Origin of the sequence: Promicromonospora sp. NPDC060271, assembly GCF_042726755.1 — a bacterium.
Taxonomy (GTDB): Bacteria; Actinomycetota; Actinomycetes; order Actinomycetales; family Cellulomonadaceae; genus Promicromonospora.
Genome location: NZ_JBHXBG010000028.1, coordinates 1 through 40,575 on the forward strand (window position 1 = coordinate 1; position 40,575 = coordinate 40,575).

Sequence of the window (40,575 nt, forward strand, 5' to 3'; positions counted from 1 at the left end):
CAGGTCCGGGTCTTCCTGGAGCACCCGGGGAGACCCGGACAAGCGCTCTACCTCGCGGTGACCGCGGGGGTGACCGTCACGCCGGGGTGAGCGTGTACTTGGTCTGGAGGTATTCGTGGATGCCCTCGGCGCCGCCCTCGCGGCCGAGGCCCGACATCTTCCAGCCGCCGAACGGCGCCGCCGCGTTGGAGACGACGCCGACGTTGAGCCCCATCATCCCGGTCTCCAGCCGCTCGATCATGCGCTGGCCGCGCGCCAGGCTCTCCGTGTAGACGTAGCTCACGAGCCCGTACTCGGTGTCGTTGGCCAGTGCCACCGCCTCGTCCTCCGTGTCGAACGTGGCGATGGCGAGCACCGGGCCGAAGATCTCCTCACGCAGGATGTCGCTGCCGGGCGCGACGCCCGTCAGGACCGTCGGCTCGAAGAAGCTGCCCGCCCCGTCGATGCGCGAGCCGCCGGTGGTGAGCGCCGCGCCCCGGGCCACCGCGTCCTGGACCAGCGCCTCGGCCTTCGCGACCGCCTTGTCGTCCACCAGCGGGCCGATGGTCACACCGGACTCGGTGCCGCGGCCGACCACGAAGTCGTTCACCGCGGCGGTCACCCGGCGGGCGAACTCGTCGGCGACCGAGGAGTGCACGATGAAGCGGTTGGCGGCCGTGCACGCCTGCCCGATGTTGCGGAACTTCGCCGCGAGGGCGCCGCTCACCGCCTGGTCCAGGTCGGCGTCGTCGAAGATCACGAAGGGGGCGTTGCCGCCGAGCTCCATGGACGTGCGCAGCACGCCCGGCGCGGCCTGCGCCAGGAGCTTCTGGCCGACGGGCGTGGAACCCGTGAAGGACAGCTTGCGCAGCCTCGGGTCGCTGATGATGGGCTCGGAGACGGCGCCCGAGCTGGACGTCGTGACCACGTTGACCACGCCGTCGGGCAGGCCGGCGTCCTGCAGCAGCTTCGCGAGGTAGAGCGTGGTCAGCGGCGTCAGCGCCGCGGGCTTGACCACCACCGTGCAGCCGGCCGCGAGGGCGGGCGCGATCTTGCGGGTCGCCATGGCCAGCGGGAAGTTCCACGGGGTGATGAGGAAGCAGGGCCCGACGGGGTGCTGGCTGACGATGACGCGGCCGGTGCCCTCGGGGTTAGGCCCGTAGCGGCCCGTGATGCGCACGGCCTCCTCGGAGAACCAGCGCAGGAACTCACCGCCGTACGTGACCTCGCCGCGGGCCTCCGTGAGCGGCTTGCCCATCTCGAGGGTCATCAGCAGCGCGAAGTCCTCGCTGCGCTCCTGGAGGAGGTCGAACGCGCGGCGGAGGATCTCGCCGCGGGTCCTGGCGGGCGTGGCGGCCCACGCTGCCGCTGCGTCGACGGCGGCGTCGAGCGCGGCCATGCCGTCTTCCGCGGTGGCGTCCGCGATGGACTTGATCGTCCTGCCGGTCGCCGGGTCCTCGACGGTCAGGGTGGCGCCGGCCGCGGCGGGCCGCCACGTGCCGCCGATGAGCAGCCCGTCGGGGACGGAGTCCAGCAGGTCGGACTCGCGGGTGTCGGTCATGTGTTCTCCTTTGTGGGCGTGTCCGTGGGCGTGGGCGTGCTCGTGGGGCGCGGGGTGTCCGGCTGGAGCAGCGCGCCGGCGAAGAACGCGCTGAGCTCGTCCGTCGCGCTGAGGGGGAGCACGGCGGCAACGTACTGGTCCGGCCGCACGACGACCACCACGCCGCCCCGGTCGATGCCCCGCAGCTCGAAGATGTCCTGCGCGGGGTCGGTCGCGTACACCTTCTCGTAGTCGACCAGCTCAAACGGGCCGACGCGGGGCTTGAAGACCTCCGGCACGTCGGGGAACTCCACGCCGAAGTGGTCCTGCTGGTAGACGACCTTGACGTCGAGCACCGAGTCCGGGTCCGTGCCGGCCGGGGTGTGGCGCAGCAGCGGAGAGTCGGGTGCCGTGCCCAGCCACCGCGCCCACTCCCGCAGCGCCGACGGCTCGCCGGGCGCCGCGGCGTCGGCGAACGCGTAGACGCGCCAGCGCCCGTCCGCGCGGGCGTGGTGCCCGAGGTGGGCGGGGTTGCCCTCGGCGACGCGCTCCACCGGGGCGGACTTGAACCGCTTGCCGACCGGGAAGCCGGTGGCGAGGTGCTGATGGACCGGCTCGGACACGATCATGGAGGGCTGGTACTGCGTCATGAACCCGCAGGGGAACTCGGCGGTCTTGACGTAGAAGTCCTCGAGATAGGTCGGGTCGGGCAGGTCCTCCGGGGGCGTGGCCATGAGGCGCGACCACTCCCGGTCGAAGTCGATGAGGTCCTGCGCGACGACCTGCCGCTCGGCCGAGTAGGTGGCCAGCAAGGACTCCGGGGCCCGGCCCGTCAGCACGTGGGCGAGCTTCCAGGCGATGTTCCAGCCGTCCTGCATCGACACGTTCATGCCCTGACCGGCCTTCGCGCTGTGCGTGTGGCACGCGTCGCCCGTGAGGAACACCCGGGGCGTGCGGATGCCGGTGAGGTCGTCCGATACGTCGTCGAAACCGTCGGTGACCCGGTGACCCACCTCGTACACGCTGTGCCACGGCACGTCCTTCACGTCCAGCGTGTACGGGTGGATGATCCGGTTCGCCCGCGCGATCACCTCGTCCAGCGACGTCGAACGGATGCGGGCGCCCTCACCCGGCGGCACCTCGCCGAGGTCGACGTACCAGCGGGCCAGGTACCCGCCCTCGCGGGGGATGAGCAGGATGGAGCCGCCGTCGTGCGACTGGATGGCGCACTTGGTGCGCACGTCGGGGAAGTCCGTCACCGCGAGCACGTCCATCACGCCCCAGGCATGGTTGGCCCGGTCACCGACGGGCTTGCGGCCGATCGCCTGCCGGACGGCGCTGTGCGCGCCGTCGGAGCCGACGACGTACCGGGCGCGCACCGTGCGCTCGCTGCCCTCCCGCGGTCCGGTCGTGTGCCGCAGCGTCACCGTGACGGGGTGCGTGCCCTCCTCGGCGACGGTGAGCCCCACGACCTCCAGCCCGTAGTCCGGGGTCACCCGGGCGGGGGCCTTCGCCGCGACCTCGGCGAAGTAGTCGAGCACCCGCGCCTGGTTGACGATCAGGTGCGGGAACTCGCTGATGCCGTTGGCGTCGTCCGGCGGGACGGCGCCGCGGACGATGTTCGCCGGGTTGGCGGGGTCGGGCTTCCAGAACGCCATCTCGGTGATCCGGTACGCCTCGGCGGTGATGCGTTCCGCGAACCCGAACGCCTGGAACGTCTCGACGCTGCGTGCCTGGATGCCGTCGGCCTGGCCCATCTCGAGGCGTCCGGCCCGCCGCTCGACGACATGGGTGCGGATGTCGGGGAACTGTGCGAGCTGCGCGGCGGCGATCATCCCGGCCGGTCCGCTGCCGACGACGAGCACGTCGACCTCGTCCGGCAGCTCGGCGGGGCGTTCGAGACCGTAGCCGGCGGCGGGCTGGACGCGCGGGTCGCCGGACACGTAGCCGTGATGGTGGAACTGCATCGTTCTTCCGTTCTGCTCGTGGTGCGGCTCAGGCCCTGGCGAGGCCGTAGACCGGGCTGGCGGCCTGCAGCTCCTCGTGGTCCGGCCCCAGCGGGATGCCGGTGCGGTCGCGCAGCATGAGCACCGCCGCCAGCCCGATCACCGTCATGCCCGCCAGGTACATCGTCACCGCTGTCGTCGTGCCCGTCGCCTGGACCAGGGCCGTCGCGATCGTCGGCGCGAAGGCGCCGCCCAGGATCGACCCGATCGCGTAGGAGATCGAGACGCCGGAGAACCGGATCGACGCCGGGAACAGCTCCGCGTACAGCGCCGCCTGCGGTCCGTACGTAAGGCCGAGGCCGACGGACAGGAAGCTCAGGCCGAGCAGCAGCGAACCGAACGTCCCGCCGTTGACCAGCGGGAACAGGGCGAGCACACCCGCGAGCTGCACCACGAAGCCGATCGCGTACGTGGTGCGCCGGCCGAGGCGGTCGGACACCGCGCCCGCGAACCACGTGGAAACGAGCCAGACGACGGCGGAGATCGTCACCGCCCAGAGCACCGGACCGCGGTCGAGGCCGACCGGGCCTGCCGGGTCGGACGCGTAGCGCTGGATGTAGCCGCCGGTGGTCATGTATCCGACGGCGTTGTTGCCGGCGAAGACGAGGGCGGCGACGACCACCAGCGGCGTGTGCCTGCGGAAGAGCCGCAGCAGCGGCTGACGGGTGGTCTCGGCGCGCTGGGCGATCTCGACGAACACCGGGCTCTCCTCGACGCTCCGGCGCACCCAGTACCCGATGCCGATGAGCACCACGCTCAGCAGGAACGGGACGCGCCAGCCCCAGGTGAGGAACGCCTCGCCGGGCGCGACGGCGTTCATGACGCCGAGCACCCCGGACGCGAGCAGCAGGCCGAGGGGGACACCGATCTGGGGCGAGGCCCCGAACAGGCCGCGCCGCTCGACCGGTGCGTGCTCGCAGGACATGAGGACAGCCCCGCCCCACTCGCCGCCCGCCGAGATGCCCTGCAGGATCCGGAGCAGCACCAGCAGGACGGGCGCGGCGACGCCGATCTGGGCGTAGGTCGGCAGCAGGCCGATCAGGGCGGTGGCCACCCCCATCAGGACCAGGGTCAGGACGAGCACGACGCGCCGCCCGTACCTGTCGCCGAGGTGCCCCGCGACGAACGCGCCGAGCGGGCGGAACAGGAAGCTGACGCCCACCGAGCCGAACGCCAGAAGGGTGCCGAGGCTCGAACCGGCAGGCTCGAAGAAGAGCTCGCCGAAGACGAGACCGGCCGCCGAGGCGTAGATGAAGAAGTCGTACCACTCGACCGTCGTGCCGACGATGGTCGCGAGGACGACGCGGCGGCGCTCGCTGGACTCGGGGGTTCGGGCCGCGGCGGGCCCGTCCGGGACTAGGCGTGACATCGCATGACTCCCTCGTCATCCGGGCCTGCCGTCGTTGGCGGGCCGGTGGTGGGCTCGGCCGGGTGGCCTTGCCGGGTTCTCACGGACCATATACGATTTGAGATACAAACCGCCAGAGGTCATCCGGATCGGTGTCAGCGGAAGCGGTGGAAAGGCCGGCGGAACGGCGGGCAAGTCGACGGGCAAGGGAGCTCATGGGTACCGACGCAAGTACCGAGGCGCAGGCCTCTGCGACGCGGACACCGGCCGCGGGCGGTCCGCTCGCGAAGCGGCCGGGCAAGATCGTCGCCGTCCACATCGCCTACCTGTCGCGCGCCGAGCAGCGCGGACGGCGGCCCGCCACGCCGTCGTACTTCCTCAAGCCGACGAGCTCGCTCGCCGCCACCGGAGGCGTGGTGGAGCGGCCGGCCGGCACGGAGCTGCTCGCGTTCGAGGGGGAGGTCGCGCTGGTCATCGGCAGGCCTGCCCGGCAGGTGTCCGTCGAGGAGGCCTGGGACCACGTCGCCGCGGTGACCGCCGCGAACGACCTGGGCGTCTACGACCTGCGCTGGGCCGACAAGGGCTCGAACGTGCGCTCGAAGGGCCGCGACGGCTACACGCCCCTCGGTCCGGCGCTCGTCGACGCCCGCACGGTCGATCCCGCCGGGCTGCGCGTCCGCACCTGGGTCAACGGAGAGCTCGTGCAGGAGGACACCACGGACGAGGACGCGCTGCTGTTCCCGTTCGCGCAGATCGTGGCCGACCTGTCCCAGCACCTCACGCTCGAGACCGGTGACGTCGTGCTCACCGGCACGCCCGCGGGCTCGAGCGTGGTGGTGCCCGGCGATGTCGTCGAGGTCGAGGTGGACGCCCCTGCGGCGCCCGGCGCGCCGACGTCGGGCCGCCTGGTCACCACGGTGGTGCAGGGCGACGTGCCGTTCTCGGACGTCGGCGCCGGGCCGAGGGTAGACGACACGCAGCGGGCCGAGGCGTGGGGGAGCCGCGAGGCGGCGGGCCTGGCGCCGGAGCCGGGTGCCGAGCCGGCTGCCGGGGCGGAGCCGTTCGCGCTTACCGACGAGCTCGCGGACAAGCTGCGCCGTGCGCCGGTCGCGGGGCTCTCCGCCCAGCTGCGCAAGCGCGGTCTGGACAACGTGCTCGTCGAGGGGGTGCGGCCCAACGTGCCGGGCGCGACGATCGTCGGCCGCGCGCGGACCCTGCGGTTCGTGCCGAACCGGGAGGACCTGTTCGCCGCGCACGGCGGCGGTTACAACGCCCAGAAGCGGATGTTCGACACCGTCGGCGCCGGCGAGGTCATCGTGATCGAGGCGCGCGGCGAGAAGGGGTCGGCGACCCTCGGCGACGTCCTGGCCCTGCGGGCCCACGTGCGCGGGGCCGCGGGTGTGGTCACCGACGGCGGCGTGCGTGACTTCGAGGCCGTGGCCGCGACGGGCCTCCCCGTCTTCTCGGGCGGTCCGCACCCGGCGGTGCTCGGCCGCAGGCACGTCCCGTGGGACACCGACGTCGCGGTCGCCTGCGGCGGAGCGACGGTGCTGCCGGGCGACATCGTCGTGGGCGACGCGGACGGCGTCGTCGTCGTGCCGCCGCACCTGGCCGAGGAGGTGGCCGACGCGACGATCGCCCAGGAGGAGCAGGACACGTGGGTCGCGCAGCAGGTGGCCGCCGGCCACCCCGTGGAGGGGCTCTTCCCGCCGAACGCCGAGTGGCGGGCGCGGTACGAGTCCTGGAGGTCGGAGGCACAGGGGGAACAGGCCCAGGCGCCAGGCGGACCGGGGGAGTCGCGATGACCGGCGGCGACGGGACGGCGTCGGCCGTCGAGACCGCGTTCGCCGGCGCGCTCAGCAAGTCCCAGCTCGCGTACGACTACCTGCGCGACCGCATAGCGCTGCACGAGCTGAGCCCCGGGTACCGCCTCGTGCTGCAGAGCATCGCCGACGAGCTGGCGATGAGCGTCGTGCCGGTGCGCGAGGCGATCCGGCGGCTGGAGGCCGAGGGCCTGGTCACCTACGAGCGCAACGTCGGTGCGCGGGTCGCGATGGTCGACGAGCACGGTTACGTCGACGCCATGCAGGCCCTCGGCGTCGTCGAGGGTGCCGCCACCGGGCTCTCCGCGCCCGCCATCTCGGCCGCGGACCTGCGGCGGGCGAGGGAGGTGAACGACCACCTGCGCGCGGTGCTCGACCACTTCGACCCCCACGCGTTCACCGCACTGAACCGGCAGTTCCACTCGGTGCTGTTCGAGTCGTGCCCCAACAAGCTGCTGCTCGACATGGTCCACCGCGGCTGGGCCCAGCTCTCCGGCCTACGGGACTCCACGTTCGCGTTCGTGCCCGGCCGGGCGAGGGACTCCGTGGCCGAGCACGCCCACATCCTCGACCTGATCGCCGGCGGCGCCGACCCGCTCGAGATCGAGATCGCCGCACGCAACCACCGCTGGGCGACCATGCAGGCATTTCTGGACGCCCGCGCCGACAGGACAGACCGCGCCGACAGGGCGGCACCCCGCCCGACACCACTCAGGGAGACCCCGTGACCGACGAGCCGACCAACCAGCCGACCCGCCACGTGCCGGCCGACCTGCCCAGCCGCGTCCAGCACTACATCGGCGGCAAGTTCGTCGACTCGGTCGACGGCGGCACGTTCGACGTGCTCGAACCGGTGACCAACGACGTCTACCTGCAGGCGGCGGCGGGCAAGCAGGCAGACGTCGACCTGGCCGTCGCCGCCGCGCGCGACGCCTTCCTGAACGGGCCCTGGCCGAGGATGCTCCCGCGCGAGCGATCGCGGATCCTGCACCGGGTCGCGGACATCGTCGAGTCCCGCGACGCCCGGCTGGCCGAGCTGGAGAGCTTCGACTCGGGCCTGCCGATCACCCAGGCGCTGGGCCAGGCCCGCCGCGCGGCCGAGAACTTCCGGTTCTTCGCCGACCTCGTGGTGGCGCAGGCGGACGACACCTTCAAGGTCCCGGGCCGGCAGATCAACTACGTCAACCGCAAGCCGATCGGCGTCGCAGGCCTCATCACGCCCTGGAACACGCCGTTCATGCTCGAGTCCTGGAAGCTCGGCCCCGCGCTCGCGACGGGTAACACCGTGGTGCTCAAGCCCGCGGAGTTCACGCCGCTGTCGGCGTCGCTGTGGGCGGGCATCTTCGAGGAGGCTGGTCTGCCCGCCGGCGTGTTCAACCTGGTCAACGGCCTCGGCGAGGAGGCAGGTGACGCGCTGGTCAAGCACCCGGACGTGCCGCTGATCTCGTTCACGGGCGAGAGCAGCACGGGGCAGCTCATCTTCGCCAACGCCGCGCCGTACCTGAAGGGCCTGTCGATGGAGCTGGGCGGCAAGTCACCGGCCATCGTCTTCGCCGACGCCGACCTGGACGCCGCGATCGACGCGACGATCTTCGGCGTCTTCTCGCTCAACGGCGAGCGCTGCACCGCGGGGAGCCGCATCCTCGTGGAGCGTGCGGTCTACGACGAGTTCGTCGAGCGCTACGCCGCCCAGGCGAAGCGGGTGGTGGTGGGCGACCCGCAGGACCCGCGTACCGAGGTGGGCGCGCTGGTGCATCCCGAGCACTACGACAAGGTCGTCTCCTACATCGAGATCGGCAAGAGCGAGGGCCGCCTCGTGGCTGGCGGCGGGCGTCCGGCGGGCTTGGGAGGAGGCAACTACGTCGAGCCGACGGTCTTCGCCGACGTGCCGCCGTCGGCCCGGATCTTCCAGGAGGAGATCTTCGGGCCGGTCGTGGCGATCACCCCGTTCGACACCGAGGAAGAGGCGCTCGCCCTGGCCAACGGTGTGAAGTACGGGCTGGCCGCCTACGTGTGGACGAACGACCTGAAGCGTGCGCACAACTTCTCGCAGGCCATCGAGGCGGGCATGGTCTGGCTCAACTCGAACAACGTGCGCGACCTGCGCACACCGTTCGGCGGGGTCAAGGCGTCCGGTCTCGGCCACGAGGGCGGCTACCGCTCGATCGACTTCTACACCGACCAGCAGGCCGTGCACATCACGCTCGGCAAGGTGCACAACCCGACTTTCGGCAAGCCGATCTCTGGCAAGGGAGCCTGAAGATGACCGACCCGATCCCCACGCCCCTGGCGCCGCCGCCGGACATCCTGCGGTGCGCCTACATGGAGCTCGTCGTCACCGACCTGGCCGCCTCGCGGAGCTTCTACGTCGACGTGCTCGGCCTGGTCGTCACCGAGGAGGACGACGACACGGTCTACCTGCGCAGCCTCGAGGAGTTCATCCACCATAACCTGGTGCTGCGCAAGGGTCCGGTTGCCGCCGTCGCCGCCTTCTCGTACCGGGTGCGCAGCCCCGAGGAGCTGGACCGCGCGGTCGCCTTCTACGCCGAGCTCGGCTGCCGCGTCGAGCGTCGAGCCGAGGGCTTCACGAAGGGCATCGGGGACTCGGTGCGGGTGATCGACCCGCTCGGCTTCCCGTACGAGTTCTTCTACGACGTCGACCATGTCGAACGCCTCGCGTGGCGGTACGACCTGCACACGCCCGGCGCGCTCGTGCGCCTGGACCACTTCAACCAGGTGACGCCGGACGTGCCGCGCGCCGTGCGGTTCATGGAGGACCTCGGCTTCCGCGTCACCGAGGACATCCAGGACGCCGAGGGCACGACGTACGCGGCCTGGATGCGCCGCAAGCCGACGGTTCACGACACGGCGATGACGGGCGGCGACGGCCCGCGCATGCACCACGTCGCGTTCGCGACGCACGAGAAGCACAACATCATCGCGATCTGCGACAAGCTCGGAGCGCTGCGCCTGTCCGACCGCATCGAGCGCGGCCCCGGCCGGCACGGCGTGTCCAACGCCTTCTACCTGTACCTGCGCGACCCGGACGGGCACCGCGTGGAGATCTACACGCAGGACTACTACACGGGCGACCCCGACAACCCGGTGGTGACCTGGGACGTGCACGACAACCAGCGTCGTGACTGGTGGGGCAACCCGGTGGTGCCGTCCTGGTACACCGAGGCGTCGCTCGTCCTCGACCTGGACGGCAAGCCCCAGCCGGTTGTCGCACGGACCGACGCCTCCGAGATGGCCGTGACCATCGGCGCCGACGGGTTCTCCTACACGCGTCCCGAGGACAACGGTGCTGGGGCCGACGCGCTGCCCTCGTGGAAGCAGGGCGAGTACAAGCTGGGGCACCAGCTGTGACGGGGGCGGGGGAGCGCAGCCTGGACGACGCGACGATCACCAGCATCGCCGACGAGCTGGCCCGCGCCGAGGCCGAACGGACGACCGTGCCGCTTTTGACGGCGCGATATCCCGGCATGACCGTCGAGGATTCCTACGCGGTGCAGAACACGTGGCGCCGGCGCGGCATCGAGGCCGGACGGCGCCCCGTGGGTCGCAAGATCGGGCTGACGTCGAAGGTCATGCAGGCCGCCACCGGCATCACCGAGCCGGACTACGGTGCGATCTTCGCCGACATGGTCTTCGACAACGGCGCGGTCATCGAGCACTCGCGGTTCTCGAACGTGCGGATCGAGGTGGAGCTGGCCTTCGTGCTGCGCGAAGGGCTCAAGGGACCGGACGTCACGGTGTTCGACGTCCTGCGCGCGACCGAGTACGTGGTCCCGGCCCTGGAGATCCTGTCGTCGCGGATCGAGATGTCCGGGCGCACCATCGTCGACACGATCAGCGACAACGCGGCCATGGGCGGCATGGTCCACGGCGGCAACCCCGTGCGGGTCGACCAGACCGACCTGCGCTGGGTCCCGGCGCTGCTCTACCGCAACGCGACCATCGAGGAGTCCGGTGTGGCCGCCGCAGTCCTTGGCCACCCGGCCACCGGCGTCGCCTGGCTGGCGAACAAGCTCGCCCAGCACGACGACGCGCTGGAACCCGGGGAGATCGTCCTCGCCGGCTCGTTCACCCGTCCAGTGTGGATCGAGCCCGGCGACACCGTGCTTGCCGACTACCGAGAGCTGGGGACCGTCTCGTGCCGATTCGTCTGACCCTCCCGCCCACGTTCCGCGACCGCATCGCCGGCTCGAACCGGCCGCAGGTCGGCATGTGGGTGTGCACCGGCAGCCCGATCGTGGCGGAGATCTGCGCGGGCGCAGGCCTCGACTGGCTGCTGATCGACGGCGAGCACTCGCCAATCGGCCTGGAGACGACGTCGGCGCTGCTGCAGGCGGTGGCGCCGTACCCGGTCACGCCGGTGGTGCGGGCGCCGTCGGACGATGCGGTCGTGCTCAAGCAGCTGCTCGACCTCGGTGCGCAGAACCTGCTGGTGCCCATGGTCGACACGGCCGAGCAGGCGGCCGCCGTCGTGCGGGCGGTGCGTTATCCGCCGCGGGGCATCCGCGGCGTGGGCAGCGCGCTGTCCCGGGGCGCGCGCTGGAACCGCGTGGCGGGCTACATGGCCGACGCCGACCGGTACGTCTCGCTGTTCGTGCAGGTCGAGTCGGTGACCGGCGTCGCGAACGCGGCGCGGATCGCGGCGGTCGACGGGGTCGACGGCGTCTTCGTGGGCCCGTCCGACCTGGCTGCCTCGATGGGCGTGCTCGGACAGCAGACGCACCCGGACGTCACGGCCGCGGTCCGGTCGACCTTCGAGGCGGTGCGCGCCGCGGGCAAGCCCGTCGGCGTCAACGCCTTCGACCCGGCGGTGGCTCGGTCGTACCTGGAGGCGGGGGCGTCCTTCGTGCTGGTCGGGGCCGACGTCGCGCTGCTGGCCCGCGGCTCGGAAACCCTGGCCGACACCTGGATCGGCAGCAGCGAGGGCGAGGCGGACGGCTAGCGGTCGACGAACGTCAGCGCGAGCAACTGTTCCCGGAGCCGCGTCAGCTCCTCCGGTGCGGACTCCATGCCCCAGACCGGCTGGGCGCTGACGCCGTCCGCCGCCGCGAGGACGAGCGACAGCACGTCCTCGGGGAGACCATCGGCCCGCAGGTCCTCCTGCCAGCGCTGCGCGTCGGCGCGCGCGAGCTCGGTGACCGCGTCCACCGTCGAGAGGTGCGCGATCACCACCAGCGCGTCGCGAGACGCCGCCGGGTCCAGCGCGCCCTCGATCGACACCCGCACGTAGCCGCGCACCAGGCGTCCGGGAGCGTCGTCGTCCGGTGGGACGGCGGCCAGCACCGCGGCCCGGAACCGCTCGAGCCAGTCGGCGGCCATCGCCAGCAGCAGCTCCTGCTTGCTCGCGAAGTGGTAGAGCAGGCCGCCCTTGGAGACCCCCGCGCGGCGTGCGACGTCGTCGAGGGTCGCCGAGATCCCGCGCTCGCGGACCAGGCGGCTCGCCGCGTCCAGCAGCGCGGCGCGCGTCTGCTCCGGGTCCCTGCCCGCCGTCCGACCCACTGACCAACACCTCACCCTCGGATGTGCCACTCGGCACGGACTGTCTCGGCATGGACTATAGGGCCCGCCGGTCAGAGCTCACCGACCGGAGCCCACCGACCGGAGCCCACCAATCAGAGCACGCTGCCCGGGGCATGTGGAAGAAACTGTACCGGCTGGACGGTACAGTAGTGGGATGACCGCTTCAGCTCCTGTCCTCCCGACGCGCCGCAGGTGGGCCGCGCTCGCCGTCCTCGTGCTCGCGGTCGGCCTGCTCGCCATCGACGGGACCGTCCTCTACCTGGCGGTCCCGTCACTGACCCGCGACCTCGCACCGACCGCCACCCAGGTGCTCTGGATCGGCGACATCTACTCGCTGGCCATCGCCGGGCTCCTCGTCGCGATGGGCACCCTTGCCGACCGGGTCGGGCGCAAGCGCCTCCTGCTCATCGGGTCGACGGCGTTCGGCGCGGCCTCGGCGCTCGCGGCCTTCGCGCCGAGCGCGGAGATCCTCGTCCTCGCCCGCCTCCTGCTCGGCGTGGCGGGCGCGACGATCATGCCCTCGACGCTCTCGCTCATCCGCACGCTGTTCCCCGAGGCGCGCGAGCGCAGCCGGGCCATCGCCGTGTGGTCGGCGGCGGCCGGCGGTGGCGCCGCCGTCGGACCCCTGATCGGCGGCGCACTGCTCGAGCACTTCTGGTGGGGCTCGGTCTTCCTCGTGAACGTCCCGGTGGTCGTCGTGCTCGTCATCGCGGGCGCGGTGCTGCTGCCCGAGGCGAAGGACCCCGAGCCCGGGCGCCTCGACGTCCTGTCGGTCGTGCTGTCGTTCGCGGCGGTGATGCCCCTGGTGTGGTCGATCAAGCACGCGGCGTCCGAGGGCGTTGACGCGACGGCGGTCGGGGTGCTGGCGCTCGCGGTGCTGTCCGGCGTCGGTTTCGTGCGTCGCCAGGCCCGCCTGGTCGCCGACGGGCGCGGTCCGCTGCTCGACGTCGGGCTCTTCAAGATCCCGGCGTTCAGCGGAGCCGTGGCGGCGAACCTGATAGCGATCTTCGCGCTCACCGGCATGCTGTTCTTCTTCTCGCAGTACCTCCAGCTCGTGCGGGGTTATTCGCCGCTGGTCGCCGGTGTCGCCGAGCTGCCCGCCACCATCGCGTCGATCGTCGTGGTCGTGGTGGTGGGCTGGTCCATCACGCGGTTCGGCCGCGGCCCCGCCATCGCCCTCGGTCTCGGGGTCACGGCGCTCGGCATGGTCGCGATCGCGGTGGCCGAGGGTGCCGACCACTACGCGTGGCTCGCGCTGGCCCTCGTGCCCGCCGGCCTGGGGGTCGGTCTGGCGATGACCCTGACCACCGACGCCGTCGTCTCCGCGGTGCCGCCCGCGAAGGCGGGCGGGGCGTCGGCGATCTCCGAGACCGCCTACGAGCTCGGCGTCGCGCTGGGGGTCGCCGTGCTCGGCTCGCTCGTCACGCTGGGCTACCAGGCGCGCGTCACGCTGCCCGCCGACCTGACCGCGGGCGACCGGGCGCAGGCGGGCGACTCGCTCGCCTCGGCGGTGGCGGTCGCCGGCGAACGGGCGGACGTCCTGGACGCGGCCAGGGAGGCGTTCGTCGCCTCTCTCCAGGTCGCGTGCGTGGTGGCAGCGGTGCTGACCGCGGTAGCGGCCCTGGTCGCGTGGCGGCTCATCCCGGCAGAGGGCAAGAACGTCCGGTGAGCAGTGAGCGGTCGGCAGGCCGGGCCGGTCAGGGCGCCAGGTCCGCCACGCCTCTGCCGCTGCGGACGTCGAACGGTACGGACACCTGGTCGTGCGTGATCAGCCACTCGCCGTCGACCCTGCGGAAGCAGAGCGTGGCCCGGACCCACATGCCGCCGGTCTCCGCACCGGTCGCCAGGGTGCCGCTCAGCCTGCCGAAGCCGTGCGCGAAGGCGACGTTATCGTCGACGGTGAACGCCAGGTCACGCAGCTCGTAGCACACGTCGCGGAAGAAGGTGAAGACACTCGTCCAGCTCCGCAGCTTCGCCTCGCGGCCGAGGTGCTGCAGCGGCGGCTCGACGTCGAAGGACACGACGTCGCTCGCGTAGAGCCGGCCCAGCCCGTCGAGATCCTTGGCCTCGATCCGCTCGACCAGCGCGTCCACCCGCTGCCGGACCTGCGCCTCGCCCGCTGCGTTGATCGTCCTGCCGCTTACGTCGTCGCCCGCGATCCCGGTGGCTTCGCTTCCCGTGGTCATCGTCCGTGGTCCCTTCGGTCCGGTGAGTTCGTCACGATGACCTGACGCCTCGAGCCCGCCGGATGTGACAGGCCGACCGTCACGTTCGCTCAGCGGGTCCGCCGGCGTTCCAGTCGAATCGTGTAGACCGTGCCGGCCGGCTCAGTCCTGTGCGTCGGCGCCGGCCCGGGGCGCGCGGTGCCGTCCGCCTCGGTGGCCGTCGGCAACCAGCCGTCGTCCGAGGCCGCGGAGCGTCCAGGAGACCTCGCGGACGTCGATGAACGCGCGTGTGCACCCGGCGCAGCCGTCCAGATGGAGCTCGACACGGTGACGTCTGCCGGGGGCCAGTCGTCCGTGGAGGTAGTCGTGCAGTGCGGCGCGAGCGGCGCGGCACTCGGGCCGGCGTGCGTCCTGGTTGTATGCGTCCCTGCTGCGGGCGGACCGTACGGGAGCCCCGACCCGGTCGGCGGGGTCGGTCAGGCCGGCGAGCGCGGAGCGGAGCTGGGCGACGGCGGTCGGCTGGGCGGCGGCCGGCCGGGTGACCGGCCTGTCGACCGGTGCGGTGCCCGGCTCGGTGCCCGACCCTGGGCGCGGCCGGTCGACCCGAGGAGCGCCCGTGGCCGTCATGCGAACCCGTCCCCTTCGATCCCTGGTTTCCGACCCGCGGGCAACGGTTCCACGAGTAGGGTGCCGCGCAACTCGGGCGAGCTGCGCGACACCCTCTGCGACGCCCTCCGCGTCGCTCCTGCTCAGCGCAGCCGGCGGAAGAACCCGCGGATGTCGTCGATCAGCAGGTCAGGCGCGTCGTGCGCCGCGAAGTGCGAGCCCGTCTCGTACACGTTCCACGAGACTATGTTCTTGTGGTCCCGCTCGGCGAATGCGCGGATCGAGTGGAAGTCCCAGGCGAAGTTGGCCAGCCCGATCGGCACGGTGGTCGGCTCGGTCGGCTTGTCCGTGGCGTGGAAGTCCTCGTAGTAGAGCCGTGCCGACGACGCCGCCGTGTTGGTGAGCCAGTAGATCATCGTGTTCGTGAGCACGTAGTCGGGGTCGAGGTTCGGGCCGAGGAGCTGCGCGTTCCAGCCGAGCTGTCCCACCGGGGAGTCCGCGAGCGCGTGCGAGAGCGTCTGCGGGGCGGTCGACTGCAGCTTGTCGTACGCGCCGCCGTTCTCCAGCCACCAGGCCAGGAACTCGACGTTCTTCTGGTCCTCCGGCGACAGGCCCTCCAGCTCGGCGGGATCGCCGGACGGGAACGAGAAGATCTGGGTCACGTGCACCCCCAGCACGTGCTCGGGGTCGAAGCGCCCGACCTCCGGCGAGATGAGGGAGCCGCCGTCGTTGCCGTGCGCGCCGTACTTCTCGTACCCGAGGCGGTGCATCAGCTCGGCCCACGCCTTCGCGATCCGGTACCGGTTCCAGCCCTTGTCGGTGGTGTGGCCCGAGAAGCCGAAGCCCGGCACCGACGGGATCACCAGGTGGAACGCGTCGGCCGGGTCACCGCCGTGGGCCCGCGGGTCGCTCAGGCGGTCGATCACGTCCAGGTACTCGACCACCGTCGTCGGCCAGCCGTGCGTGAGCAGCAGGGGAGTCGCGTCCGGCTCGGGGGAGCGGACGTGCATGAAGTGCACGTTCTGTCCGTCGATGGTCGTGGTGAACTGCGGATACTCGTTCAGCCGCGCCTCCCAGGCGCGCCAGTCGTACTCCTCGCGCCAGCGCCGGACGAGGCCCTGCAGGTACTCGAGCGGGACGCCGTAGTCGCCGCCGACGTCGGGCAGCTCGTTGGTCCAGCGCACGCGGGCCAGGCGCTGGTCGAGGTCGTCGAGGTCGGCCTGGGGGATGTCGATACGGAACTCGTCGATGCTGTTCTCGTTGATGCTCTGCTCGTTGACCTGCTCGTTGATGTCCATGTCTTCACTCTGACAGCCCATTAGGAAGACTCGCTTCCTCATAGCGTGCGAATCTTGGGTCATGTTGGAAACCTCCGCGCGGCTCCTGCGCCTGCTCTCGCTCCTCCAGCTCCCGCGCGACTGGACCGGTACCGAGCTGGCCCAGCGGCTCGGGGTGAGCGGGCGGACCGTACGCACCGACGTCCAGCGCCTGCGGGACCTCGGGTACCCGGTGGCGGCCACCCGCGGGAACGTCGGCGGCTATCGCCTCGGGGCCGGCGCGGACCTGCCGCCGCTGCTGCTCGACGACGACGAGGCGGTAGCGGTCACCGTCGGGCTCCGGACGGCGACGGGCGGCGCCATCGCGGGGATCGAGGAGGCGTCGCTCCGGGCGCTGGCCAAGCTGGAGCAGGTGCTGCCGTCCCGGCTGCGTCGCCGGGTCAGCGCGCTGCAGACCTATACGGTGCCGGTGCCCCGCGATGACGCGGGACCGTCCGTCGACACGGAGATCCTGACGGCGCTCGCCGCCGTCTGCCGGGACCGTGAGCGGCTCCGGTTCGACTACGCGGACCACTCCGGCGCGGCCACCGTGCGCGCGGTGGAGCCCTACCGGCTGGTGAGCTGGGGCCGCCGCTGGTACCTCTTCGCGTGGGACCTGGACCGGGACGACTGGCGCACCTTCCGCGTCGACCGGATGCGGCCGCGCATCCCTGCCGGCCCGCGGTTCGCTCCGCGCGAGCTGCCGGACGACGTCGCGGCGTACGTGTCGAGCCGGGTCTCCGCCGCCGCGTGGCGCTACCGGGCGCGGGTGACCGTGCACGCTCCCGCCGAGGTGGTGGGCGAACGGATCAGCCCGGCGGTCGGCGTCGTCGAACGCGTCGACGAGCACACGTGCGTGCTGGACACCGGCGCCGACACCGTGGAGACCCTCGGCGCGCACCTGGGGCTGCTCGACGCGGACTTCGAGGTGACGGGCCCGCCGGAGCTCGTCGCCCACCTCCGCCGTCTGGCGACCCGCTACGCCCGCTCGACCCCGCCCACCTGATCGTTGAGTGCTGGGTATTTGCCCTTCCCGAGCCGGGAAAGGGGCAAATACCCAGCACTCAACGGGTGAGGTGGGTCAGAGGGCTCCGCCTGCTGCCCTCGGGGCAGTGGTGGACTCGCCCGCGTCGCCGATCGTCTCGCGCGCCACGTAGTTCTCGAGGTCGAACAGGTTGTCGCCGGCCCGCTTGGCGACGGTGACGAGAGTGGTCGCCGCCGCGACCTCCTCGACCTGCTCCTCGAGGAACCACATGAGGAACTGCTCGCCCAGGGCGTCGCCCTCCTCGCGTGCCGCGCGGAAGATCGCCTCGATCTGCCGCGTGACCTGCTGCTCCTGGTCCAGCGCGAGCTGGAGCGGCTCGATCACGTCCGTGAAGTCGTTGCGCACAGCGGGGGTCCCGGGGATCTGCACGGGCAGGCCGCGGTCCAGGTGGTACTGCACGATCATCATCCCGTGGTTGCGCTCCTCGAGCGCCTGCCGGTAGAAGTGCGCGGCCAGCTGCGGCAGGTCGTGGCTGTCGAACCAGACAGCGATCGCCACGTACTGCAGGTGCGCGGCCAGCTCGTGGCCCACCTGCTCGCCCAGCAGGCGCAGGTACTGCGAATTCTCCGAGGTCGTCGTCATGCCGCTCACGCTACCCGGGGTCGGGGACACTCCGCCTCTTGACACATGCCCATATGGGTATATGTTTGAGCCATGGCACGAGCAGCTACCACTACCGACGCGTTCAACGCGGTGGCCGAGCCGCGCCGTCGCGAGATCCTCGACGCCCTGGCCGGCGGCGAGCTCGCGGTGGGCGACCTGACTGAGCTGCTCGGGCTCACCCAGCCGCAGGTGTCCAAGCACCTGCGGGTCCTGAGGGAGGTGGGGCTCCTGGACGTGCGCGACGACGGGCGCCGTCGTCTGTACCGCGTGAACGGCGCGCCGCTGCGCGCGGTGCACGACTGGGTGGCCCGCTACGAACGGCTCTGGAACGAGCGGTTCGACCTGGTCGACGACGTGCTCGCCGAGCTCACCGACACCGACACCGACACCGATGCCGGCACCGGCACAGAGACAGAGACCGAGACGCAGACCGAGACAGAAACCGGAAGAGGAGACTGATATGGCCACCACGACCAAGGGCACCGCCGTCCTGACGCTACCCAGTGACACCGAGATCCTGGTCACCCGGGAGTTCAACGCACCGCGCCACCTCGTGTGGCAGGTGCTCACCGAGCCCGACCTGATCAAGCGCTGGTGGGCGGGGCAGCGCGGGACCGTGACGAGCGCATCCGTCGACCTCCGCGTCGGCGGCACGTGGCGATACGTCATGACGGCCGACGGCGGGTTCGAGGTGGGCTTTCACGGCGAGTTCCGCGAGATCGACGCGCCGGCGAGCATGGTGCAGACCGAGGTCTACGAGGGGGCGCCCGACGGCGACTCGGAGCCCACCCTGAACCACTACACGCTCACCGAGCGCGACGGGCGCACAACGCTCACGGTCCGCACGGTCACGTCGAGCAAGGAGCTGCGCGACCTGATCATCGACTCCGGCATGGAGGGCGGCATGCAGGAGGGCTACGACCTCCTGGAGGAGCTGGCGGTGAACCTGGCGGCGTCCTGACCCCCGGCGTCGTTGAGTGCTGGGTATTTGTCGTTCCACGAGCCGAAGCTCGACAAATACCCAGCACTCAACGGAGGGCGGTTCGGAGGGCTGCCGTCAGCTCCTCGACCTGGGTCAGCTGCTCTGGCGTCAGGGCGTCCACGAACAGCTCGCGGACGGCGCGCAGGTGCGGGACCGACGCGCTCCGGAAGGCATGTGCACCCTGGTCCGTGAGCACCACCTCGGCGCCGCGGTAGTCGACGGCGCAGTCGTCACGGCGGATGAGGCCCCGCCCCTCCATGCGCCGGATGTGATGGGACAGCCGGCTGCGCTCCCAGCCGACGGCGTCCGCGAGCTCGGAGGAGCGCAGCCGGCGTCCGTCCGCCTCGCTCAGGGCGAGCAGCACCGCGTAGTCGCCGGGCGAGAGCGCCGACTCCTCGTGCAGGCGGCTGCTCAGCCGCGTGTTCAGCGCCTGCGCGGTCTCGATGAACCCGCGCCAGATGCGAAGCTCGTCCGCCGTCGGCGACTGCCGGGTGCCTGCCCGGCTCGGGCGGGGTGGCGTGTCCTGCGTCACGGTGACCTCCAGTGATTGACGTGTCAACCATATCGGGCGCATGATTGACACGTCAATCAAATGTGCAGGGCAGTCGTGGAGGAGTCCTTATGGGCGACATCGAGATGGGCGACATCGAGTTCGGCATCGACACTTTCGGCGACCTGCCGCGGGACGACCGCGGTGAGGTCATGTCCCACGGCGCGGCCATCCGCAGCACCGTCGAGGAGGCGGTGCTCGCGGACCAGATCGGGATCGACGTGATCGCCGTCGGCGAGCACCACCGGCCCGAGTTCGCGATCTCCACGCCGGAGACGGTGCTGGCCGGCATCGCGACCGGCACCTCGAAGATCAAGCTCGCCTCCGGCGTGACCGTCCTGAGCTCGGACGACCCGGTGCGGGTGTTCCAGCGGTTCGCGACCGTCGACGCGCTGTCGAACGGCCGGGCCGAGGTCATCCTCGGGCGCGGCTCGTTCACGGAGTCGTTCCCGCTGTTCGGCTACGACCTGCGCGACTACGACCAGCTCTTCGAGGAGAAGATCGACCTGTTCGTGAAGCTCCTCGACGAGAAGCCGGTCACCTGGGAGGGCACGCTGCGGCCGGCGCTGGAGAACGCCGACGTCTTCCCCAAGACGGACTCGGGCCGCCTGACCACCTGGGTCGGCGTGGGCGGCTCGCCGCAGTCGGTGATCCGCACCGCCCGGTACGGCCTGCGGCTGATGCTCGCGATCATCGGTGGGGCGCCCGAACGGTTCGTGCCGTACGTCGACCTCTACCGCCGGGCGACCAGGGAGCTCGGCACCACCGCCTACCCGGTGGGCATGCACTCGCCGGGCTTCGTCGCCGAGACGGACGAGAAGGCGATGGAGCTGTTCTACCCGGGGTACAAGGTGATCCGCGACCGCATCGGCGCCCTGCGTGGCTGGCCGCCCCTGCGCCGCGAGGAGTTCGAGGCGGACGTCGCCGAGGGCTCGCTCTACGTGGGCTCGCCCGAGACCGTCGCCCGCAAGATGGCCCGCGCCATCGGCGCCCTCGACGTCGGCCGGTTCGACCTCATCTACTCCTCGGCGGGCACGGTCCGCGCGAGCGACCGGCTGCGCGCCGTCGAGCTCTACGGCACGCAGGTCGTCCCGATGGTCCGCGAGCTGCTCGCCGAGCAGCCGGCAAAGGTGGAGGTGGCGTGATGGCGGCCGCTCCCGTGCGCACGCTCGGCATCCTCGGTGCCGGCAAGGTCGGCACGGTGCTCGCCCGTCTCGCGGTCGCGGCCGGGTACCGCGTGCTCGTGGCGGGCTCCGGCGACCCGGCCCGGATCGCGCTCACCGTGGAGGTCCTCGCCCCGGGGGCCCGCGCGGTCGACGGGGAGACGGCGGCCCGCGAGGCGGACGCCGTCGTCCTCGCCCTCCCGCTCGGCAGGTACCGGTCGATCCCGGCCGGCGCGCTGGAGGGCAAGCTCGTCGTCGACTCGATGAACCACTGGTGGGAGATCGACGGGCCCCGCGACGGGATCCTGGCGGCGGGGGAGTCCACGAGCGAGCTCGTCCAGGCCGCGCTCCCGGGCGCGCGCGTCGTCAAGGCGTTCAACCACATGGGCTATCACGACCTGGAGGACGGAGCCCGGCCGGCCGGCGCACCCGGCCGCAAGGCGATAGGGATCGCCGGCGACGACCAGGCCGACGTCGCGGCGGTGGCCGCGATCGTGGACGCGCTCGGCTTCGACCCGGTGGTCGTCGGAAAGCTCGCCGAAGGGGTCCGCATGGAGCCCGGCACGCCGGCGTTCGGTGCGAACGTCGATGCCGGGCGGCTCGAGGAGATGCTGGACGGCGACCGCTCGGCCGCTCGGTAGCATCAGTCTGCCGCCGGACAGGTCGGCACCGGACGCACGCTGGGCGCAAGGGGGGGAACGATGGTGACGCGGCTCGCACGCCAATGGGTGCTCGGCTGGGCGGTCTCGCGGGGGACCGAACCGCCCGTCGAGCAGGCGGAGGGTTTACGCATCGACGTCGGGCTGCCGCACCACGTGGCACGGTACGTGCTGCTCGACGCCGACGAGGCCGCGGTGGAGGCCGCCGTCCGCAAGATCGCCGGATCGGTCACGGTGCCGAACACCTGGCTCAAGGCGTTCGTCGCGCCGGAGCTCGTCGCGTCCTGGCTCCCGCCCGGCTGGACGTCCGGGCCGCCGACCTTCCTCATGGCCACCGGTCTCCCGGCCATGGAGCTGCGCCCGTCGCAGGTGCGTGCCCCCGACGGGTACGCGCTGACCACCGAGACCACGGCAGGCGTGACCTTCGTCCGCGTGCTCGCCGCCGACGGCGCGGTCGCAGCCCGCGGACAGATCGCGGTGACCGGCGAGAGCGCCGTCGTCGACCAGGTGGAGACCGATCCCGCTCACCAGCGCCGCGGCCTGGGCAGCCTGGTGATGCGCACGCTGGCGAACGACGCCGTCGCGAGGGGCGCCTCGACGGGCGTGCTCGGGGCGAGCGCCGAGGGCCGAGCCCTGTACGAGGCGCTGGGCTGGCAGGTGCACGCGCCGCTCGCCGGGTTCGTCTACCGGGCTACTGCCTGAACCCTGCCGGTCGGGCGGTCGGGCGGTCAGACCCTCAGCTCGCGCACTGCCCCGTCGACACCGGCGTGTCCAGCGCGGTGGCCTGCTCGGCGACCGGGAGCAGCTCGGCGCTCGTCATTGCGTAGCCGATGTTCTCCTCGGAGACGTCGCGTGCGAAGACGACACCGGCCACGTCGCCCCCGGTGGTCAGGAGCGGGCCGCCCGAGTTGCCGGGGCGTACCTCGGCGGCCAGGGAGTAGACCTCGCGGTCGTTCGCGCCGCGTCCGTACGAGTCCGGCACGCGGGTCGTGCTGACGCTGAGCACCCCGGCGCTGCCCGAGGTGAACGGGCCGCCGTAGGGATACCCCTGGACGACGGCGCGGTCACCCACCGAGAGGGTCGGCGCGATGTCGAGCGGGTCGGCGGCCAGCCCGCTGACGGCGATCACCGCGAGGTCGTCGACGGGGTCGTAGTACACGACCCGGCCCTCCCGGACCTCGCCGCCGGGCAGCTCGACGACCGGAAGGTCGACACCCGCCACGACGTGCGCGTTGGTCACCAGGCGGTCGGGCGCCACGACGAAGCCCGACCCGGTCGAGCTCTTCCCGCACGCGTACGCGATGCCCGAGATCCGGGCCACCGACTGTGCGGAGGCCTCCAGGTCGGCGTTGTCGAGGTCGACGGCCGGCACCACCGGCGTGTCCCGCGGCACCATCAGGATGTTCAGGCGCGGCAGGCCGTCGTCGAGCACCATGGCGCGCATCTCGGCGAGCGGGCGGCCGACGGCGGGCGGCGTCAGCTCGTCGATCGTGCGCAGGACGGCGGACGACGAGACCGCCGAGGCGACGCCAGGCGCACCGGTGGCGCTCACCGCGTTGCCGACGAACGAGAGCGCGAGGGCGACGACGCCCACGTTCGCGACCCCGCCCAGCAGTCGCTCGAGCGGGCGGAGCGAGGTGCGGTCGACGCCCTGGCGCAGGCTCCGGCCCATGCCCGCCCCGACGGACGCGCAGAACAGCGGCAGCAGGACGGCCACGGCGACGGACACCGGTCCGCGCCACTCGGACGTGGGCAGCAGGTCGTTGACAGCGGGGACCGCCCAGAAGGCGGCGACGCCGCCGACGATGAGCCCGATCAGGCCGCCGAGCGTAGCCAGGAGGCCACGGCTCAGACCCGCCATGAGGGCCATGAACAGCACCACGAGAAGCACCAGGTCGAACAGCTGCACGGGGCTCCTTCGGGGGCGGTGGGCTACGGGCGGTCGGGCAGGATGAGATGACCGTAAGCGCTGAACCTCTCAGCCGCGGCGCGCAACGCACCTCCATCACCCGATCCGCCGATTTGCGGTGAGAAGTTCACCGCCACTTTCACCTTTCTTTCGGCGGCCTCGTGCGGGTGGGGGCGAGCAGCCGTGCGGGGACACCTCGGTCACCGCTAGGGTGCCGCCCGCGGGTGCACATCTTTTTCACCCGCTGGTATGCCCGAATCCTCCTACCCTGGAGCGCCTATGAGCTTCGCCGACCGCATCGTCGCCACGAACGAGCTGATCTGGTCGATCCCGCTGATCGCCCTCTGCCTTCTCGCCGGTCTCTACTTCTCCCTCCGCACCGGGTTCCTCCAGGTCCGGCACATCCCCGACATGCTCAGCCAGCTCAAGAAGGGCGAGAAGTCGGAGAACGGCACCTCCTCCTTCCAGTCGCTGATGATGTCGCTCGCCGGCCGCGTGGGGATGGGCAACATCGGCGGCGTCGCCACGGCCATCGCCTTCGGCGGCCCCGGCGCGGTGTTCTGGATGTGGGCCTCGGCGTTCCTCGGCGCCGCCACCTCGTTCATCGAGTGCACCCTCGGTCAGATCTACAAGGAGAAGGACCCGGACACCGGTGAGTACCGCGGTGGCCCCGCCTACTACTTCGAGAAGGCGTACAAGCACAAGGCCCGTCGTCTGTCCCTGACGTACGGGATCGTCTTCGCGGCGGTCACCATCCTCGCGATGAGCTTCTTCCTGCCCGGCGTGCAGGCCAACGGCATGGCCTCGGCCATGAACAACGCGTGGGGAGTGCCCACCTGGGTCACCGCCGTCGGCCTGGTGATCCTGCTGGCGTTCATCGTCATCGGCGGCGTCAAGCGGATCGCGCACTTCGCCGTGATCGTGGTTCCCACCATGGCCCTGCTCTACATCCTCATCGCGGCCGTCGTGTTCTTCCTGAACTTCACCGAGATCCCCCGGGTGTTCGAGCTGATCTTCGGCAGCGCGTTCGGCGTCCAGCCGGTGTTCGGAGCGATCCTCGGCCTCGCCGTCAGGTGGGGCGTGCAGCGCGGCATCTACTCCAACGAGGCCGGCCAGGGCACCGGTCCGCACGCCGCTGCCGCCGCCGAGGTCTCGCACCCCGCCAAGCAGGGCTTCGCGCAGTCCTTCGCTGTGTACGTCGACACCCTGTTCGTCTGCTCCGCGACCGCGTTCATCATCATCTCGACCGGCATGTTCAACACCTTCGCCGGCGAGACCTGGCCGAGCGAGGCGATCCACGAGGGCCACGGCGGCCTGAGCGTCGACGTCGAGCCCGGGCCGGGCTTCGTGCAGGAGGGCCTGGACTCGGTGTTCCCGGGCGCCGGCCCGTCGTTCATCGCCGTCGTGCTCGCGTTCTTCGTGTTCACCACGATCGTCGCGTACTACTACATGGCCGAGACCAACCTGACTTACCTCACCCGGAAGATGAAGAACCGGCTCGTGGCACGGGGGATGCTGCGGGTGCTGCAGGCGCTGGTGCTGATCTCGGTGGCCTACGGCGCCGTGACCACGGCCGGTGCGGCGTGGGGCCTCGGCGACATCGGTGTGGGCTCTATGGCCTGGCTGAACATCGTCGGCATCCTGTTCCTCCAGGGCCCCGCGCTGAAGGCGCTCAAGGACTACCGCGAGCAGAAGAAGCGGGGCCTCGACCCGCAGTTCGACCCGCGGCGGCTCGGCATCGAGAACGCGACGTTCTGGGAGGACCGCGCCGACCACCGCCTCAAGGCCGCGCCCGCCGAGTAGCAGTCCGCCCGAGACCGTTGAGTGCTGGGTATTTGTGGGCAGAACCGTCGCAGGCCGACAAATACCCAGCACTCAACGATCAGTCGTCCAGGGGGGACGGGCCCAGGTCGTCCAGGAGCTCCTGCATGCGGGCGTAGGCCTTGTTGCGGTAGGCCACCAGCTCGGCCGTCCGCTCGGGATCGATCTTCCGGAAGCCGCCGCCGGACTTGGTGCCGAGGTGTCCCGCGTCGATCCGCTCCTGGAGGATCGGCGGCGTCGCGAACCGCTCGGGGAACGTCGTCTGGAGCGAGCGGTAGCAGAACGCGTACACGTCGAGCCCCGCCATGTCGGCGATCGCGAACGGCCCGAAGAACGGGAGCCGGAACCCGAAGGTGGTCCGGGCGATCATGTCGATGTCCTCCACCGAGGCGACGCCCTCGTCCACGAGCTTGGTCGCCTCGTGGAACAGGGCGTACTGCAGGCGGTTGAGCACGAACCCGGTGGCGTCCGTCAGCCGCGCGCTGCGCTTGCCGACCTGCGCCAGCAGGGCCTCGACCGGTTCCAGCACTGCCTCGGAGGTCCCGGCGTGCGGGATCAGCTCGACGCCGGGGATGAACGGCGCCGGGTTGCTGAAGTGCACTCCCAGGAACCGCTCGGGGGCGCTGACCTGCTCGGCGAGCTGCGTGATCGAGATCGTGGAGGTGTTGCTGCCGATGATGGCCGTCGGGTTGGCCGCGCTGATCCGCGCGAGGGTCGCGTGCTTGAGCTCCAGGATCTCCGGCACCGCCTCCTCGACGAACCGCGCGCCCTCCACGGCCTCCTCGATGGAGGCCGCGGCGCTCAGCCGGCCCCGGACGGTCTCGGTCGCGCCGTCGGGGAACAGCCCCTCTGCCTCGAACTCCGCGGTCTCCCGCAGGATCCGCTCCAGGTTGCCTGTCGCCACCTCCGCCGAGACGTCGGCGAGCCGCACCTCGTTGCCCGCGAGGGCGAGCACCTGCCCGATCCCGCCCCCCATGTACCCCGACCCGACGATCGCGATGTGCTCGCTCATACGTTCTCCTCCTCGTACGTTCCGATGGACGCCACCTTCCGGGCCGACGGCGACGTCTCGTCGAAGCGGTAGCCGAGCCACTCGGCGACGAGCCGCTTGGCGAGCTCCAGCCCGATGACCCGCTGGCCCATGGTCAGCACCTGGGCGTTGTTGCTCAGGACGGCTCGTTCCACCGAGTAGCTGTCGTGCGCGGTCACCGCGCGGATGCCCGGCACCTTGTTGGCCGCGATGGCGACGCCGAGGCCCGTGCCGCAGAACAGCAGGGCCCGGTCGGCCTCGCCCGCCGCGACCCGGCGGGCGGCGTCGACGGCGACGTGCGGGTAGTCGGTGTGCTCCTCGCCGCTCACCCCGACGTCGGTCACCGACTCGACCCGCGGGTCGGCCAGGAGCTGCGCCTTCAGCGCGTCCTTGTACTCGAAGCCTGCGTCGTCGCTGCCGACGACGAGGCGCAACCGGTCGGTCATGGGGTTCGTCCTTCTGTCCGGGCAGTGCTGGTCTGGGTGGTGCTGGTCTGGGTGGTGCTGGCCTGGGCGATGCTGGTCTGGTTGACGGCGGTCTGGTTGATGGCGGTCAGTACGAGCGCCAGCGAGGTGGCGCCGGCGTCGGGGTGACCGAGGCTGCGCTCGGCCAGCGGCCGGGCCCGACCGAGCGCGGGCCGCAGCTCCGACGTCGCCCGAGCCGCCGTGGTGGCGTCCGCCGCCGCGGACACGAGCGACTCGGCCAGCGGCAGACCGGCGGCGGCAGCGGCCTCCAGCCGCTCGACGTACGGCACGAGCGCGTCGACCATGGTCTTGTCGCCGACCTGCGCCCGGCCGAGCCGTACCACGGTCTCCAGCGCGGTGCGTGCGGCGGCCGCCACGTGTGCCGCCGTCACGTCGTCCCGGTCGAGCGCGGGCGCGAGGGACGTCAGCGCCGCGCCCCACAGGGCGCCCGACGTGCCGCCGGCGATCTCGCTCCAGCCCTCGCCGGCTGCCCGCAGGGCGGCGCTCAGGCCGGCGTCCCGGGCGGCGGTCGCCGCGTCGAGCGCCGCGTCGATCCCGCGGCGCATGCCGACACCGTGGTCGCCGTCGCCCGCTATCGCGTCGATGCGGCCCAGCTCGTCCTCGTGCTCGTGGAGCGTCGCCTGCATCGCCGCCAGCAGGACGAGCGCGCGGTCGGCCCGCTCGACCGACGCGGGCGAGGCGGTCCTGTCCGGCTCGGAGACGGGACGCTCCGGGTCCAGGCTCGCGGCGGCCCGTGCGTCGTCGGACCCGCCGGGGGAGGAGGACCGCTCGACCCGCCCCTTGCGGTACGCGGGCGTGTACGCGGGAGCCCGCCAGAGCTCCTCGAGCTCCTCGGTGAGCCAGAACAGCGTCACCGAGACGCCCGCCATGTCCAGGCTCGTCACCAGCTCGCCGCACTCCGGCTCGACGACGGTCAGGCCCGCGTCCCCGAGCCGGGCCGCGACCTGGCCGTAGAGCACGAAGAGCTCCTCGTACTTGACCGTGCCCAGCCCGTTGACCAGGACGGCGACGCGGTCGCCACGGTCCTCCGGCACGTCCGCCAGCAGCTCGGAGACCAGGATCTCGGCGATCTCGGCGGCCGAACCCATCGGCACGTCCCGGATCCCGGGCTCGCCGTGGATGCCCAGCCCTACCGACATCATGCCGTCGGGGACCGTGAACAGCGGGCCGTCCGCCCCGGGGAAGGTGCACCCGCCGAACGCCACCCCCAGCGTCCGTGTCCGATGGTTCGCCGCGATCGCGAGGCGCTCCACCTCGTCGAGCGAGTCGCCCCGCTCGGCGGCCGCGCCGGCTACCTTGAACACCACGAAGTCACCGGCGATGCCGCGCCGGTCGGCGATCCGGTCGGCCGGGGCGCTCGCGATGTCGTCGGTGCACAGCACCGTGCGGGTGTCGATCCCCTCGGCGCGTAGCCGCTCCTCCGCGGCGCCGAAGTGCAGGACGTCGCCCGCGTAGTTGCCGTAGCTGAACAGCACGCCGCCACCGGCGTCGGCCGCGCGGGCCACCCGGTAGGCCTGGCCCGCCGAGGGCGAGGTGAAGACGTTGCCGCAGACGGCGCCCGCGGCCAGCCCCGCACCGACCACCCCGGCGAACGCCGGGTAGTGCCCGGACCCGCCGCCCACCACGACCGCAGCCCGGCCGGGCGGCAGCGGCTCTGCGCGCACCACGCCGCCGTCGACCTGGCGGACCAGGTCGCCGTGCACGGCGGCGAACCCGGCCAGGGCGTCCTGGACGAAGGCCTCCGCCGTGTCGAGCACCCGCGTCATCGGGCCGCTCCGGCCAGGTCGTGCTGGCGCACCCGGCTGGTGCCGAGCGCGTAGCCGTGCCGCTTGGGCAGCACGTGCCGGCGCAGGTAGTCGCGGTTGGCCGCGCACACGCTGAGCCCGTCGCCGCCGTAGTTCTCCGTGCAGATCACGCCCTGGAACCCGTTGGCCAGTGCCGTGCGGAATGCGGCTCGGTAGTCGATCAGGCCGAACTGCATGGGGGCGGGCACGGAGAAGTAGGCGCCGCGTTCCGGGTCCTCGTCGCGCGAGTAGTTCTTGACGTGCCAGAAGTTGGTGTACGGGAGGGTCTTCTCGACCAGCTCCTGCCACGGCTCGACCGGCCGGTGCAGGCGGACCAGGTTCGCGATGTCCGGGTTGAGGCCCACCTCGGGCAGCCCGATCTCCTCGACCAGCCGGACGGCGGAGTCGGCGGTGCCGAGGAAGGTGTCCTCGTACATCTCCAGGGACAGCAGCACGCCCACCTCGGCGGCGTGCCGGCCCAGCTCCTGGAAGCGGGCGACGGCGAGCGGCCGGTCGGCCGGGTCGTCGTGGTGCCCGGGCGCGGTCCAGAACCACAGGCGTTCCTTCTGCTGCGCCGTCAGCGCCTGGTGCAGCCCGACCGAGACGACGCCGATGCCGAGCGCCGCCGCCGCGTCGATGGTGCGGTGGCTGTAGGCGAGGTTGGCCGCGCCGTCCTTCGCGTCGATCACGCTGCGGCGGATCGCCGAGACCGACGCCAGGCGGAGGCCGAGGTCGCGCGCCGTGCCGGCGAGCCGGTCCAGCGCGGGTCCGTCCAGATCGCCCGGCCGCAGCCAGGAGTCGGTGAGGTCGACGTGGTCGAAGCCGGCGTCGGCGATGTCGGTGAGCACCTCGTGCCACACCGTCGGGTCGTCCTGTGCGGACCGGCCGTCCGGCGTCACCGCGGGGAACGGCAGGGTGCTCGCCGCGATCGGCCAGTCGGCCGCCAGGAGGATCCTGTCCGGCTGCTCGGTGCCGCCCGGCCCGGTGCCGTCGGACGCCGTCCGGTCAGGCGTGGTGGTCTGTTCCGTGGTCAACTCTGACCTCCGTCCTGGGCACGCCGGTCTGCGTCGAGCCGGGTCGTGCCCTCGTTGGTGAAGTGGTTACTTTTCGGCGGGCGCGCTGTCGGCGGGCGCGCTGGTGGACCCACGGACCACCAGCGCGGTCGCGAGCTCGATGTGGCGCGAGACCGGCTCCCGGCCGGCCGCGAGCGCCAGGACGCTGTCGAGCGCGACGCGCCCCATCTCCCACAGCGGCTGCCGGACGGCGGTGAGCGGTGGCGTGGACCACGCCGCGAGATAGGTGTCGTCGTAGCCGACGACGCTCAGGTCGCGCGGCACGTCGAGCTCGTGCTGACGGGCCGCCGCGAGCACCCCCATGGCCTGGGTGTCGCTGGCCGCGACGATCGCGGTCGGCCGCAGACCGGACCGGAACCAGCGGTCGGCGACCGCGAAGCCGGAGTCGTAGTCGAAGCCCGTGAACTCCACGAGCGCCTCGTCGACGGGCACGTTCGCTGAGGCGAGCGCGGCTCGGAACCCGTGGACACGCGCGGTCGCCGCGACCGACTGCGGGCGTCCGCCGAGCGCGGCGATCCGCCGGTGGCCGAGGCCGAGCAGGTGCTCCGTCGCCGACATGCCGCCGGCGAAGTTCGTCGACCCGACGCTCGGGACGTCCGGGTTGGTCAGGTCGAGCGGGTCGATGACCACGACGGGCAGGTGCTCCTGGCTCAGCCCGGAGACGTGCTCGGGGCTGAGCTCCGCGGTGAGGATGATCGCCCCGGTACGGCCGGCGCCCGCCAGGCGGCGTGCCCAGTCGCCCGGCGCCAGCCAGCCGGCGTCGGGCGCCGCGCGGTGGAACCGGCTGATCACGACGTCGGCGTCGGCCGCCTCGGCGGCGTCGGTCACGCCGCGCAGCACCTCCATCGCGTACGGGGTGGTGAGCTGGTCCGCCATCACCTCGATGCTGCGCTGTGCCAGCGGTCCGCGCGTGCCGCGGCGCACGTAACCGAGTTCCTCGATCGCCGCCTTGACCCGTGCGCGGGTCTCCACGGCGACGTCGGAGTGCCCGTTGAGCACCTTGGACACCGTCGGCAGCGAGACGGCGGCCGACCCGGCGACGTCCGCGAGGGTGGGACGCTTGCCCGCAGTTCTTTCGAAATATTTCGCTGGCACGCCTTCGAATCTAGCTCAGTCGCAGGCCGATGGGCAACGTTTTCCACGAAGAGAACGCTGCTGTGGGGGAGGGTGAGCGAAGAGATGGTGCCAGCGAAATATTTCGAACGACGGCTTCGGGTAAGGCGGGGTAGGGGGAGCCAGCGGCCCGGGCGAGGGTGCAGGCGAGAAGGTCAGGGGAGGATCGAGTCCACGTATCCGCCGTCGACCCGGACGGCGGCGCCCGTCGTCGCCGAGGCGAGCGGCGAGCTGAGGTAGGCCACCATGTTCGCGATCTCCTCCGGCTCGATCAGCCGCTGGAGCAGCGACTGCGGGCGGTGCAGCCGCATGAACTCCCGCTGTGCCTCGCCCCAGGGCAGGGCGGGGTCCACCAGCTCGTACACGAACTTCTCGACCCCGCCGGTGTGCGTCGGACCGGCGATGACGGAGTTGACCGTGACACCGGTGCCCGCGGCCTCCTTCGCGAAGCCCCGGGAGACGCCCAGCAGCGCCGTCTTGGAGACGCCGTAGTGGATCATCTCGGCGGGGATGACTATCGCGGAGTCGCTCGCGATGTTGAGCACGCGCCCCCAGCCGCGCGCCGTCATGCCCGGCAGGCTGGAGCGGATCAGGCGGACGGCGGCGAGCACGTTGACGTCGAAGTACCGGCGCCACTCGTCGTCGTCGATCTCGAGCGGCGGCATGCTGCCGAAGACTCCCAGGTTGTTGACCAGGATGTCGACGTCGCCGGTGGCGGCGAGCACCTCCGCGGCGCCGGACGCAGTGGTGACGTCGCCGGCCGCGGCGACCAGCGCGCGGTCCGCGGACTCCGTCCGGAGCTCGGCGATCGTGTCCGCCACGCCCTCCGCACGACGCCCGTTAACCGCCACCCGGGCGCCTGCATCGGCGAGCGTTGCGGCGATCGCGCGGCCGATGCCCTGGGTCGATCCGGTCACGAGCGCGGTCCTGCCGGTCAGATCGATGCGCATGTTGTCCCCTTGCTGTGTTGTCGCTGTCTTGTCGCTGTCCCGGACGCGACTGGGCCGATCGCGCGTGACCGGGCTGTTCTGCACGTGACAGGGCCGTCCTGCACGTGACAGGGCCGTCCTCTACGTGACGCGGGCGTCCTGCACGTGACAGGGCCGTCCTGCACGTGGCGCGGTCGGTGAGGTGGACCCGTGGAGCAGGTGCCGGGCCAGTTGAATTTTGTTCAGCCTGGCCCGCCCCAGTTCACCCAGGCTGAACAATTCAGCACAGCCCGCAAAACCGGTCCCCAGCCGAACATATTCCGGCCCAGCCGGCACCTTCTGAAACAGCGCACCTCGCCCAGAGACGCCGGGGACAGGACGGCTGCCGAGGCCGTCGTCGCGCCGTCCGTCGCCGCCGTGGACCGAGTTCCTAGCCCTCGTCCTAGCCCTCTTCGGCGCGGGTCCACCGCTCCCAGAGCCACAGAATCAGGACGATCAGCAGAAAGCCGGGTATCCCGATGGCGCCGAGCTTGCCGAGCCAGTTCGTCACCTCGGCCCCGATGCCGATTTCCGCACCATCGGCAGTCGTGGTGCCGTCATGGGTCCCGTCATTGGTCCCGTTGCCGTTGCCGTCCCGGCCGCGGCTGTTCGGATCGCCTCCCGCATCGGACTGGCCGACGGCGTCATCGCCGCCCGAGTCGCTCCCGCCCGCGTTACTGCTGCCCGAGTTACTGCTTCCCACGTCTGAGCCGCCCCCTTCGCTCCTGCCCGTGTCACCGCCGTTGGCGGAGCCGCTTCCGGAACTGTCCGATCCGCCGTTCTGCCCGTCGGACGGCTCCCCGCCGATGCCGAGCCCGGCGAGCCAGCCGGTTACCGCCGCACCGATATCGGGGAGCGGGTCCTCGGCAGTCCCGCCAGCCTCGGCGCCGCCACCCTCAGTGCCGCCATCTTCCGAGCGGTTGGTCCCTGGTGAGTCCGACCCGGCTCCGCCTTCGGGCCAGCTGTTCGGACCGTTGGCCGACCCGCTGCCGTCGCTGCCCGTGTCGCCGGACCCGCCTGTGCCGTCACCTGCGCCCGCGCCGTCGCCTGCACCAGCGTCACCGTTACCTGCGGCATCGCTCTCGCCACCATTGCCGGCGCCGCCGCCACCGGCGCCGCCCTCCGCGCCACCCTCAGTGCCGGGGTCGGTATCGCTGCTGCCATAACTCGCGCCCGCACTGCCGTCGGCGGTATCGCCGTCACTGGAACCATCGCCCTCACCGGGGCGATCGCCCTCACTGGAACCACCACCGGCGCCGTCGCCGGCACCGCCGCTCTCAGCACCACTGTCGCCGCTCGCACCAGCGCCCTCGCTGCCCGCACCACCACCATCGGCACCAGCGCCCTCGCCGCCACCGTCCTCACCAGCACCAGCACCGCCCTCACCGCCAGCACCGCCCTCACCGCCACCACCAGCACCAGCACCCGGAATCGGAGCAGACTCGGCCGCAGGCGGATCGGCGTCCTGGTTGGCGACGAGCGCTGCGGCGCCACCTCCCAGAGCGAGCGCCGCGAGCACACCCGCGGCGATCGCGGCTTCCTTCTTGCCGAACGGCCGCGGTGCCCCCGCCCCCGCTGCACCTGCTCCACCCGCGCCCGCCCCCGCCGCTCCGCCGGCAGCCCCGGCCGCTGCTCCGCCGGCCGCCGCTCCGCCGACCGCAGCGCCGAGGGCTCCGGTGGCGATCGCTCCGGCGATGACGTGCTGTCCGAGGTCGCGGAGCATCCAGGAGACCTCGCGGACGTCGACGAACGCCCTGGTGCATTCGGCGCACCCGTCCATGTGGGCCTCGAACCGGTTGCGACGGCGGGGGAGCAACCGGTCCTTGAGGTAGTCGTGCATGGCGGCGCGGGTGGTGCGGCACTCGGGTTCGTTGACGCCTTGGGCGTGGGCGGCGGCGAAGGCGCCGGCGAGGCGTTCTTCGGCGCGGCGTAGGCGCATGGTGACGGCGTGGGGGCGGACGCCGAGGTGGGTGGCGATGTCGGTGACGGCGCGGTCGTGGACGTGGCGTTCGAGCAGGAGGTGGCGGTCGTCGTCGGCGAGGTCGGCCAGGGCGGTGCGGAGCATGGTGACGTCGGCGTGGCGTTCGGCGTCGAGCTCTGCTCCGGCGACGGGGGGCGTCAGGCCGTCGAGGGTGTCGTCCTCGACCGGATGGGCGCGGCCGGCCTCCCGGGTCATGGAGATGGCTTCGTTGACGGCGGCGCGTCGCCAGTACGGTGCGGGGTCGTCGATGGTGCCGCCGGTGGACACGATGCGGACCATCTTCTCCAGGGCGCGGCTGGTGGCTTCCTCGGCGTCGATGCCGGGTACGCGTGCGGCGACGGAGCGTACGACGTTCGGGCGGTGCACCACCCAGTCGTCGATCTGCAGTGCGCGTGCCGCCGTCATCTCGGATGCCCCCTCCCGATCCGCGATAATTCCACCGCGATCAGGAGGACGCACGACGAATCACACGATGTGCGTCAACGCACTGATTGGCCGGTAAGCGGCGATTCCTGCCGTCCGAAGAGCCCGCCGGTCACCGCGCACGCCGGCGCAGCACGATCCCCCGGAGGAAGCCCGCCTGGCCGGCGTGCTGCAGGTCGTCGTTGATCACGCTGACCAGCCGGACGCCGAGGGTGACCGGTGGGTCCCACGACTCGTCGATCACTCGGTCGAGATCGTCGTCGGACAGGGTGCTCAGGTACCGCAGCGTGCGCTCGTGCACCGCGTCGTGGTAACCCGTGAGCAGGTCGCCCGACGGGACCCGGACGGCGGAGACCTCGTCGGCGTCGTGCCCGTACCCGGTCTCCTCGGCCGGGAACGGCAGCCCGAAGCGTCGGTCCCACCCGTCGTCCGACCAGACCTGGCTGGTGCCCGCCGCGTCCGCGACGTGGTCGTCCTGGACCCGGGTCAGGTGCCAGACGAGCCAGGTGATCGAGTTGGTGTCCTCGTCGAGGCGAAACGCGAGCTCCTCGCCCGACAGTCCGCGGACCGAGCCGTGCACCGTCTCCTTGATCCGGCCGAACGCATCCACGAGCAGGTCGATACCACGCATGACGAGCCCCTCCTGTGCCTTGACGTCCCGGCCCACCTTGCCACGGGCCACGATGCCACGGCGTCACAGGGTTCACCGAGTGGTCTACGCGCCGACCACCCCGCCGTCCTCCCGGGTGATGACGATGGTGGCGGACCGCGGGCGGCCGGTGGGGCTGTAGTCGGGCCAGCTCGAGCTGGCGCGCGGGTTCTCGGGGGTGCCCGTGTCGCCGGGGTGCTGGATGTTGACGAACAGGGACCGGCCGTCCGGGGTCGCGGTGATGCCCGTGATCTCGCAGCGCGGGGGACCGACCAGGAAGCGGCGGATGTCGCCCCGGCGCGTGTCGGCCACCAGCATCTGGTTGTTCTGGTTCGCGCCGTCGACCTGCGGCTGGGTGCCGTCGGTCAGGATCCAGAGCCGGCCGACGGCGTCGAACCAGAGGCCGTCGGGGGAGCCGAACGCCTGGTCCGGCGGCACGGTGGCGCCGCTGGCCTGGTCCCCGGCGAGCAGGAAGATGTCCCAGTCGAACCGGACCGCGCTCGGGTTGCCGTTCTCGTCGATCTTCATGATGTGGCCGAACCGGTTGTTCAGGCGCGGGTTCGCGGCGTCGACGGTCTCGGTGCGGGCGGTGTTGTTCGTGCAGGTGAAGTAGACCGCGCCGGTGCCGGGCTGCACGGTGCACCATTCCGGCCGGTCCATCGGCGTCGCGCCGACGGCGTCGGCCGCGAGGCGCGTGTGGATCAGCACCTCGGCCTGGTCCGCGAAGCCGTCTTCCGTGGTCAGGCCCGGCTCGCCGTGCACAAGGGGGAGCCACCGGCCGGTACCGTCCTCGTCGAACCTGGCGACGTAGAGCGTGCCCTCGTCGAGCGGGCTGCGGCCCGCCCGGCGCGCCTTGGCGATCGGCTCCGCGCCCACGAACTTGTAGAAGTAGTCGAACTGCGTGTCGTCGCCCATGTAGACGACGGCCTCGCCGCGGCGCCCCCGCACGACGACGGCGTTCTCGTGCTCCATCCGGCCCAGCGCCGTGCGCTTCTTCGGCGTCGACGTCGGGTCGAAGGGGTCGACCTCCACCACCCAGCCGAACCTGTTGTACTCGTTCGGCTCGGTCCGCATGTCGAACCGGCTCTCGGTGGTGTACCAGGGGTACGGGCTCTCCGAGCCGATGCCGTAGCGCTCCTCGACCGACCCGGCCGGCGGCGGCTGCTCGCCGTAGTAGAAGTACTTGTTGATCGTCTCTTCGCAGGTCAGGTACGTGTCCCACGGGGTGGGGCCGCTCGCGCAGTTGTTCAGGGTGCCCAGCACCCGCACACCCTCGGGGTCCGCGCTCGTGCGCATCATGGAGTGCTTCGCCGCGGGTCCGGTGATCTCGATCGGCGTGGTCATGGTGATCCGGCGGGCGAACCTCGACTCGGCGACCTGCCAGCCGCCGTCGCGGTCCTCCTCGACCTGGATGACCGAGACGCCGTGCGCCGCCATCGACTTCGCGGTCTTCTCGGGCGACCAGGCGGCCCGGCCGTCCGTGTGCAGCAGGTTCTCGGTGGTGGCCTCGTGGTTCACGCAGAGCAGGCCGGAGCGGCGGTCCCGGAGCGGGAAGAACCACATGCCGTCGTGGTGGTCGCCGGCCTGCTGGGCCTGGTCGGCGGCGGTGTTGCTCGCGTCCTCGGCGAAGGCCGGCCCGGACGGGACGATCGGGTGGCCCCACGGATAGAGCACCTGGTAGCGGTAGCCGGGCGGCAGCATGACGGCGTCGGCGGTGCTCGGTGCGACGGCGGGGAAGCCGAGCAGCGGCCGCCCGCCGCCGTGTCCGCCGCCGAGCCCACCTGCGTGGCCCGTGCTCTCCACGACACCGGCCGCGGCGTCCGGCGCAGGGGCTCCGAAGAACGCGGCGGCAGCGGCGGCCAGGCCGCCCGCCATCGCGGTCCTGCGGGACAGGCGGAGCTCGGCGAGCTCGGAGATCGACGGCGGGCGGGGCGTGTCGGCGTTCACTGAGGGCTCCAACCTTGGGGCGCGGACCGCTGAGCGGCCGGGACGCGTGCCACGTTAGGCAGCCGAGATGGCCGGGTCCCCACACCCATGTGAACGCCGGCGAAAGACGGTCCGAGCGCAGGTCAGGCCGGTGGGCGATGACGCGGTGCGCCGATGCGTCCGGGCTCAGCCGCCGGACAGGCGGATGAGCACCTTGCTGCTGCCCGGGCCGGCGGCCGCGGCCAGCGCGTCGCCCGCCTGCTCGATGCCGAAGCGGTGCGTGACCACCGCGGACACGTCGAGCCCTTCGCCGAGGGCGGCGAGGGCGTCGCCGATCTCCTCGACGAACCGGTAGGCGCCCACCCAGGTGATCTCGCGCGTGACGAGGTCACCGAGAGCGGCGGGCGCGGCGGTACCGGGCAGGTTGCCGACCTGGACGAGGGTGCCGCCGCGCGCGGTGGCTCGCAGCACCCCGCCCAGGGCCGCCGGTGCGCCGGAGGCCTCGAAGACGAGCTCGCAGTCCTCGGGCAGCCGGTCGCCCGAGCCGATGTCGAGGACCCGGTCGGCGCCCAGCTCCTTGGCCACGGCCAGCGACGGCGCGGAGAGGTCGGCCGCGGTGACCGACGCCGCGCCCGCGTGCTTCGCGGCGGCGACGACGAGGCAGCCGATGGGGCCGGCGCCGTTGACCAGCACGTCGCGTCCACGAACTCCCGCACCGATCTGGCCCGCGCGCCTCACCGCGTGCATCGCAACGGCCAGCGGCTCGGCGAGGGCGCCCCGCTCGGTGCTCACGCCGTCGGGCAGCCGCCGCAGCTGCCGGGCCTGGACCGCCCGCAGCTCGCTGAACCCGCCGTCGGTGTGGGGGTGGAAGGCCGCCGATCCGAAGTACCGCACGCGCGAGTGCAGGTTGGTCCGTCCTGCCAGCCGCTGCGGCAGGACCGACCCGTCGGCGGCCTGCGCCGGGTGCACGGTGACCGGCGTCCCGGGCTCCCAGCCGGTGACGCCGGGTCCGCTCGTGACCACCCGGCCGGCCACCTCGTGGCCGAGGACGAGCGGGTCGCGCAGGACGGCGGTGCCGGAGGCGCCGTTCTTCCAGTAGGACACGTCCGACCCGCAGACCCCGCCCCACTCCATGGCGACGACCACCTCGCCGGGCCCGGCGACGGGGTCGGGGCGCTCCTCGACCCGCAGGTCGCCGGCACCGTGCACGACCACGGCCCTCATACGGCGTCCTCCAGCCGGACCAGGTCGCGGCCCCGGGTCTCGGGCGCGAGGCGGGCGGCCACCAGGGTGATGAGGGAGTAGACGATGAGCATCGCGGCGATCGGCCACCAGCTCCCGGTGGCCGCGGTCAGCGAGGCGGCGACGACGGGGCCGACGGCGGTGGCGAGGATGCCGCCGATCTCCTTGGAGAGGGCCAGCTGCGTGAACCGGGTCCGCGCGCCGAACAGCTCGGCCATGGTGACGCTCTCCAGCGCGAACAGGCCGAGGACACCGAGGTTCAGGCCGGCGATCATGCCGAGCATCAGGCCCGTGGTGGTGCCGCTGGTGATCAGCAGCATCATCGGGAAGGCGAGCACGATGGTGATCAGGGACAGCGCGGTGTACATCGAGCGCCGGCCGAACCGGTCGCCGAGCATGCCGATCAGGGGCACCGTCGCGAAGCCGATGATGGAGCCCCACATGATGGCCTCGGTGGCCAGTGCGCGGTCCATCGCGAGCGTGGTGGCGACGTAGCCCACCAGGAAGGTCTGCACCAGCCCGGAGTTGCCGGCCTGGCCGAACCGCAGGGCCAGCGCCAGGAAGAACGCCTTGCCCTTGCGCTGCTTCAGCGCGGCCTGGAGCACCGGCTCGGCGGTGGTGGTGTTGGCCTTGTCGGGGGAGGCCTTGTCGGGGGAGGCATCGTCGCGGGATGCCTCGTCGCGGGAGAGCTCGCTGCGGGAGAGGGCTACGCCGTCGACGACGTCGGCGCGGGCCTCGAAGACCGGGCTCTCCTTGACGTTGGTACGGATCCAGACGGCGAAGATCATGAGCACGAAGCTGAGCAGGAACGGGAGCCGCCAGCCCCAGCTGAGGAGCTGCTCCTCGCTGAGCACCGCGAGCAGCAGTGCCCACAGGGCCGACGCCGCCAGGGTGCCGGAGTTGGTGCCGAGCGAGACCAGCGAGGCGACGAGGCCGCGCCGTCGGACGGGGGCGTACTCGGCGAGCAGCACCGTGGCGCCGGCGATCTCGGCGCCCGCGCCGAAGCCTTGGACCAGCCGCAGCGCGACGAGCAGGATCGGCGCCAGGATGCCGACCGTCTGGTACGTGGGCAGGACGCCGATCAGGGTCGTGGACACACCCATGAGCGCGACCGTGATGAACAGGACCTTGCGGCGGCCGAGCCGGTCACCCATGCGGCCGAAGTAGATGGCACCCGCGAGCCGCGCCACGTAGCCGACGCCGTAGGTGGCCATCGCGGCGATCAGGCCGATCGCGGGGCTCACGTCGGGGAAGAAGATCTGGTTGAACACGATCGCCGCCGCCAGCGAGTACAGCTGGAAGTCCATGAACTCCATGGCCGTGCCGAGCCAGCCGGAGACGGCGGCCTTGGTGAGGTCCTTGGTCGACCGGGTGACGGCCTTGTCTTGCGGAGTGCCCGGGGGAGTGCCCGACGGGGTACCTGGTGGGGTCATAGCCGTTTCCGCCATTGGAAGAGTGCTCCTTGCCTTCATGACTTGGCCTTCATGGCTTGTCTTCGTGACTTGCTCCCATGACTGACGTCGCTGTCCGGAGTGCCCGTCACTGATGTGTGGTAGCTCTTGTATGTAAGCAGCGTCGACAAGTTGGTGTCAACTGTCCCTGGTGTGGAAGCTGGCCGCCTCTCGCCTAGACTCGCGGGTATGAGGGAGGCCTCGAACCGGTCCAACAGACGAGTCGTCTACGAGACGCTGCGCCGCAAGGTGCTCACCCTCGAGCTGCCGCCCGGCGCCTCCCTGTCGGAGAACGAGCTCGCGGCGTCCCTCGGCGTCAGCCGGACGCCCGTGCGTGAGAGCCTGATCCTCCTCGGCGAGGAAGGCCTGGTCAGGGTGTTCCCCAAGGTCGGGTCCTTCGTGTCCCGGGTGGACGCCGAACGCGTGGCAGACGCGCAGTTCCTGCGCGAGGCGGTCGAGCTGGCCGCGTTCGACGACATCCCGGAAACCCTCGACCCGGACCTGGTCGCCGAGCTGCGCGCCAACCTGGAGCAGCAGCAAGAGGCGCGCGACGACCTCGAGAAGTTCTTCGAGCTCGACGAGGCGTTCCACCACGGGCTCCTGCGCCTCAGCGGGCACGGCAGGGCATGGTCGACGGTCGTCGCCGCCAAGGGTCACCTGGACCGCGCACGCCGCCTCGGCCTGCAGGAGACGAACGGCATGGGCCGCTTCGTCGACGAGCACCACTCCATTCTCGACGCGGTGGTCGCCGGCGACCTCTCCAGCGCCCGCGACAGCCTCCGGGGCCACCTCCGCGCCGTCTTCGACGACATCGAGAAGACCCGGCAGCGCTCGCCGGAGCTCTTCGCCGCGGACGACGGGTCCGTCCCCGTGCGCCGCAGCATCGCCGTCTGGGAGTAGCTGCCCGCAGCCGGGCTGCTGAGAGGTGTGGCTGTGGCGGCCGGGAACCACGTGCGTTCGTGCGGCATGGCGGTGGTCCCGCGAGGTTGGTGCGCACCGCTTGGGTGATTGGTGTGGTGTGGCGTGGCGCGTGCCTACGGCTCTGGGCTCTGGGCTTTGGGCTTTGGGCTTTGGGCTTTGGGCTGTCGGCTGTCGGCTGTGGGCTGTGGGCTGTGGTGCTGCGATGCCGTGGGGCCGTGGACGCGCCGGGCCGTCGGCTTGGTGTGCGGCCAAAGGTTGCTGGTCGGATGGGTATGCCCAGCCTGCCGGCTTGCCCGGGCCAGGGCTTCCTTCGCCTACGGGTGTACCGGTCAGGCGGCTTCGGGCGGGGCGTTGATGGGTTCGGGGAGTTGGATGCGGTGTCCGCGGGCGTCGGTGAACGCCCATCCGGTCTCCAGCAGGGCACCGGCCGGGGCGTCGGCCGTGTTGGTGGTGGTGCCGGTGGTGTTGGTGATGGG

General features: G+C 71.9%; 36 protein-coding genes. 15 read left to right on the forward strand and 21 right to left on the reverse strand.

The window, feature by feature from the left end; all coding sequences use genetic code 11:
* Positions 1-76 precede the first annotated feature (76 nt).
* From ACFWE2_RS06840 to ACFWE2_RS06850, 3 genes are read right to left on the reverse strand one after another with little or no spacing between them, the layout of a single operon-like run.
* The gene (locus ACFWE2_RS06840) at positions 77-1,540 is read right to left on the reverse strand and encodes an NAD-dependent succinate-semialdehyde dehydrogenase (RefSeq protein WP_377223460.1); all 1,464 of its coding nucleotides are present in this window, start codon (positions 1,538-1,540) and stop codon (positions 77-79) included.
* On the reverse strand, positions 1,537-3,486 hold the full coding sequence (locus tag ACFWE2_RS06845) for an FAD-binding monooxygenase (RefSeq protein ID WP_377223461.1): 1,950 nt from the start codon (positions 3,484-3,486) through the stop codon (positions 1,537-1,539). The genes ACFWE2_RS06840 and ACFWE2_RS06845 overlap by 4 nt, the downstream gene beginning before the upstream one ends.
* 28 nt (positions 3,487-3,514) lie before the next feature.
* Complete coding sequence (locus ACFWE2_RS06850; protein ID WP_377223462.1) at positions 3,515-4,894, reverse strand: MFS transporter; 1,380 nt, start codon at positions 4,892-4,894, stop codon at positions 3,515-3,517.
* Between the two features lie 194 nt (positions 4,895-5,088).
* On the opposite strand from ACFWE2_RS06850, the gene ACFWE2_RS06855 reads away from it, so the two are divergent.
* The 6 genes from ACFWE2_RS06855 to ACFWE2_RS06880 are packed head-to-tail and all read left to right on the forward strand — an operon-like array spanning position 5,089 to position 11,656.
* Positions 5,089-6,678 carry a fumarylacetoacetate hydrolase family protein gene (locus tag ACFWE2_RS06855; protein WP_377223463.1) on the forward strand — a complete coding sequence of 530 codons (1,590 nt, stop codon included), beginning with the start codon at positions 5,089-5,091 and terminating at the stop codon, positions 6,676-6,678.
* Positions 6,675-7,424 carry a GntR family transcriptional regulator gene (locus ACFWE2_RS06860; RefSeq protein ID WP_377223464.1) on the forward strand — a complete coding sequence of 250 codons (750 nt, stop codon included), beginning with the start codon at positions 6,675-6,677 and terminating at the stop codon, positions 7,422-7,424. Before ACFWE2_RS06855 ends, ACFWE2_RS06860 begins: the two co-directional genes overlap by 4 nt.
* Positions 7,421-8,956, forward strand: coding sequence for a 5-carboxymethyl-2-hydroxymuconate semialdehyde dehydrogenase (gene hpaE, locus ACFWE2_RS06865; RefSeq protein ID WP_377223465.1), 1,536 nt, complete (start codon positions 7,421-7,423; stop codon positions 8,954-8,956). Before ACFWE2_RS06860 ends, hpaE begins: the two co-directional genes overlap by 4 nt.
* A 2-nt stretch (positions 8,957-8,958) precedes the next feature.
* Positions 8,959-10,065 carry a 3,4-dihydroxyphenylacetate 2,3-dioxygenase gene (gene hpaD / locus ACFWE2_RS06870; RefSeq protein ID WP_377223466.1) on the forward strand — a complete coding sequence of 369 codons (1,107 nt, stop codon included), beginning with the start codon at positions 8,959-8,961 and terminating at the stop codon, positions 10,063-10,065.
* A complete protein-coding gene (gene hpaH, locus ACFWE2_RS06875) occupies positions 10,062-10,868 on the forward strand; it encodes a 2-oxo-hept-4-ene-1,7-dioate hydratase (RefSeq protein ID WP_377223467.1) in 807 nt (268 codons plus the stop codon). The genes hpaD and hpaH overlap by 4 nt, the downstream gene beginning before the upstream one ends.
* Positions 10,853-11,656 (forward strand): HpcH/HpaI aldolase/citrate lyase family protein, encoded by an 804-nt coding sequence (locus ACFWE2_RS06880; RefSeq protein ID WP_377223468.1) that lies wholly within the window; start codon positions 10,853-10,855, stop codon positions 11,654-11,656. Before hpaH ends, ACFWE2_RS06880 begins: the two co-directional genes overlap by 16 nt.
* Here the strand turns inward: ACFWE2_RS06880 and ACFWE2_RS06885 are convergent.
* The gene (locus tag ACFWE2_RS06885) at positions 11,653-12,213 is read right to left on the reverse strand and encodes a TetR/AcrR family transcriptional regulator (protein ID WP_377223469.1); all 561 of its coding nucleotides are present in this window, start codon (positions 12,211-12,213) and stop codon (positions 11,653-11,655) included. The two genes, ACFWE2_RS06880 and ACFWE2_RS06885, sit on opposite strands and share 4 nt — an antisense overlap.
* Before the next feature lie 175 nt (positions 12,214-12,388).
* On the opposite strand from ACFWE2_RS06885, the gene ACFWE2_RS06890 reads away from it, so the two are divergent.
* Positions 12,389-13,903, forward strand: coding sequence for an MFS transporter (locus ACFWE2_RS06890; protein WP_377223470.1), 1,515 nt, complete (start codon positions 12,389-12,391; stop codon positions 13,901-13,903).
* A gap of 28 nt (positions 13,904-13,931) precedes the next feature.
* Here the strand turns inward: ACFWE2_RS06890 and ACFWE2_RS06895 are convergent, their stop codons facing one another.
* The 3 genes from ACFWE2_RS06895 to ACFWE2_RS06905 form a co-directional block, all read right to left on the reverse strand.
* Positions 13,932-14,420 carry a YybH family protein gene (locus ACFWE2_RS06895; RefSeq protein ID WP_377223471.1) on the reverse strand — a complete coding sequence of 163 codons (489 nt, stop codon included), beginning with the start codon at positions 14,418-14,420 and terminating at the stop codon, positions 13,932-13,934.
* A gap of 141 nt (positions 14,421-14,561) precedes the next feature.
* Positions 14,562-15,026, reverse strand: coding sequence for a zf-HC2 domain-containing protein (locus tag ACFWE2_RS06900; RefSeq protein WP_377223472.1), 465 nt, complete (start codon positions 15,024-15,026; stop codon positions 14,562-14,564).
* Between the two features lie 122 nt (positions 15,027-15,148).
* On the reverse strand, positions 15,149-16,303 hold the full coding sequence (locus ACFWE2_RS06905) for an epoxide hydrolase family protein (RefSeq protein WP_377223473.1): 1,155 nt from the start codon (positions 16,301-16,303) through the stop codon (positions 15,149-15,151).
* A 61-nt stretch (positions 16,304-16,364) separates the two neighbouring features.
* On the opposite strand from ACFWE2_RS06905, the gene ACFWE2_RS06910 reads away from it, so the two are divergent.
* The gene (locus ACFWE2_RS06910) at positions 16,365-17,327 is read left to right on the forward strand and encodes a helix-turn-helix transcriptional regulator (RefSeq protein WP_377223474.1); all 963 of its coding nucleotides are present in this window, start codon (positions 16,365-16,367) and stop codon (positions 17,325-17,327) included.
* A gap of 75 nt (positions 17,328-17,402) precedes the next feature.
* Here the strand turns inward: ACFWE2_RS06910 and ACFWE2_RS06915 are convergent, their stop codons facing one another.
* Positions 17,403-17,948, reverse strand: a complete 546-nt coding sequence (locus ACFWE2_RS06915) for a ferritin (RefSeq protein ID WP_377223475.1) — start codon at positions 17,946-17,948, stop codon at positions 17,403-17,405.
* 72 nt (positions 17,949-18,020) lie between these two features.
* On the opposite strand from ACFWE2_RS06915, the gene ACFWE2_RS06920 reads away from it, so the two are divergent.
* Complete coding sequence (locus ACFWE2_RS06920) at positions 18,021-18,428, forward strand: ArsR/SmtB family transcription factor (protein WP_377223476.1); 408 nt, start codon at positions 18,021-18,023, stop codon at positions 18,426-18,428.
* 1 nt (position 18,429) lies between these two features.
* Positions 18,430-18,930: an SRPBCC family protein gene (locus ACFWE2_RS06925; protein ID WP_377223477.1), complete on the forward strand. Its 501-nt coding sequence runs from the start codon at positions 18,430-18,432 to the stop codon at positions 18,928-18,930.
* A 67-nt stretch (positions 18,931-18,997) separates the two neighbouring features.
* On the opposite strand, the gene ACFWE2_RS06930 is transcribed toward ACFWE2_RS06925, so the two are convergent.
* Positions 18,998-19,483 carry a MarR family winged helix-turn-helix transcriptional regulator gene (locus ACFWE2_RS06930; protein ID WP_377223478.1) on the reverse strand — a complete coding sequence of 162 codons (486 nt, stop codon included), beginning with the start codon at positions 19,481-19,483 and terminating at the stop codon, positions 18,998-19,000.
* Positions 19,484-19,587: 104 nt separating this feature from the next.
* On the opposite strand from ACFWE2_RS06930, the gene ACFWE2_RS06935 reads away from it, so the two are divergent.
* The 3 genes from ACFWE2_RS06935 to ACFWE2_RS06945 are packed head-to-tail and all read left to right on the forward strand — an operon-like array spanning position 19,588 to position 22,025.
* Positions 19,588-20,646, forward strand: a complete 1,059-nt coding sequence (locus ACFWE2_RS06935; RefSeq protein WP_377223493.1) for an LLM class flavin-dependent oxidoreductase — start codon at positions 19,588-19,590, stop codon at positions 20,644-20,646.
* On the forward strand, positions 20,646-21,305 hold the full coding sequence (locus ACFWE2_RS06940; RefSeq protein ID WP_377223479.1) for an NADPH-dependent F420 reductase: 660 nt from the start codon (positions 20,646-20,648) through the stop codon (positions 21,303-21,305). The genes ACFWE2_RS06935 and ACFWE2_RS06940 overlap by 1 nt, the downstream gene beginning before the upstream one ends.
* A gap of 60 nt (positions 21,306-21,365) precedes the next feature.
* On the forward strand, positions 21,366-22,025 hold the full coding sequence (locus ACFWE2_RS06945) for a GNAT family N-acetyltransferase (protein ID WP_377223480.1): 660 nt from the start codon (positions 21,366-21,368) through the stop codon (positions 22,023-22,025).
* 34 nt (positions 22,026-22,059) lie between these two features.
* On the opposite strand, the gene ACFWE2_RS06950 is transcribed toward ACFWE2_RS06945, so the two are convergent.
* The gene (locus ACFWE2_RS06950) at positions 22,060-23,232 is read right to left on the reverse strand and encodes a MarP family serine protease (protein ID WP_377223481.1); all 1,173 of its coding nucleotides are present in this window, start codon (positions 23,230-23,232) and stop codon (positions 22,060-22,062) included.
* Between the two features lie 279 nt (positions 23,233-23,511).
* Here ACFWE2_RS06950 and ACFWE2_RS06955 point away from each other — a divergent pair, with 279 nt between their 5' ends.
* A complete protein-coding gene (locus ACFWE2_RS06955; protein WP_377223482.1) occupies positions 23,512-25,035 on the forward strand; it encodes an alanine/glycine:cation symporter family protein in 1,524 nt (507 codons plus the stop codon).
* Positions 25,036-25,114: 79 nt separating this feature from the next.
* Here the strand turns inward: ACFWE2_RS06955 and ACFWE2_RS06960 are convergent, their stop codons facing one another.
* From ACFWE2_RS06960 to ACFWE2_RS07010, 11 genes are all read right to left on the reverse strand, one after another.
* Positions 25,115-26,065 (reverse strand): 3-hydroxyacyl-CoA dehydrogenase family protein, encoded by a 951-nt coding sequence (locus tag ACFWE2_RS06960; protein ID WP_377223483.1) that lies wholly within the window; start codon positions 26,063-26,065, stop codon positions 25,115-25,117.
* Positions 26,062-26,529 (reverse strand): ribose-5-phosphate isomerase, encoded by a 468-nt coding sequence (locus ACFWE2_RS06965; protein ID WP_377223484.1) that lies wholly within the window; start codon positions 26,527-26,529, stop codon positions 26,062-26,064. Before ACFWE2_RS06965 ends, ACFWE2_RS06960 begins: the two co-directional genes overlap by 4 nt.
* A complete protein-coding gene (locus ACFWE2_RS06970; protein ID WP_377223485.1) occupies positions 26,526-28,334 on the reverse strand; it encodes a dihydroxyacetone kinase family protein in 1,809 nt (602 codons plus the stop codon). The genes ACFWE2_RS06965 and ACFWE2_RS06970 overlap by 4 nt, the downstream gene beginning before the upstream one ends.
* Entirely contained in the window at positions 28,331-29,305 is a 975-nt protein-coding gene (locus ACFWE2_RS06975) for a sugar phosphate isomerase/epimerase family protein (RefSeq protein ID WP_377223494.1), read from the reverse strand. The genes ACFWE2_RS06970 and ACFWE2_RS06975 overlap by 4 nt, the downstream gene beginning before the upstream one ends.
* Positions 29,306-29,452: 147 nt before the next feature.
* Positions 29,453-30,520 (reverse strand): LacI family DNA-binding transcriptional regulator, encoded by a 1,068-nt coding sequence (locus tag ACFWE2_RS06980; RefSeq protein ID WP_377223486.1) that lies wholly within the window; start codon positions 30,518-30,520, stop codon positions 29,453-29,455.
* 173 nt (positions 30,521-30,693) lie between these two features.
* Positions 30,694-31,488, reverse strand: a complete 795-nt coding sequence (locus ACFWE2_RS06985; RefSeq protein WP_377223487.1) for an SDR family NAD(P)-dependent oxidoreductase — start codon at positions 31,486-31,488, stop codon at positions 30,694-30,696.
* Positions 31,489-31,909: 421 nt separating this feature from the next.
* A complete protein-coding gene (locus ACFWE2_RS06990; RefSeq protein ID WP_377223488.1) occupies positions 31,910-33,892 on the reverse strand; it encodes a zf-HC2 domain-containing protein in 1,983 nt (660 codons plus the stop codon).
* A 130-nt stretch (positions 33,893-34,022) separates the two neighbouring features.
* Positions 34,023-34,541 (reverse strand): DUF664 domain-containing protein, encoded by a 519-nt coding sequence (locus ACFWE2_RS06995; protein WP_377223495.1) that lies wholly within the window; start codon positions 34,539-34,541, stop codon positions 34,023-34,025.
* An 84-nt stretch (positions 34,542-34,625) separates the two neighbouring features.
* On the reverse strand, positions 34,626-36,506 hold the full coding sequence (locus tag ACFWE2_RS07000) for a PhoX family protein (RefSeq protein WP_377223489.1): 1,881 nt from the start codon (positions 36,504-36,506) through the stop codon (positions 34,626-34,628).
* A gap of 165 nt (positions 36,507-36,671) precedes the next feature.
* The gene (locus tag ACFWE2_RS07005; protein WP_377223490.1) at positions 36,672-37,709 is read right to left on the reverse strand and encodes an L-idonate 5-dehydrogenase; all 1,038 of its coding nucleotides are present in this window, start codon (positions 37,707-37,709) and stop codon (positions 36,672-36,674) included.
* Positions 37,706-39,160, reverse strand: a complete 1,455-nt coding sequence (locus ACFWE2_RS07010) for an MFS transporter (RefSeq protein WP_377223491.1) — start codon at positions 39,158-39,160, stop codon at positions 37,706-37,708. Before ACFWE2_RS07010 ends, ACFWE2_RS07005 begins: the two co-directional genes overlap by 4 nt.
* A 207-nt stretch (positions 39,161-39,367) precedes the next feature.
* Between ACFWE2_RS07010 and ACFWE2_RS07015 the strand changes: the two genes are divergently transcribed.
* The gene (locus ACFWE2_RS07015) at positions 39,368-40,078 is read left to right on the forward strand and encodes a GntR family transcriptional regulator (protein WP_377223492.1); all 711 of its coding nucleotides are present in this window, start codon (positions 39,368-39,370) and stop codon (positions 40,076-40,078) included.
* Positions 40,079-40,575: the final 497 nt, after the last annotated feature.

What these genes read in the sequence shown, in the direction of transcription:
- ACFWE2_RS06970 (WP_377223485.1), bottom strand. Translation starts at nt 28,334, where the DNA reads ATGACGCGGGTGCTCGACACGGCGGAGGCCTTCGTCCAGGACGCCCTG.
- ACFWE2_RS06920 (WP_377223476.1), top strand. Translation starts at nt 18,021, where the DNA reads ATGGCACGAGCAGCTACCACTACCGACGCGTTCAACGCGGTGGCCGAG.
- ACFWE2_RS07005 (WP_377223490.1), bottom strand. Translation starts at nt 37,709, where the DNA reads ATGAGGGCCGTGGTCGTGCACGGTGCCGGCGACCTGCGGGTCGAGGAG.
- ACFWE2_RS06890 (WP_377223470.1), top strand. Translation starts at nt 12,389, where the DNA reads ATGACCGCTTCAGCTCCTGTCCTCCCGACGCGCCGCAGGTGGGCCGCG.
- ACFWE2_RS06905 (WP_377223473.1), bottom strand. Translation starts at nt 16,303, where the DNA reads ATGGACATCAACGAGCAGGTCAACGAGCAGAGCATCAACGAGAACAGC.
- ACFWE2_RS06895 (WP_377223471.1), bottom strand. Translation starts at nt 14,420, where the DNA reads ATGACCACGGGAAGCGAAGCCACCGGGATCGCGGGCGACGACGTAAGC.
- ACFWE2_RS06910 (WP_377223474.1), top strand. Translation starts at nt 16,365, where the DNA reads ATGTTGGAAACCTCCGCGCGGCTCCTGCGCCTGCTCTCGCTCCTCCAG.
- ACFWE2_RS06860 (WP_377223464.1), top strand. Translation starts at nt 6,675, where the DNA reads ATGACCGGCGGCGACGGGACGGCGTCGGCCGTCGAGACCGCGTTCGCC.
- ACFWE2_RS06850 (WP_377223462.1), bottom strand. Translation starts at nt 4,894, where the DNA reads ATGTCACGCCTAGTCCCGGACGGGCCCGCCGCGGCCCGAACCCCCGAG.
- ACFWE2_RS06985 (WP_377223487.1), bottom strand. Translation starts at nt 31,488, where the DNA reads ATGCGCATCGATCTGACCGGCAGGACCGCGCTCGTGACCGGATCGACC.
- ACFWE2_RS06915 (WP_377223475.1), bottom strand. Translation starts at nt 17,948, where the DNA reads ATGACGACGACCTCGGAGAATTCGCAGTACCTGCGCCTGCTGGGCGAG.
- ACFWE2_RS06925 (WP_377223477.1), top strand. Translation starts at nt 18,430, where the DNA reads ATGGCCACCACGACCAAGGGCACCGCCGTCCTGACGCTACCCAGTGAC.
- hpaD (WP_377223466.1), top strand. Translation starts at nt 8,959, where the DNA reads ATGACCGACCCGATCCCCACGCCCCTGGCGCCGCCGCCGGACATCCTG.
- ACFWE2_RS07015 (WP_377223492.1), top strand. Translation starts at nt 39,368, where the DNA reads ATGAGGGAGGCCTCGAACCGGTCCAACAGACGAGTCGTCTACGAGACG.
- ACFWE2_RS06945 (WP_377223480.1), top strand. Translation starts at nt 21,366, where the DNA reads ATGGTGACGCGGCTCGCACGCCAATGGGTGCTCGGCTGGGCGGTCTCG.
- ACFWE2_RS06990 (WP_377223488.1), bottom strand. Translation starts at nt 33,892, where the DNA reads ATGACGGCGGCACGCGCACTGCAGATCGACGACTGGGTGGTGCACCGC.
- ACFWE2_RS06955 (WP_377223482.1), top strand. Translation starts at nt 23,512, where the DNA reads ATGAGCTTCGCCGACCGCATCGTCGCCACGAACGAGCTGATCTGGTCG.
- ACFWE2_RS06960 (WP_377223483.1), bottom strand. Translation starts at nt 26,065, where the DNA reads ATGAGCGAGCACATCGCGATCGTCGGGTCGGGGTACATGGGGGGCGGG.
- ACFWE2_RS06935 (WP_377223493.1), top strand. Translation starts at nt 19,588, where the DNA reads ATGGGCGACATCGAGTTCGGCATCGACACTTTCGGCGACCTGCCGCGG.
- ACFWE2_RS06995 (WP_377223495.1), bottom strand. Translation starts at nt 34,541, where the DNA reads ATGCGTGGTATCGACCTGCTCGTGGATGCGTTCGGCCGGATCAAGGAG.
- ACFWE2_RS07010 (WP_377223491.1), bottom strand. Translation starts at nt 39,160, where the DNA reads ATGACCCCACCAGGTACCCCGTCGGGCACTCCCCCGGGCACTCCGCAA.
- ACFWE2_RS06845 (WP_377223461.1), bottom strand. Translation starts at nt 3,486, where the DNA reads ATGCAGTTCCACCATCACGGCTACGTGTCCGGCGACCCGCGCGTCCAG.
- ACFWE2_RS06940 (WP_377223479.1), top strand. Translation starts at nt 20,646, where the DNA reads ATGGCGGCCGCTCCCGTGCGCACGCTCGGCATCCTCGGTGCCGGCAAG.
- ACFWE2_RS06840 (WP_377223460.1), bottom strand. Translation starts at nt 1,540, where the DNA reads ATGACCGACACCCGCGAGTCCGACCTGCTGGACTCCGTCCCCGACGGG.
- ACFWE2_RS06900 (WP_377223472.1), bottom strand. Translation starts at nt 15,026, where the DNA reads ATGACGGCCACGGGCGCTCCTCGGGTCGACCGGCCGCGCCCAGGGTCG.
- ACFWE2_RS06965 (WP_377223484.1), bottom strand. Translation starts at nt 26,529, where the DNA reads ATGACCGACCGGTTGCGCCTCGTCGTCGGCAGCGACGACGCAGGCTTC.
- ACFWE2_RS06855 (WP_377223463.1), top strand. Translation starts at nt 5,089, where the DNA reads ATGGGTACCGACGCAAGTACCGAGGCGCAGGCCTCTGCGACGCGGACA.